The sequence below is a fragment of the Paenibacillus sp. FJAT-26967 genome, assembly GCF_001541095.1.
Classification (GTDB): domain Bacteria; phylum Bacillota; class Bacilli; order Paenibacillales; family NBRC-103111; genus Paenibacillus_F.
Genome location: NZ_LMXH01000006.1, coordinates 1 through 57671, shown reverse-complemented (window position 1 = coordinate 57671; position 57671 = coordinate 1). Strand labels below are relative to the sequence as shown.

General features: G+C 52.6%; 48 protein-coding genes and 3 riboswitches (1 of these 51 running past the window's edge). Of the genes, 34 read left to right on the top strand and 14 right to left on the bottom strand.

All coding sequences use genetic code 11. The features are described 5' to 3' along the window. Both AR333_RS19465 and AR333_RS19460 read right to left on the bottom strand, forming a co-directional pair. Positions 1-289 carry the 5' portion of a nucleobase:cation symporter-2 family protein gene (locus tag AR333_RS19465; RefSeq protein ID WP_068777047.1) on the bottom strand. The gene continues 1034 nt to the left of window position 1, outside the view, so the window shows 289 of its 1323 coding nt (coding positions 1-289); it begins with the start codon at positions 287-289; its stop codon lies beyond the left edge, outside the window. Further along, positions 273-884, bottom strand: coding sequence for a xanthine phosphoribosyltransferase (locus AR333_RS19460; protein WP_068777046.1), 612 nt, complete (start codon positions 882-884; stop codon positions 273-275). The genes AR333_RS19465 and AR333_RS19460 overlap by 17 nt, the downstream gene beginning before the upstream one ends. Positions 885-1065: 181 nt before the next feature. Next, a riboswitch (purine riboswitch) is annotated at positions 1066-1166 on the bottom strand. Between the two features lie 165 nt (positions 1167-1331). Between AR333_RS19460 and AR333_RS19455 the strand changes: the two genes are divergently transcribed. Next, positions 1332-1859 (top strand): YfiT family bacillithiol transferase, encoded by a 528-nt coding sequence (locus AR333_RS19455; RefSeq protein ID WP_068777045.1) that lies wholly within the window; start codon positions 1332-1334, stop codon positions 1857-1859. A 155-nt stretch (positions 1860-2014) separates the two neighbouring features. Continuing rightward, positions 2015-3493 (top strand): methyl-accepting chemotaxis protein, encoded by a 1479-nt coding sequence (locus AR333_RS19450; protein WP_068777044.1) that lies wholly within the window; start codon positions 2015-2017, stop codon positions 3491-3493. Positions 3494-3593: 100 nt separating this feature from the next. On the opposite strand, the gene AR333_RS19445 is transcribed toward AR333_RS19450, so the two are convergent. Next, entirely contained in the window at positions 3594-4292 is a 699-nt protein-coding gene (locus AR333_RS19445; RefSeq protein WP_068777043.1) for a thiamine diphosphokinase, read from the bottom strand. Between the two features lie 121 nt (positions 4293-4413). Next, entirely contained in the window at positions 4414-4653 is a 240-nt protein-coding gene (locus tag AR333_RS19440) for a hypothetical protein (RefSeq protein ID WP_068777042.1), read from the bottom strand. Between the two features lie 236 nt (positions 4654-4889). Between AR333_RS19440 and AR333_RS19435 the strand changes: the two genes are divergently transcribed. Then, positions 4890-6734, top strand: coding sequence for an ATP-binding protein (locus AR333_RS19435; protein WP_068777041.1), 1845 nt, complete (start codon positions 4890-4892; stop codon positions 6732-6734). 72 nt (positions 6735-6806) lie between these two features. Here the strand turns inward: AR333_RS19435 and AR333_RS19430 are convergent, their stop codons facing one another. Beyond that, positions 6807-7505 (bottom strand): response regulator transcription factor, encoded by a 699-nt coding sequence (locus AR333_RS19430; RefSeq protein WP_068777040.1) that lies wholly within the window; start codon positions 7503-7505, stop codon positions 6807-6809. A 225-nt stretch (positions 7506-7730) separates the two neighbouring features. Between AR333_RS19430 and AR333_RS19425 the strand changes: the two genes are divergently transcribed. The 17 genes from AR333_RS19425 to AR333_RS19345 all read left to right on the top strand — a co-directional run bounded on the left by AR333_RS19425 (position 7731) and on the right by AR333_RS19345 (position 27392). Next, positions 7731-8546: a glycosyltransferase family A protein gene (locus tag AR333_RS19425; RefSeq protein WP_068777039.1), complete on the top strand. Its 816-nt coding sequence runs from the start codon at positions 7731-7733 to the stop codon at positions 8544-8546. Positions 8547-8752: 206 nt separating this feature from the next. Next, positions 8753-9919, top strand: a complete 1167-nt coding sequence (locus tag AR333_RS19420) for a glycosyltransferase (RefSeq protein WP_068777038.1) — start codon at positions 8753-8755, stop codon at positions 9917-9919. 70 nt (positions 9920-9989) lie between these two features. Next, positions 9990-11186 (top strand): glycosyltransferase, encoded by a 1197-nt coding sequence (locus AR333_RS19415; RefSeq protein ID WP_068777037.1) that lies wholly within the window; start codon positions 9990-9992, stop codon positions 11184-11186. 104 nt (positions 11187-11290) lie between these two features. After that, positions 11291-12775, top strand: a complete 1485-nt coding sequence (locus AR333_RS19410) for a polysaccharide deacetylase family protein (RefSeq protein ID WP_172798903.1) — start codon at positions 11291-11293, stop codon at positions 12773-12775. A gap of 60 nt (positions 12776-12835) precedes the next feature. Beyond that, entirely contained in the window at positions 12836-13705 is an 870-nt protein-coding gene (locus AR333_RS19405) for a PRD domain-containing protein (protein ID WP_172798902.1), read from the top strand. Positions 13706-14145: 440 nt separating this feature from the next. Next, on the top strand, positions 14146-14922 hold the full coding sequence (locus AR333_RS19400; protein ID WP_068777034.1) for an ABC transporter ATP-binding protein: 777 nt from the start codon (positions 14146-14148) through the stop codon (positions 14920-14922). Positions 14923-14943: 21 nt separating this feature from the next. Beyond that, positions 14944-15807 carry an ABC transporter permease gene (locus AR333_RS19395; protein WP_084783852.1) on the top strand — a complete coding sequence of 288 codons (864 nt, stop codon included), beginning with the start codon at positions 14944-14946 and terminating at the stop codon, positions 15805-15807. A gap of 16 nt (positions 15808-15823) precedes the next feature. Continuing rightward, complete coding sequence (locus AR333_RS19390) at positions 15824-16669, top strand: ABC transporter permease (RefSeq protein ID WP_068777033.1); 846 nt, start codon at positions 15824-15826, stop codon at positions 16667-16669. 96 nt (positions 16670-16765) lie between these two features. Beyond that, positions 16766-17776, top strand: coding sequence for an ABC transporter substrate-binding protein (locus AR333_RS19385; protein WP_068777032.1), 1011 nt, complete (start codon positions 16766-16768; stop codon positions 17774-17776). Positions 17777-17840: 64 nt separating this feature from the next. Next, the gene (locus AR333_RS19380) at positions 17841-19571 is read left to right on the top strand and encodes an FAD-dependent oxidoreductase (protein ID WP_084783850.1); all 1731 of its coding nucleotides are present in this window, start codon (positions 17841-17843) and stop codon (positions 19569-19571) included. Further along, a complete protein-coding gene (locus AR333_RS19375; RefSeq protein ID WP_068777031.1) occupies positions 19568-19954 on the top strand; it encodes a ferredoxin family protein in 387 nt (128 codons plus the stop codon). Before AR333_RS19380 ends, AR333_RS19375 begins: the two co-directional genes overlap by 4 nt. A gap of 372 nt (positions 19955-20326) precedes the next feature. Continuing rightward, positions 20327-22381, top strand: a complete 2055-nt coding sequence (gene ptsG / locus AR333_RS19370; RefSeq protein ID WP_068777030.1) for a glucose-specific PTS transporter subunit IIBC — start codon at positions 20327-20329, stop codon at positions 22379-22381. 75 nt (positions 22382-22456) lie between these two features. Beyond that, positions 22457-22729, top strand: coding sequence for an HPr family phosphocarrier protein (locus tag AR333_RS19365; RefSeq protein WP_068777029.1), 273 nt, complete (start codon positions 22457-22459; stop codon positions 22727-22729). After that, positions 22722-24437 (top strand): phosphoenolpyruvate--protein phosphotransferase, encoded by a 1716-nt coding sequence (ptsP, locus tag AR333_RS19360; RefSeq protein WP_068777028.1) that lies wholly within the window; start codon positions 22722-22724, stop codon positions 24435-24437. Before AR333_RS19365 ends, ptsP begins: the two co-directional genes overlap by 8 nt. A 308-nt stretch (positions 24438-24745) precedes the next feature. Next, positions 24746-25123 (top strand): MmcQ/YjbR family DNA-binding protein, encoded by a 378-nt coding sequence (locus AR333_RS19355; RefSeq protein WP_068777027.1) that lies wholly within the window; start codon positions 24746-24748, stop codon positions 25121-25123. A 199-nt stretch (positions 25124-25322) separates the two neighbouring features. Next, positions 25323-26345 (top strand): NADP-dependent oxidoreductase, encoded by a 1023-nt coding sequence (locus AR333_RS19350; protein ID WP_068777026.1) that lies wholly within the window; start codon positions 25323-25325, stop codon positions 26343-26345. A gap of 156 nt (positions 26346-26501) precedes the next feature. After that, positions 26502-27392, top strand: a complete 891-nt coding sequence (locus AR333_RS19345) for a YitT family protein (protein WP_068777025.1) — start codon at positions 26502-26504, stop codon at positions 27390-27392. Between the two features lie 150 nt (positions 27393-27542). Here the strand turns inward: AR333_RS19345 and AR333_RS19340 are convergent, their stop codons facing one another. Both AR333_RS19340 and AR333_RS19335 read right to left on the bottom strand, forming a co-directional pair. Then, a complete protein-coding gene (locus AR333_RS19340) occupies positions 27543-27746 on the bottom strand; it encodes a YbdD/YjiX family protein (RefSeq protein WP_068777024.1) in 204 nt (67 codons plus the stop codon). After that, on the bottom strand, positions 27739-29829 hold the full coding sequence (locus AR333_RS19335; RefSeq protein ID WP_068777023.1) for a carbon starvation CstA family protein: 2091 nt from the start codon (positions 29827-29829) through the stop codon (positions 27739-27741). Before AR333_RS19335 ends, AR333_RS19340 begins: the two co-directional genes overlap by 8 nt. A gap of 372 nt (positions 29830-30201) precedes the next feature. Further along, positions 30202-30398, top strand: a riboswitch (cyclic di-AMP (ydaO/yuaA leader). A 108-nt stretch (positions 30399-30506) separates the two neighbouring features. After that, positions 30507-30690: riboswitch (cyclic di-AMP (ydaO/yuaA leader) on the top strand. Positions 30691-30815: 125 nt separating this feature from the next. Here AR333_RS19335 and AR333_RS19330 point away from each other — a divergent pair. From AR333_RS19330 to AR333_RS19295, 9 genes are all read left to right on the top strand, one after another. Then, complete coding sequence (locus AR333_RS19330; RefSeq protein WP_068777022.1) at positions 30816-31241, top strand: hypothetical protein; 426 nt, start codon at positions 30816-30818, stop codon at positions 31239-31241. A gap of 149 nt (positions 31242-31390) precedes the next feature. Continuing rightward, a complete protein-coding gene (gene kdpF / locus AR333_RS25810) occupies positions 31391-31468 on the top strand; it encodes a K(+)-transporting ATPase subunit F (RefSeq protein WP_156430973.1) in 78 nt (25 codons plus the stop codon). 39 nt (positions 31469-31507) lie between these two features. After that, positions 31508-33187: a potassium-transporting ATPase subunit KdpA gene (gene kdpA / locus AR333_RS19325; protein WP_068777021.1), complete on the top strand. Its 1680-nt coding sequence runs from the start codon at positions 31508-31510 to the stop codon at positions 33185-33187. Between the two features lie 21 nt (positions 33188-33208). Continuing rightward, a complete protein-coding gene (kdpB, locus tag AR333_RS19320) occupies positions 33209-35257 on the top strand; it encodes a potassium-transporting ATPase subunit KdpB (RefSeq protein WP_068777020.1) in 2049 nt (682 codons plus the stop codon). Between the two features lie 116 nt (positions 35258-35373). Beyond that, entirely contained in the window at positions 35374-35988 is a 615-nt protein-coding gene (gene kdpC / locus AR333_RS19315) for a potassium-transporting ATPase subunit KdpC (RefSeq protein WP_068777019.1), read from the top strand. A gap of 37 nt (positions 35989-36025) precedes the next feature. Then, a complete protein-coding gene (locus AR333_RS19310) occupies positions 36026-38362 on the top strand; it encodes a histidine kinase (RefSeq protein WP_068777018.1) in 2337 nt (778 codons plus the stop codon). 363 nt (positions 38363-38725) lie between these two features. Continuing rightward, positions 38726-39565, top strand: coding sequence for an ABC transporter ATP-binding protein (locus AR333_RS19305; RefSeq protein WP_068777017.1), 840 nt, complete (start codon positions 38726-38728; stop codon positions 39563-39565). Next, positions 39498-40262: an ABC transporter permease gene (locus tag AR333_RS19300; protein ID WP_068777016.1), complete on the top strand. Its 765-nt coding sequence runs from the start codon at positions 39498-39500 to the stop codon at positions 40260-40262. Before AR333_RS19305 ends, AR333_RS19300 begins: the two co-directional genes overlap by 68 nt. A gap of 36 nt (positions 40263-40298) precedes the next feature. Next, positions 40299-41351: an ABC transporter substrate-binding protein gene (locus AR333_RS19295; RefSeq protein ID WP_068777015.1), complete on the top strand. Its 1053-nt coding sequence runs from the start codon at positions 40299-40301 to the stop codon at positions 41349-41351. Between the two features lie 151 nt (positions 41352-41502). Here AR333_RS19295 and AR333_RS19290 read toward each other — a convergent pair whose 3' ends face one another. The 6 genes from AR333_RS19290 to AR333_RS19265 form a co-directional block, all read right to left on the bottom strand. Continuing rightward, a complete protein-coding gene (locus tag AR333_RS19290) occupies positions 41503-42852 on the bottom strand; it encodes an FAD-dependent oxidoreductase (RefSeq protein ID WP_068777223.1) in 1350 nt (449 codons plus the stop codon). An 87-nt stretch (positions 42853-42939) separates the two neighbouring features. Next, on the bottom strand, positions 42940-43815 hold the full coding sequence (locus AR333_RS19285; protein ID WP_068777014.1) for a DUF2935 domain-containing protein: 876 nt from the start codon (positions 43813-43815) through the stop codon (positions 42940-42942). A 22-nt stretch (positions 43816-43837) separates the two neighbouring features. After that, on the bottom strand, positions 43838-44290 hold the full coding sequence (locus AR333_RS19280; RefSeq protein ID WP_068777013.1) for a polymer-forming cytoskeletal protein: 453 nt from the start codon (positions 44288-44290) through the stop codon (positions 43838-43840). 1 nt (position 44291) lies between these two features. Next, positions 44292-45281, bottom strand: a complete 990-nt coding sequence (locus AR333_RS19275; RefSeq protein WP_068777012.1) for a M23 family metallopeptidase — start codon at positions 45279-45281, stop codon at positions 44292-44294. 229 nt (positions 45282-45510) lie between these two features. After that, positions 45511-46611: a glycosyltransferase gene (locus tag AR333_RS19270; protein ID WP_068777011.1), complete on the bottom strand. Its 1101-nt coding sequence runs from the start codon at positions 46609-46611 to the stop codon at positions 45511-45513. A gap of 102 nt (positions 46612-46713) precedes the next feature. Then, positions 46714-47292 (bottom strand): thymidine kinase, encoded by a 579-nt coding sequence (locus AR333_RS19265; RefSeq protein WP_068777010.1) that lies wholly within the window; start codon positions 47290-47292, stop codon positions 46714-46716. A 296-nt stretch (positions 47293-47588) separates the two neighbouring features. Between AR333_RS19265 and AR333_RS19260 the strand changes: the two genes are divergently transcribed. From AR333_RS19260 to AR333_RS19250, 3 genes are all read left to right on the top strand, one after another. Then, the gene (locus AR333_RS19260) at positions 47589-48191 is read left to right on the top strand and encodes a YdcF family protein (RefSeq protein ID WP_068777009.1); all 603 of its coding nucleotides are present in this window, start codon (positions 47589-47591) and stop codon (positions 48189-48191) included. Positions 48192-48571: 380 nt separating this feature from the next. Then, a complete protein-coding gene (gene gltB / locus AR333_RS19255) occupies positions 48572-53158 on the top strand; it encodes a glutamate synthase large subunit (RefSeq protein ID WP_068777008.1) in 4587 nt (1528 codons plus the stop codon). A 42-nt stretch (positions 53159-53200) separates the two neighbouring features. Further along, on the top strand, positions 53201-54685 hold the full coding sequence (locus tag AR333_RS19250) for a glutamate synthase subunit beta (RefSeq protein ID WP_068777007.1): 1485 nt from the start codon (positions 53201-53203) through the stop codon (positions 54683-54685). A 208-nt stretch (positions 54686-54893) separates the two neighbouring features. Here the strand turns inward: AR333_RS19250 and AR333_RS19245 are convergent, their stop codons facing one another. Beyond that, positions 54894-55640 carry an HAD family hydrolase gene (locus tag AR333_RS19245; RefSeq protein ID WP_068777006.1) on the bottom strand — a complete coding sequence of 249 codons (747 nt, stop codon included), beginning with the start codon at positions 55638-55640 and terminating at the stop codon, positions 54894-54896. A gap of 224 nt (positions 55641-55864) precedes the next feature. On the opposite strand from AR333_RS19245, the gene cls reads away from it, so the two are divergent. Both cls and AR333_RS25805 read left to right on the top strand, forming a co-directional pair. After that, a complete protein-coding gene (gene cls, locus AR333_RS19240) occupies positions 55865-57295 on the top strand; it encodes a cardiolipin synthase (protein ID WP_068777005.1) in 1431 nt (476 codons plus the stop codon). A 244-nt stretch (positions 57296-57539) separates the two neighbouring features. Continuing rightward, on the top strand, positions 57540-57671 hold a 132-nt coding region (locus AR333_RS25805; RefSeq protein WP_216638971.1), incomplete at its 3' end, for a helix-turn-helix domain-containing protein.

Genomic DNA, 57671 nt, shown 5'->3' with positions numbered 1-57671 from the left:
CATAGATGGCGGTCATTCCGTATTTATTCCCGATGGCGATCATTGGCGCAACAGCCTGAAACGCACAGCCGAGCATGACGGGCAGTCCGATTCCGAAGAAGCGGTTCCCCCATACCTGCAGCAGAGTGGCGATCCCGCAGGTGAGCAGGTCAATCGAGATGAGGTAGGAAAGCTGCGTCGGCGTCAGCTCCAGCGCCGTGCCTACGATGATCGGCACAATGACCGCACCGGCATACATGGCCAGGACATGCTGCAGGCCCAGAGAGCCCGTTTTAAACCAGCTGAACATGAGAATCCTCCTCAGCAGCGGATTCGTTCACGAATTGCAGCTTCTGGTTATCAAGAGAGGCAATCCGTGCCAGCGACTCCACCCGGTAACCGGCTTCGCGGAGTTTGTCCGCTCCAGGCTGGAACGATTTCTCAATGACAATTCCGATTCCGGCTACCTGAGCGCCGGCTTCTTTTACGATATTAGCCAGACCCAGCGCAGCTTCTCCGTTAGCCAGGAAATCATCAATGATCAGCACACGGTCCCCGGCGGATAAGAACTTGCGGGATACGGTGACTTCATTGGTTTGCTGTTTGGTGTAAGAATACACGCTTTGTACATACAAATCGTCGGTTAGAGTCAATGATTTCTGTTTGCGTCCAAATACGACAGGCACGTTCATTTCCAAACCCGTCATAACGGACGGGGCGATCCCGGAGGATTCCAGGGTTAAAATCTTGGTGATGGGGTCTCCCTCAAAGCGGCGCTTGAACTCCTTGCCAATTTCGAGCATCAGTAGAGGATCAATTTGATGGTTCAGAAAAGCATCCACTTTGAGCACTTGGCCGGACAGGACAATTCCTTCTTCGACAATTTTTTTCTTTAACAATTCCACTGTGTCAACCTCCGCGAATGAAATATATTGGAAACACCCCAAGAAACTAAAAAAACCCGAATCAACTGGCGCGAAGGCCGGTTTACTCGAGTGAAAGTCCAAAATTTCACAAAACGCCAAAAGAAGCTCAGCCGGAAGACAGACCGAAGTCAGAGATCCGGTGGAACTCGCTAGGGCGGAAGCGAATTTCTCAATCACTCGTAGTCTGATCATTTACGGTGATCAGGTAGAGACTGGCAGGCCTATTCCTGCCTTTATACGAGCTGGTTATTTAATTGACTGGGTATGCGTGTTCCTCATTATACTCCAGACATGTGAGGTTGAAAAGTGGTAAAATGACGAAAAGACGAACTTTTTGCCGATATATGGATAAGTTTGTTCGTCTATATGCCGATAATTGTTTACGGACTACAATAACAAACTAATATGTGGAAGGGGTGCTGGGTAATGGAAGATTTGAAATACCCGATAGGACTGTTTAGATTTGAGGGAGAGTTTGACCGGCAAGTGAAGGACAATTGGATCGGGGAATTGGCCTCGCTTCCCGTGCGATTGCGTCAAGCTGCAACCGGCCTCAGCGCGGAACAGCTGGATACTCCATACCGGCCGGACGGCTGGACGGTAAGGCAGGTTGTTCATCATGTGGCGGACAGTCACATGAACAGCTACATCCGCTTCAAGCTGGTTGCTACGGAATCGGAGCCCGTGATTAAGCCTTACCTGGAGGAGCGCTGGGCAGAACTGGCGGATGCGAAGTCGGCGCCGGTTGAAGGCTCCCTTGCGTTACTGGATGCCCTTCACGACCGGTGGGCCAGCTGGCTTAGGACTTTAAATGAACCGGAATGGGAAAAGGCGTTCGTGCATCCGGTTAGCGGGAAGACTACCCTTGGGACCGTACTGGGACTTTATGCCTGGCACGGGAATCATCATGTCGCCCATATCACTTCTTTGAGAGAACGTATGGGCTGGAGTTAAAAGAAGAAAACAAATAAGCAGATAACCATGGTAAATATATGGATTATTTTAACTAAAGCTTATAATATCTAACAGTTTCCTGACGATTTCCTAACACTTTCTCTAACTAAGGGTGGTACAATTGTCCCACTTACCTATAAGAAGGGGAATTGTTCATGGACTTGATTTCCAGAATTTCAGAGAAAAACACCATTATCCGCAACTCTCTTGTGTTAAAAGCTTTATGCATCTCGCTGGCACTTTCTATTCTGCTGCTAATGGTTGTTGATATTCCCCTGCTGTCTGCCTTAAGCACGACGGGTCTGAGTCTTTTGACGGTGGGACTGGTTTTTTATCTGCACCGGACCGGTAAACACATTCATAAGATTGGCTATGTCGCTGTTATCGGTAATGCGCTCACAACTTTTTTTATCCTAATGCAGATGCCCAACGAAACAAACGTGTTCTCGATTTACTTTTTACTTGTTATTGCACTTGTCTATATGCAAATGCCTATGCTGCTTACTGGAATGGGGCTCGGACTTGTCCTGATGATCGTTCATCTGTTCGTGTCAGATACGGGAGCTGTTATTAATTCTACTATAAAAGGTACCTACTTCTTCTATTTTATTCTTATCTCTGTTCTTTGTCTGGCAATTACCAGAAGCGCCCGGTACCTGGTCGATGAAATTGTTGCGGCGCAGACGGAAGCCGAGAAGATGCTTGCGGAACAGGAGCGGCAGGAAAAGCTGCTGAATGAGCAGGTGACGATCATCTCGGAGAACATTTCTATGCTGGCGCAAAAAAGCGGGGAAAATAATTTGTCGTTCGACGAAATGAGCCTTGCTTTTCAGGAAATTGCGGAGGGCGCAAACAATCAGATGGAATCCACTTTGAGTATCACGGATTCCATCCAGCATTCCAACGGTATGCTGGATGAAATGTTCGGCAATATGGAAGGCTTGCTGCGTAATATGGAAGCGAGCGGAGAATCCGCTGAAGAAGGCGGTAAGCGGATGGATGAGCTGGCGAGCGTCATTGAACAGTTCAAAGAAATCATTATGGAAATGTCCAAGGACATTCATGCACTGACAGCAAGGATCGGGGAAGCTTCCGAATTTAACGTTTCTATTCGTGAGATTGCCCAGCAGACGAATCTGCTCTCGCTGAACGCCAGCATCGAGGCGGCCAGAGCGGGCGAGGAAGGCCGCGGTTTCGCGGTGGTAGCGAGCGAAATCCGCAAACTCGCGGAGATGTCAGACTATGCGGCGGAGCAGATCTCGCTTAAACTCGCGGAAGTGAACGGTCAGGCTGTTCAAACCAGCCAGAACATGAACAATGTGGCCCTGCAAATGGACCGGAGCAGTGAAATGACGGCCGCAACGCGCAAGGCATTCGAAGAGCTTCGGGCTTCGATTCGTGAACTGGGCGAACGTACGCGCAGCACCAATGGAATGATCGAGACGATCCGTGAATCCGCTGGATCTATTGAAGAATCGACCAATAATTTCGCTTCCATTACGGAGGAATCGACAGCGGCCCTTCAGGAACTTTCAGCGACCGTACACACTCTGCTTAATCAGAACGCTCAGATGGTCGCCCTCATTCAGGAGAATGATACATCGATCAAAAAACTTTTACGAACCCAAAACTAAATTCGCACGTAGAAAACAGCAGAGACGCGCTCTGCTGTTTTTTTAGTACCATATGCTTTATAAATTAACTTGCTGAAATCCAGAATGCTCATCCCGGGGCTTAATCGCGGCTGCGGATCACCAGAAGAAGCCCGGAACGGATCTGGATGATCCCGCGCTCTGTTTCCAGAACGTTACTGATTCCAAGGGATTGTCCGATGGTGAGTGTGGCATCATTAAGCGGGTAGCGGAAACCTGTTAACGTAATACCAGTAACTTCCGTTGTAAGAGGAAGCAGCGAGACGTTAGGATAAGATCCGGAGAGAATTTCGGTCGTCCTGCTTATGACCTCAATTTCATTATGAGCATCCATAATGCGGGAACGGACCCCGCTCTCAGTACCTTTGCGAAGCAAGTGGATGTTGGCAAGTGTATGATCCATACGGGTACCGAGAGCTCCGAGTAAAGTGATTTGGGACGGACTGCGTTCGAGCGCCATATTGTAGGCAAGCTCTGTATCCGTCCAATCTTTATCCACTGCATCGCAGGTAATGAACTGCTCGCTGCCAGCGCGGATTTCTTCCCGTTCTTCCGGGGTAACGGAATCGAAATCGCCCAGCGCAAGCTGCGGTCTGTATCCTCCGCGGATCAGGTGAAGCGCGCCTCGGTCGGCTCCGATTAAATAATCGCAGGAGGGATCGAGACCTTCCAGCTGATCATGAGCCCAAGGGCCAATGGAGCCTCCCGTCACAATGACAACATGCTGTTTCTGACTCACGCGAGCTGCTCCTTCCGGACAAACGTTAAGATGAATTCCCATTATAGCATATGGGATGGGCAGCTATCATACGGTTGAACAGCAAGATTTGAGGGGGATGCAGGAGCAAGATCGTATTCTTGATCCATTAAAAAACGGGCCTTAGAGGCCCGTTCTAATCTTATTACCGGTCACCCTGCTGAACATGCAGGCGCGGCGGTGTGTTTTCCTGCTGCTGATGGTCAATTTCCGCTTCATTCATGGAAAAGCCTTTCATTTCCCATGTTGTTCGGCCAAGTACGAGATCGGCAGGGAATGTATCCCCGCGCTTAAGGGTGACTTCACGTCCCGCTTCATCCGCATACACACCATCTGTTTCAACAGTATCGCCTGTCATAGGATCCATGCTTTTATCGTTGGACATTCCTTCAATCTCCTTTCTGTTCTCTTATTATGAACTTTTTTTTCGACAAATATTTTGAACCCTACTTAAATTTAATGTCTTAATTTGTCGAAATAGGTTGTAAATTGATAAAAATTTAATGGGGATACAGGAAATTTGGCACGGGGGTCGAAATCAATTCCTTAGTGAAACATCTGCTTACAGAATAACCAGGATATGCCGAAATCTGGCATCAACTCGGCAAGAGGATAAATACTATGACCAAGAAAAAACATTATATATGGGTAACCTTATTGATCTGGATGTTTATCCATCTATTAGAGGGAAGCATTGCGCTGGCCTCTCCCGATGTAATAAATGAACGATTGAATGCGCACCCTGTGCTGCTGACGAATTGGGAATATACATGGGACGGCGGCGACGGAGACTTCTGGTGGAATGCAGTGCCTGACTGGAAGCCTGTGGACAAATTAAAGAATCCTGCGGACCGGATGGGGCGCAAAGATTTATGGCTGCGCGTCCGGATTCCGGATAGCAGTAAATTTAGTGACCCTGGCATTCTGATGAAGGGATACGACAATGTCGAAATTTATAATGAACAAGGATTGATCTACCGGTTCGGTGACTGGAAATCGAGCAAGAAACATCCCTATTACGGAACGCCGGAGCGCATCGTCCCTCTTCCGGGTGGGACCCAAGGAATGCTATATTTCCACCTGAACTCGGGCTCGAGCAATATTGGTATTAAAGAGGGCGTTTTATATGGATCAGAGAGCGGGTTCGTTAAGCAGATGGTCCGCGCAGAGTTCGGACGGGCCGTTCTCGGGGTCACGTATGTCTTAGCGGGCCTTGTGGCTTTATACGTCTACATTGCTTTCCGAGGCAATAAAGTATTTCTTGATTTCAGTTTATTTTCGGCCAGTTTCGGCATTTACAGCATTTGCCGCACCTCTGTGATCTATCTCGTCTTCGATCATCCGGCTCTGCTGACTTATGCCGAACTCGTCTCTCTCTTCGCTGGAGTTATCGGAATTCTTCTATTCGTGGAACACTTGCTCGGAGCGGGAAAATTTGAATACATAAGGCGTATCTGGCAAATTCATCTGATTTACGCGATCGGAACCATTCTTCTTCATACATGGCAAGTGTTCTCGGTCATGGCTATTATCGATATTTATCAGATTGTTCTTCTTTCCACCATGCCGCTTGTTCTTGTGCGTATCGCACAGTGTGCGGTTAAAAGGACCGAGGGGGCAAGGCTGCTGCTTGCCGGTACGATCATTATCTGTCTGGCAGGGGTACTGGATATTATCCAATACCGTTTAAGCCTGAGCATGATGTTCGCGCCTCTCACGTACTTGGGGGTATTAGCTTTTATTTTCATGCTCATCATTCTGTTAATCCGCCGGTTTACCGATATGATGCTCCAGGTACGACGCACGGAGAAGCTTTCCCTGGTCGGGCAGATGGCTGCCGGAATGGCGCACGAGCTTCGTAATCCTCTGACGATTATTTCGGGGTTCCTGCAGCTATCCCAGAAGCAGGCGGGAAGTGCATCTTACCTGGGGATGATGAGTTCGGAAGTAAGCCGGATGAATGAAATCATCAGCGACTTCCTGCTGTTATCCAAGCCGGTGAACAGCAGGTTTGACCGCCACCACCTTATGCCGCTGCTTCAAGAAACGCTGGAACTGTTTGATAATCAGTGCAGGGATGCCGGAGTCCGTGTGATTCTGGAGGAAGAAGGCAAAGTGCCGGAGATTGACTGTGATTTTAATCAGTTGAAGCAAGTTTTTATAAATATGGTGAAAAATTCCATTGAAGCGATGCCGGAAGGCGGACAGCTGCAGATCACTTTATCCGTTCTAACCAAGCATCGGGTGCAGATCCGGTTAGCGGACCAAGGAAGTGGAATCAATCCTGAGGATCTGTCCCGTATCGGAGAGCCGTTCTTCACAACCAAAGACAACGGGACGGGCCTCGGGCTCATGGTCAGCAATAAAATCATTGAGAATCATTCGGGCAAGCTCAATATATCCAGCCGGCCGGGAGTAGGGACAACGATTGATATTATTCTGCCGGTCGAAATAAAAACGACGTAACTCCATAAGAGTTGCGTCGTTTTTATTGGTGTTTCCGTTGCCACTAATGGTGGGATGGGATGGTGAAGCCAGCTACAATGGTGTGCCATGGAACTTATAGCCCACGCCCCGGACTGTAATGATGAAGCGGGGCTCGGAGGGATTCGGCTCAATCTTTTTACGGAGATTGCTGATGTGAACGATCAAGGTACGCGGATCCCCGAAGCTCTCCAGGCTCCATACCTGCTCGAAAAGCTGTTCAATGCGGTACACGCGATTCGGATTCTGTGCAAGCAGACTCAGTAAATCGAACTCTTTGGCGGACAATGCAATAGGCTGGTCTCTGACTTTAACGATATGGCTATGCAGGTCGATTTCCAAGTCTGGAAATTTTAAAATGTGAGGATCAGTCAACTGACGATTAGGAGAGCAGCGGCGCAGCAACGATTTGACACGGGCAACGAGCTGCCCGGGACTAAACGGTTTGGTTACATAATCGTCGCCCCCGATACTCAGACCGAGAATAATATCGATATCTTCCGATTTCGCGGATAAAAAGATAATGGGCGTATCACTTGTTTTGCGCAGCTGGCGGCACAGTTCAATCCCGTCTACACCGGGAAGAAGTATGTCCAATAAAATGAGATCGGGTCGTTGTTCGGCCACCATTTGAAGAACATGATCCCCGTGATCGGCCGTGATGATTTCAAAACCTTCGCGGCGGAGATAAAGAGACACGATCTCTAAAATATGGTGATCATCGTCGACAACGAGAATTTTACCTGCATGCATGACGAACCTCCTAGTTGCTGCACGTGCTCAAAAAAAGAAAAAATCCAACCGAACATTCGCGCTCTGTTACTTTTTTCCTAACAAAAAAAGGTTTACACCCTACATTCTATCCTTTTTTTGCCTGAAATGAAAGGAAAAATCCTTCTCTTTGCATAAGATATAGGAAAGGAGAATAGGTAATAAGAACTAGTAACGCGAAGTTGAAAACGGAAGGGTGAAATTTAATTGAAAGAGCCGCTTGTATCCATTGTTATTCCTACGTTTAATCGTCCTTTTGTATTATCCGAGCTTCTGGAGACCATTGCCGCGCAGAACTATCCGAATCTGGAGACGCTGATTGTGAATGATGCCGGGGAGTCGGTAGATTTTGTAAGGAGAGCTTTCCCGGAACTGAATATTAAGGTTACGGTACAGCAGCGTAATCTCAAGCAAGTACATGCCCGGAATCTGGGATGCCAGCAGGCCAGAGGGGAATTTATCATGCTCTGCGATGATGATGACTTACTGACTCCGGGACATATCCGGCGCATGCTGGAGGTTATGGCAGAAGGAGCTGACTTGGCCTATTCGGACGCAGAACTGTTCAACTACCGGGTAGAAGGAAACGGGAGAATTCCGGTAAGCCGCAGATTGTTCGCTTATGAGTATGATCCGGCCGAAATGCGCAAGTTTTCTACTTTTATCCCATCCGGCTGCCTGTACCGCCGTCATATTCATTCCGTGATCGGAGGATTCGATCCGGACGTGTACCACTATTGGGATTGGGACTTTATCCTGAGGGTCTCTGCCTTATACTCCGTTGTTCGGCTTCCGGTCGCAAGCGTTTTGTATGCCTTCTCCGATCAGGGCGGCAACCTGTCTGCTAACCGCCCTTCGGGCCGGCTGTATCTGGATAGGCTGGCGGCAAAACACGGCCTCGGCCACCTGCCCTCCGCCAATTTTGCCACTCTTCTGGATGAGCCCTATATGCGGCAGCGGATTGCAGAATCCTCCGTTATATGGGACGGACTCCCGGTGAAGTCGCGGATAAACAATGTGTGAAGCTTGGGGTATTTTGGGCTGATAACTGTTACAAATTGCTTCCGAGTGTTTCAAATTGCCGATAACACAGGAATCGCCGTCATTCATGGACAAAAGTCACCTGGACCTAAGACTAGGTATAAAACCGCCGGGAGTCGGTTCTGATTCAGCCGCTATGCCGAGTAGAATAGTGACAAGATTACTTGTTACGGAGAGGGTTGCGAGCTATGAATAAGAACGGACATAGAGTATTGATTCTTTCAGGCAGCTATGGGGACGGCCATAAACAGGCTGCGGAAGCGATACGGCGTGAAGTGTTGCATCGTTATCCCGGAGCGGAGACAGTTCTGCTGGATTTTATGGAGTGGACGCATCCTTTTACGAATACAATCGGACGGTATATGTTCTTGAAGGGCCTCCAGACCTTCCCGTCGGCATACGGATACGTCTACAACAAAACAAGGGAAGCCAATATGTTCTCCTATATCCTCAAGCGCTTTAACCGGCTCGGCCTCGGCCGTATGCTGAAGCTGCTGGAGGAAGTCGAGCCTACGGTCGTGGTATCGACTTTCCCGCCGGCTGCGGGGGCTATGTCTGCGGTGCGTGCTTACGGGCTGTATGAGGTGCCTACCGTGACTGTAATTACAGATCACACGGACCACAGCTATTGGGTTTACCCGGAGACGGACAAATATCTGGTCGGCTCCGGTACGGTGCTCGAAGGGCTGATACACGCGGGGGTATCGCGCGATAAAATCGAAGTAACGGGAATCCCGATCCGTCCGGAGTTTCACGGGACGTACGAACGGAGCCAGACAAGAACCAAGCTGGGTCTGGATCCGGAGATGCCGACTGTTCTTTTCATGGGGGGCGGGTGCGGCATGATGGGAAGTGAGCTGCATCGTCTGGAAGCGATTGAATCCCTGCCGGTTCGGACACAGCTCGTTATCGTGTGCGGCAGCAACGAGAAGTTGCGCAGCCAGATAACGGACCTGGCCGGTCGGACACGGCACCGCATTATCGCTACAGGCTACGTGAACAATGTACACGAATGGATGGCGGCTGCCGATCTGCTCGTTACCAAGCCCGGCGGGCTCACCATATCCGAGGCGATGGCCATGAAGTTGCCGATCGTCATCTATAAAGCGCTGCCGGGCCAGGAAGAGGATAACGCCCGTTTCCTGCTTGCCTCGGGTGTCGCCGTCAAGGCGGGGAATATGACAGGCCTTATTGGTCATCTGGACGGATTCCTGCGTAACCCCTCCCTGCTGTCAGCCATGCGCAGCAAGCTGGAAAGCATGGAGCGGATGAACGCTTCTGCGGAGGCGGTGCGGATTATGCTTCAGACAAGGACGCAGCGGCGTTATGCGCCCGTTTTACAAGAAATTTGGTGAGCGGAACTATAATATGCATGTAATCTTTGCATAATAACCCTATTCCAAGTACAGGAAGTGTGGGTGAGAAGTGAGTTCCGATGCCAAAATTCTGATTTTGTACGCCAGTTACGGCGACGGTCATCTGCAAGTATCCCGCGCGCTTCAGCAGGCTTTTCGTATCCAAGGGGTCCGGAGTGTCGAGATTGTGGATCTATTCTCTCATGCGCATCCGCTCTTCAGCTATCTGACCCGCCAGTTGTATCTAAAAAGCTCCTCGCTTGGCTTGTACGGGCTCAGCTATTATTTAACGCAAGATATGCGGCCGGATACTCTCTTGGCCAAATGGCTGCATTCTATCGGAGAACGCAGGTTGAAGCAGTTGATCCGGGAACGTTGTCCCGATGCGATCGTGAATACGTTCCCGCTGCAGGGCTCCACAAGACTAGAGCCGAAAACAGAGCGGGATAAGGAACCGGAGAAACAAACGGCCCCCAAAGCGGGGATTCTTGCGGATATTCATGTCCCGACTTTCTCGGTTGTAACGGATTATGATCTTCACGGACGCTGGCTGCACCCGGGGGTCCATCGTTATTTTGTACCGGCGGAGGAGTTCAGGACTCTGATGATTGCCAAAGGCATTGTGCCGGACAGAATTAATGTGAGCGGAATTCCGGTAAGGGCCTCTTTCTATCATAAGCGGGGGGATGGGAGCGTACTGCCCGGCGGGAACGGTAAAGCCGGGGAGCCTATGATTCTTCTGCTTGCCGGAGCGTACGGCGTGTTACAAGGGCTCAGACGTCTGTGCACCCGTCTGACAGATAGTTATCCTAACGTGTGTATATCGGTAGTCTGCGGCCGCAATGAACGCCTGAAGCGTGAATTCAAGAGGTGTTTTGACGGACAAGATCGGGTGCGTATATACGGATTCGTGGACCATATCCACGAGTTGATGGCCGCTTCTTCGTGCCTGATTACAAAAGCAGGGGGAGTCACGTTATCCGAAGCGCTCGCGATAGGCGTACCGGTCGTGATTTACCGGCCTCATTTAGGGCAGGAGAAAGAAAATGCGGCCTTTTTTGTGAAAAAAGCAGCGGCTTTATCGGCATCGCGCCCCGATGAGCTGATTAGGCAGGTCGGGCGGATCCTCCGTACTGAATGGCCCCCGTCCTGTACAGAGCATACTAGGCAGAGTCTGTTAAAAAAAGATGCGGGAGAGACGATTGCCGCTCACATCTTGGAAGAGATAGGGTGCCGCTCTAAACCCGCTGAAGAAGGAGCCAGGTGAGAGAAGCGTGATCATGAATCGAAGAATGCCGCTAAAGTTCCGTATAATGGGGGATTATTCGGGCGATGGCTGTGTGTTGAGTCATGTTTGAGCAAGTTTTGTGGATGGTCTTGCTTTTTTGTACGGCTTATACCCTCCTGCCGACTGCATTGATCCGCAGGTTCGGACTGGGCGTCTACCGTGGCAGAAGTGATTGCACGAGTGCGGCATTGACTTTTGACGACGGCCCCGATCCGCAGTATACGCCCCGGCTGCTCGATTTGCTGGCGGCAAGCGGGGCTAGGGCGACTTTCTTCGTGCTTGGAGCCAAAGCGGAGCATCATCCGGAGCTGATCCGCCGGATGCATGAGGAAGGGCATCTCGTCGGCCTGCATAATTATGTACATCATTCCAACGGGCTGATGACCCCGTGGAAGGTACGCCGTTCCCTGCGTCAATCTGCCGATATTATCGAACGCATCACAGGTACAAGGCCCGTTCACTACCGGCCTCCCTGGGGTGTGTTCAATGTGTTTGATCTTCTGCTCATCCGCCGGTTCCGGATCGTGCTCTGGTCCACAGCGGCTTATGACTGGCGCAGTTCCGGGGGCAAAGAGAAAATCCTGCTCCGGCTGAGGGACAGGATTAAAAGCGGTGCGGTCATTCTGCTCCATGACAGCGGGGATACGCTGGGAGCCAACCGGGACGCCCCGGCGCACATGCTGGAAGCACTCGCCGAAGTCCTTGCGGATGCCCGGCGCAGCGGGCTCCGCTTCGAGCGGGTGGACGAGCAGCTGCTTGGCAGGGGAGTTGATGATGGCGCGCTGCCGGAGGCTCCGGTGCAGCCAAGTGCGCTGGCGGATCGCCTCGCCGAGCGTCACCTGCCGCGGCGGCGTTCCGTGGCGGTGGGGCTCTGGATGCGGTGGGAGCGGCTGTTTCACCGGTTGTACGGTGTACAACCGGCCGATCCGCATAACCGCTTCCTGCACTACCGCCTCCTGACTTATCGCGGTCAGGAGCTGCCTCTGGGGGACGGGGAGAGAATCCGCCCCGGTGACCTTGTGGCGGAGCTGCATCTCGGCAACGAGTGGCTCTATGAGGCGAACGCCCGCAGCGGCTCGGTGATGCAGCTCGCCGTGCATATGATCCGGGCCATGGAGAGTACCATGCCCGTACTGGCCGAATGTCTTCTGGGAGAAGACGCTCCCGCCGGAATCAAAGGCGTGTATGGCATCTCTATGATTCACCGCGGAACGGAGCGGTTCGGCTTTACCGTGCTGCCTCTGAAGAACGGCTTGTGGCGCTGGGTGACGACCCGGTATTTGCATGTGCTGATGGGTATGCTGCACCCCGGCGGATTCCGCCGTCTGCAGATCAATAAGAACCAGCTGGAGCCCCGGATTATTGCAATGTCTGCGGTACATATGCGGCAGCGTTATGCTTCTGTCACACCTGTTAAGCAAGGGTGCGCCTTCACACCTCCCGAAGCTGATCCACCGGCCGACGGCGGCCGCCGACGTGAGGGGAATCAGGGAGGAATGATGGCAGCTGAAGATCGTTTGGCCTATATTTCGGAATGGTCCGATGCCCCTTTACCACCACTTACTTGAAGCAAACGCCCTTTTTTAGTAATCTTGAGGAATCAACATGTGGTCCGGAAGAGGTGCGAAGTGAAGAACAGCAGCATAGAAGTGGTTAAGGTGCTGAATAACAACGTGATCATAGCACTACATCCCGTTTATCAGGAAGTCGTTGTTATCGGCAAGGGGATCGGGTTCAACCGCAAGGCCAAAGATCTAATCCGTTCCGATGCGATTGAGAAGCTGTTTATTCTGACCAATGAAAAGGAAAAGGAGCAGTACCAGCAGCTCATTCCTCAGATTGATGAGAAACTCATCGAGGTCATGAATGAAGTGATCTTATATATTTCGAAGAACGGCGATTCGCAGCTGAATGAACACATCCATATTGCTCTGACTGACCATATCGCTTTCGCTATCAAACGGCTTGAGCAGGGCATCGTGCTGCAGAATCCTTTTTTGCTGGAAACAAGAGAACTCTATCCCAAGGAATTCGGCATGGCTGAATATGTCATCGACACCATCAATGAACGAATGAATACGAACCTGCCTGAAGCGGAGGTCGGCTTTGTTACGCTTCATATACATGGCGCCCTGACCAATCGTCCTGTCTCTGAGGTGAATGAATATTCGAGGCTGATCGCGGAGCTGATCGCGCTTATTGAAAGCCGGATGCAGATTACGATTGACCGGAGCACCATTGCATATTCCCGTTTGCTCCGCCATTTGAGGTTCGCTATCGAGAGGATTCGCCGCAAGGAGAAGGTCAACGAACCGGACAAGCTGGGTGAACTGCTTAAGCAGCAGTACCCGGAGCTGTACTCGATTGCCTGGACGTTGATGAAGGTCATGCAGCGCAGATTGAAGCAGCCCGTTTACGAAGCGGAAGCGGTTTACTTGACGATGCATCTGCTGCGTCTTTTACAGAAAGATGAGGCCCAAGGCACAGACGGATATTGATTCTGACTTACGGTTGGCCCCTTCGGACGGGCTTGTGACGTATGGCCTTCTATTGAGCATACGGGACACGGCCCTTTCTTCTGTTCTCTGAATTTATATGCACATCCGACAAGACGGGTTCTGCGCAGCGGCGCAGAGCTCTTTTTTATTTATTCTTTTTTGCAAAATAGAGTCTTGACCGATCTTGTACGGGGTGATAATATTTGTCTATTCCTATAAGAATAGTGTGAAATATTCGCTGACTAGTTAACTAGAAGCGCCTGCTTACCGAGTGTACCTCATTCGGCCGGCATGCGCTTTTTTCTGTTTTTCCATCCAGATAGGCAGGCATCGTTCCATCAGAAGCGATAAGAAGCGGTCTGAGGACGCTAAACCGCGCAAACCAACCGGGCGGGATTGTACGAAGTTTAAGTAATCGGAATTCAGAGAGGGGAATGAAAATGAGTGCTCCGCTGCTTGAGGTTGGACGATTAAACAAAGTATTCGAGACGAAGAAAGGCAGGGTTCACGCGCTCCACAACATTGACCTGGCCATAAAAGAGGGCGAATTTATTACGGTTATTGGTCCTAGCGGCTGCGGCAAAAGCACCCTGCTCAAAATTGCGGCAGGTCTGGATACGGATTACGAAGGAGAGGTCCGGCTCGGCCAGGAGAAGGTTACAGGTCCGGGGATTGATAAAGGCTTTATTTTTCAGGAGCCGAGACTGTTTCCCTGGTTAACCGTGGAGAAGAATATCGCGGCGGACCTGTCGTTAAAAAAACCGGAAGTCCGCCAGAAGGTGGATAACCTGATTGAACTTGTGAAGCTGACCGGCTTCGAAAAAGCTTATCCCCGCGAACTGTCAGGAGGGATGGCTCAGCGGGTCTCCATTGCGAGAGCTCTTCTCCGGAATCCGAAAATATTGCTGCTGGATGAGCCGTTCGGGGCGCTGGATGCTTTTACGAGAGCGCATATGCAGGAAGTGCTGCTGGATATCTGGCAGGCTAACCAGACGACGATGGTCTTCGTCACTCACGATATTGACGAGGCGATCTTTCTCGCGAACCGGGTCGTTATTCTTAAACCGCGCCCCGGGGCAATCAAGAATATCGTCCCTATTGATCTGCCGTTCCCCCGTAAAAAAGCGAGTACTTCGTTTCAGGAGATCCGCTACAAAATTTTAAGTGAATTTGAGAAGCTTGATGAGCTTGAACTGGTGGAGAGCGCAGGTATCTGAGAACGCTGGGGGTGAAATGAAATGAGCAAGCCGCTCGAAGTTCTGACGGCGGAAGTTTCCGCGGCAGGAGACACTGCCATACATAGAGGAGGCGGGGCGCATGCTGGAAGTAAGCGCAGGCTGAAGCTGGAATCCCTATGGATCGGAGCGCTGCTTCCCGTCACCCTGCTGGTCGCCTGGCAGCTATTAGGTGATGCCGGTTATATCTCCCGGCTGCTTTTTCCGACACCGCTGACGATTGCGAAGTCTTTTCGCACCTTGGTGGAAACGGGTGTGCTTGCCGAGAATTTAGGCATCAGCCTGATGCGGACAGCGGCCGGGTTCGGGTTAGGCGGCGGTGCCGGGCTGCTGCTCGGTTTGCTGGTCGGGCTTTTCCGCAGAACGGAAAGAGTCCTGGACCCTTCCGTGCAAATGCTCCGCATGATTCCGCATCTTGCAATCGCTCCGCTGCTTATTCTCTGGTTCGGATTCGGAGAATCCTCTAAGATTCTGCTGATCGCCAAGGGAGCATTCTTTCCGCTTTATATTCATACTTTTCTCGGGATCCGCGGCGTGGATAAGAAGCTGTTTGAGGTAGCCAAGGTGCTGGGCTTCAGTGCCTACAAGCAGATCATCCGGCTAGTCTTGCCCGCGGCCCTGCCTCATATCCTGCTCGGCGTGAGGATCTCACTCGGGATCGCCTGGCTGGGGCTTGTAGTAGCCGAGCTGATGGGAGCGACATCGGGTCTAGGCTATCTGATGTCGGAAGCCCGCCAGGTTAACAAGACATCCGTGGTCTTCGTCGCCATTATCTTATTTGCCCTAATCGGCAAAGCCGCTGATTCACTCGTTCGTCTGCTGGAACAACGTCTGCTCCAGTGGCGGGACAGCTACGAAGGGAAGTAAAGGAGAAGATTGACTCATGAGCCATTCAGCCGAGGTGCTTCATCATTCACCCGTTCCCGCCAAACGTGCCGCAAAGTTACGCCAGTGGGCGATTTTCAGACAGAAATTTGCTGATTTGGCAGTTGGCGCTCTGGTTCCGGCTCTGCTCCTTATCGTCTGGCAGCTGGCGGGAAACCTGGGACTTATTTCGACGTTCTTTCTGCCGACGCCGCTTATGATCGCAGAAGCCTTCAAGAATCTGACTGTAACGGGCGAGCTATCCGGGCATTTGGGGATTAGTGTAAGCCGGGCGGCATCGGGTTTCGCGGCGGGAGGTACGCTGGGCCTCCTGCTAGGCATAGCAGCAGGTTACTTCCGCCGGGTAGAGCAAGTGTTTGATCCGACGCTCCAAATGATCCGGCTGGTGCCTCATCTGGCCATTGCGCCCCTGTTCATTCTGTGGTTCGGATTCGGAGAAACATCCAAAATGGTCATCATTGCAAGCGGTGCGTTCTTCCCGCTGTATATCAATACGTTCCTCGGTATCCGAAGCGTAGACAACAAGCTGTTCGAAGTATCTCAAGTTCTGCAGTTCAACCGCTACAAACAAATAGTCCGGGTCATCCTGCCTTCCGCACTGCCGCAGATTCTGGTCGGCCTGAGGCTCTCTCTGGCGGTTTCCTGGCTCGGTCTGGTTGTGGCGGAGCTGATCGGTTCCCAATCCGGCATCGGATTCCTTATTAATTTTGCCAAACAGAATTCAACGACGGAAGTTATCTTTGTGGGCGTCCTGCTATTTGCGGTTGTAGGCAAAATGGTGGATTCCTTTGTCCGGATTCTGGAGCATAGGCTGCTTCAGTGGCGGGACAGCTACGAGGGATAAGCAAGGTACATGCGAATTGCGAAGAGATTTGATCAGACAGAGTGGGACCGAAGAAATGAGAACTGGAGATTTATATAAAAAAGGGGACTGGACAAAATGGGTAAACTTGCGCAAAAAAAGACGTCATTCAAGCTGAGTACCATTCTCGCGCTGATATCGCTGGTCTTACTCGCTGCCGCATGCGGCAAGGCTGAAGCGGACCCTTCAGGAGGTCAAGAAGCGGGTAAAATCCCTACTGTGCTGAGAATCGGCTATATCGGTTCCACCAAGCTTAATCTGCCTGGCGGGGCAGAAGGCTGGGGTTTCTATACAGGTATTACGAAGCAGGAATTGCAGAAGCACGGGATAACGGACGTGCAGTTTGTCGGCTTCCCGAGCGGCCCCGATCTCAGTGAATCGCTGATCAGCGGAAGAATTGACATCGGCTCTCTGGGAGATACGCCTGCTGTTCTGGCCAAGTCCGCAGGGGCTCCTTCCAAGATGATTACACTGAATGCAGCCAACAGCAACGCGTTTATTCTGGCCAAAAAAGGCGGTCCCGCAAACCTCGCGGAGCTTAAAGGCAAGAAGTTGTCCGTGAAAAAGGGCTCCTACATGCACCGTTATGTGGCCGGCCTTTTAAAAGAACAGGGCATCAAGGACGTCCAGCTGATCCATTTGCTCGATGAGGACGCGGATGCGGCGCTGGTGCGAGGTGAGGTCGATGCGATCGCCACTACAGAGGTTCGCGGTCTCAAAATGATCCCGCAGGGCTATCCGGTACTGGATGAAGCACTTAAGGATCACCCCGATCTGGTCGGTGGAAGCATTACGGTCGTATCGGAAAGTTACCTGAAGAAGTTCCCGGATATTCCGAAAGTATGGAACGATTTGCGGGTGAAGGCGCTGGAAGACCTTCAAACCAAAGAAGAGGATTATTATGCGTTTCTCGTTGAGAATACGGGGAATTCGCTGGAGCTGGTTCGCAAGACGAGTGCCATAGGCCGCATCCAGAAAGAAACGTTTACGGAGAAGGGGTTGGAGCAGTTGAAAGCGGCCAAAGATTTTCTGGTCAGCGATAAGCTCGCCGAAAATGACTTTTCCATAGAAGAATGGATTGCGAAATAAAGAAGAGGAACAAGCAGAGGAAGCCGTGAGAAGAAAAGGCTGACAGGAGATAGGGGGAAGTGCAATGAGTCAAAAGCAGCCTCTGCGGCTGACAGCAGATGTGCTCGTTATCGGGGGCGGTCCCGCAGGCGCATGGGCAGCATGGAGCGCCGCATCCCAGGGAGCACGCGTCATTCTGGCGGATAAGGGATTTCTCGGAACAAGCGGGGCCACAGCTCCGGGCGGGACCAACCTGCTGTACCTTCCAAGAGATCCGGTTCTTAGGGAAGAAGCGGTACAGAAGCGGATGAAGGGCGGAGGTTACTTGTCGGAGCCCGAATGGATTCACCGGGTGCTCGATCAGGTCTATGAGAGCCTTGAGCTGGTAGAATCTTGGGGTTACCCTTTCCGCAGGAACGAAGAAGGTGTGCCGATGCGCGATCATCTGCAGGGCCCGGAATATATGAAGCTGATGCGGCGGGCCGTCATCAAAGCAGGCGTGAGAATTCTGGACCAGTCTCCGGCCCTGGAGCTGCTTACGGATGAGCACGGCGCGGGAGGGGCAAGAGGGGTCTGCCGCCTGGATGACCGGGACTGGGAAGTAAGAGCCGGTGCCGTGGTCATTGCGACCGGCGGCTGTGCTTTCCTCAGCAAAGGTTTGGGCTGCAACGTACTCACCGGAGACGGCCTGCTGATGGCGGCCGAGCTTGGCGTGGAGTTGTCCGGAATGGAGTTTAGCCGCCAGTACGCCCCGAGCGCCGCATTCGGCACGAATACGCGCGGCAGGCTGCTGAACTGGGCGACGTACAGCACCGAAGACGGCACGATTCTGCACAGTGAAGGTCCACGGCCGCACGACTTCCTTCCGCGGATGCTGAGCCAAGGCCCGGTGTACGCGGTTATGGACAAAGCGGACACCCCGGAGAAGCGCGCGATTCTCCGGAGGTCGCATGCGATCTTCTTCCTCCCGCTTGACCGCGCAGGCCTCGATCCGTTCACGCAGCGGTTCCCGCTGACTTTGCGGTACGAGGGCACGGTACGCGGTACAGGCGGCATCCGCCTGACGGGCGATGACTGCGGCACGACCGTGGCGGGTCTATACGCTGCCGGCGATGCCGCGACGCGCGAGCGTGTGACCGGCGGTCAGTCCGGCGGCGGGGCGTTCAACGCCTCGTGGGCGATCTCGTCGGGAACATGGTCGGGCAAATCCGCCGCGCAGTATGCCTTGAAGCTTGGCCCCAAGGCACTGCTGCGCGAGCTGAAGCCCGCAGGCGGCGCGGGCATCGTGCCGGCGGCTTCCGCCGGGGGCCAGAGGGCGGATGCGGCTGAGCTCATCCGCGCTGTGCAGGCGGAAATGTTCCCGCTGCATATCAATTACTTCCGCAGCGAACCCGTGCTGCGGGAATCTCTCCAGCGGCTCCACGGGCTGTGGCCGCTGGCAGAAGCGCTGGCCCCGTCCGGAGCGGGCCAGCGGGTACGCGCCCGCGAAGCCGCGGCGCTGGTGGCAAGTGCCCGCTGGATACATACGGCGGCTCTTGCCCGCCGCGAGACGCGGGGGATGCATACGCTTGCGGAGTATCCGCAGGCGGACCCTGCCATGCAGCAGCGGCTGCTTGTCTCCGGGCTGGATGTCATTCAGGCTTCCTTTGAGAATAAGGAAGCTGTCCCGGCAGCGAGTAGCCCCATCCCGGTTCCGATTGATCGTGCTCCTCTGCATAGGGCATCGCTTGAGATCCGGAGCGGAAGCAAATCGGAGGCACGCGCGGATTCGATCCGGAATCCGGGTGCGTCATGGAAGGAAGTGACCCGCGGATGATTGAACTTGTGAGCGCCTCGCGCTGCGTGGAATGCGGCATATGCGTGAAAGTCTGCCCCACGAATGTGTTCGACGAGGGGCCTGACCGCATTCCGGTCATTGCCCGGCAGGATGATTGCCAGACCTGCTACGTATGTGAAGTCTATTGCCCTGCGGATGCCCTGTATGTTTCTCCATACGGCGATGTTCCCGGCGGCGCGGATGAGGAGAAGCTGGCAGAGTCCGGTGTATTGGGAAGCTGGCGTGCTTTAATCGGCTGGGGGCCGGGCAGGACCAAACTGGCCAAGATCGACACGACTCCTTTTATCGACCGGGTGCTGCCAGGCCAGCCTCCCCTTGCTCCCGGAGAAGCAGCTTTTATTCTTGCTCCGGACCCTGAATGACTGGAATCCAGTTCGTGTGTGAGACTTGACCGGCTAAGATAGAGAGACCCCTAAAATGGAGTTTTATGTGAGATTATTTTGTGTAAGAAAGAGTATTGTCGAATCGAAATGGCCGTGCTATAATGACGGTGCTTAGGATTTATGACAACTGAACAGGCGATATGCGCGTGTGACTGATTCGATCAGGCATGAGCAGGGGAAAGAGAATGAATGGAAGCTGTCTCATTCGGGTTATATTAACCCTTATGAGATACAGGTTCCGGCATCTCTTTTGCTGCTCATGCCTTTTTTGGTGTTTCGGGCTTGCCTGGGGCGTTGAATAATCCATAGACAATCATTACCATCGAATACATCGAAAAGGAAGTGAAGCACATGTTAAAAGGTACGTTTGGTGCTCTTCAGCAAGTCGGCAAGGCCCTGATGCTTCCGGTTTCCATTCTTCCGGCCGCGGGTCTGCTTCTGGCGTTAGGCGCGGCAATGAAGACACCGGATACGATTGAGCTGATGCCTTTTCTCAGCGGAAACGGCTTTCAAGTAGCCGCATCGCTGATGTCCAATGCCGGTGACATTATCTTCGGCAATCTGGCTTTGCTGTTCGCGATTGGTGTGGCAATCGGTCTGGCGGGCGGCGACGGTGTTGCCGGTATTGCAGCTACGATCGGCTACCTCATCATGAACGTGACGATGGGGGTTCTTGCAGGTGTAACCCCTTATTCACTGACTCTCAAAGATCCGTCTTACGCCAGCGTCCTCGGCATTCCAACCCTACAAACCGGCGTGTTCGGCGGTATTATTATGGGGGTCATAGCGGCGATGCTGTATAGGCGGTTTCATAAAATCGAGCTGCCGTCCTATCTCGGATTTTTTGCCGGCAAACGTTTTGTGCCGATCATTACATCCTTGGCCGCTCTGGCAGCAGGCCTGATCCTGATCTTTATCTGGCCTCCGGTCCAGCATGGCCTCAGCACGTTCTCCCGTTCCGTTCTCGACGCGAACCCGGTACTTGCTTCCTTTGTATTCGGAGTCGGCGTACGTTCTCTCATTCCGTTTGGTCTGCACCATATCTGGAATGCGCCATTCTGGTATGAATTTGGCCAATATACAGACGCGGCTGGTAATCTGATCCGCGGTGATATGAAGATTTTCTTCGCTCAGCTGAAAGACGGGGCGGAGCTGACGGCAGGTACGTTTATGAGCGGTAATTTCCCGTTCATGATGTTCGGCCTTCCGGCTGCGTGTCTCGCGATGTATCATACGGCGCGTCCGGAGAATAAGAAGTTCGTAGCAGGAATTATGGGTTCCGCGGCACTGACGGCTTTCCTGACAGGGATTACCGAGCCGATCGAGTTCTCGTTCTTGTTCGTAGCTCCTCTGCTCTATGTACTCCACGCATTGCTTGCAGGTCTGTCTTTTGCGATCATGACTTTGCTTCAGGTGAAGCTGGGTTTCTCCTTCTCAGGCGGCGCGATCGACTTCCTGCTGCTGGGTGTACTGCCTAACCGTACGCCGTGGTGGCTTGCAATTCTGGTAGGTCTCGTCTTCGCGGTCATTTATTACGTCGTGTTCCGGTTTGCGATTACGAAGTTCAATCTGCTTACACCAGGCCGTGAAGCCGCTCAGGAAACGGATGGCGATACGGAAGGCAAACCGTCCGCCGCTCCATCTGCTGCGGGTTCGGCAGAGCTTCCAAGCAATATCCTCGCGGCCCTCGGCGGTGCGCCTAACATCTCGAATCTGGATGCTTGTATCACACGTTTGCGTGTACAAGTGAAGGATAAGGGTGAAGTGGACAAGGAGCGTTTGAAGAAACTTGGCGCATCCGGCGTTCTGGAAGTGGGCAATAACATTCAGGCGATTTTCGGGACAAAATCCGATTCCCTCAAAAATCAGATCCAGGATGTTATGGCTGGACGCGTACCAACTGCGGCTCCTGTAGTCGAGACGGTGGACACAGAGCGTAGTCATATTCTCGCAGAGGAGACGATTGTTGCCCCTGCTGATGGCGAACTGATGGATATCACACTTGTTCCCGATGAAGTTTTCTCGCAGAAAATGACCGGTGACGGTTTTGCCATTCTGCCTAAGAACGGTACGATCGTGTCTCCGGTTAACGGTAAAATTTTCAATGTGTTCCCGAGCAAGCATGCGATTGGCATCCAGTCGGACGGCGGCAAAGAACTGCTCGTTCATATTGGCGTCAACACGGTAAAACTGAAAGGCCAAGGCTTTGATGTTCTTGTGTCCGAAGGTGATATCGTGGAAGCGGGCCAGCCGATCATGCAGGTGGACCTGGATTACGTCAAGGAACATGCGCCTTCGATCATCACGCCGGTAATCTTTACGAACCTGCCTGAGGGCACCGAAATCCGTTTGAACAAGCAAGGTGACGTGAAATCCGGCGAGAAGAATATCATCACGCTGAAGTAACCTTTTTCTAACTTCCCGATTTCGGTTAATATAGACAGAAGTAATTTAAATCCTATGAGCGGAGATGAGTTAACCATGGAAAAAACATTTAAAGTCACGAGCGACACAGGAATTCACGCACGTCCGGCAACGGCTCTAGTTAATGCCTCTAATAAATTCAAGTCCGGCGTATTCGCTGAAAGCAAAGGCAAGAAAGTTACGATGAAGTCGATTCTGGGTGTACTTTCCCTGGGTCTGGAAGAGAATGACATTCTTACTTTGTCGGCAGAGGGTGAAGATGCCGCTGAAGCGATAGCCGCGCTGGAAGAGATCATGGTTAAAGAAGGGCTGGGCGAGCTTCATGCCTAACATCCGCGGCATTGCCGCTTCGGCGGGCATTGCCATCGCCCGGGCGTTCCGCCTGGAGCATCCCGATCTGACCGTGGCGCGGAAACCGGTTCAGGATGCGGAAGCAGAGGTCGCCAAATTCGAGTCTGCGCTGGAGAAATCCAGGGCAGAGCTTGAGGTGATCAAAGAACAGACTCTCCGGGAAATGGGAGAGGAGAAAGCGGAGATCTTCGAATCGCATCTGCTCGTATTAAGCGATCCGGAACTGATCGATCCTGTCATCGCGAAGATCCGTGACGAACAAGTGAATGCGGAATTTGCGATGAATGAAGTGGCAATGACGTTTGTCGAGATGTTCGAGAACATGAACAGCGAATACTTGAAAGAACGCGCGGCCGACATGCGTGACGTGACGAAGCGGGTGCTGGCTCATCTGCTCGGCGTCAAATTCGTCAGTCCATCCGCTATCTCGGAAGAGACGGTTGTCGTGGCAGAAGATTTGACGCCTTCGGATACAGCACAGCTGAATCGCACTTACGTCAAAGGCTTCACGACCAATATCGGGGGCCGCACCTCGCACTCTGCGATTATGGCGCGCTCGCTTGAGATTCCGGCGGTCGTAGGCACGAAGAACGTGCTCGATCTGGTTCAGGACGGCGATCTGCTGATCGTGGACGGTCTGGACGGCGACGTCCTGATCAACCCCGAGCCGCACATCGTCGAGGAATACCGCGCGAAGCAGCAGCGGTATGCCGAGCAGCGCGCGGAATGGGCCAAGCTGAAGGGTGAGCCGACCGTTACACCGGACGGACACCACGTAGAGCTGGCCGCCAACATCGGTACACCTGCCGACGTGGCAGGCGTGCTGGAGAACGGCGGCGAAGCCGTCGGCCTGTACCGGACGGAGTTCCTGTACATGGGCCGCGATCAGCTGCCTTCCGAGGAAGAGCAGTACAAGGCTTACAAGGCGGTACTGGAGAAGATGGAAGGCAAGCCGGTCGTCGTCCGCACACTGGATATCGGCGGAGACAAAGAGCTGCCGTATCTGAAGCTTCCGAAGGAGATGAACCCTTTCCTCGGATTCCGTGCGATCCGGTTGTGCCTGGAGCGGGAGGACATATTCCGCACCCAGCTTCGCGCTCTGCTCCGCGCCAGCGTGCACGGCTCCCTGCGGATCATGTTCCCTATGATCGCCACACTGGATGAGTTCCGCCAGGCCAAGGCTCTTCTTCTCGAGGAGAAGGAGAAGCTCGCGGCGGAAGGAACACCTGCTGCCGATGACATTCAACTCGGCATCATGGTTGAGATTCCTTCTACGGCGGTAATGGCCGATCAGTTTGCGAAGGAAGTAGACTTCTTCTCCATCGGAACGAATGACCTCATTCAATATACGATGGCGGCCGACCGGATGAACGAGCGGGTATCCTACCTGTACCAGCCGTACAACCCGGCCATCCTGCGTCTGGTCAAAATGGTCATCGACGCGGCTCACCGCGAAGGCAAATGGGCCGGCATGTGCGGAGAAATGGCCGGAGATGCAGTGGCTATTCCCCTGCTGCTGGGCCTTGGCCTCGACGAGTTCAGCATGAGCGCGACTTCGATTCTGCCTGCACGCAGCCAGATCGTCAAGCTGTCGCTCGCTGACATGCAGGAACTGGCAGCCCGTGCAATCGAGCTGTCTACGGCCGAAGAAGTCGTAGCGCTGGTGGAAGCGCAGATGCTTGCGTAAGCAGCGGGTATCATCCCGTCTCGGGATGTGGAGAAGGCAAGAACGGTAAGCAGCACCCCTTGGGATACTTTCGTTGGATAATCCTCCAATGTAAGTCCTGAGGGGTGTTTTTTATTTTATTTTAGGCAGGAAATGAAATTGGCATTGGTACAGAGGGGGTGCAAAAGTATCTTGAAAAGTATGCGGTTTAACGTAAAGCGGTTACTACGGAGGAATTAACCGGGTTGGTATGGAAATCCCTTATAGTCCCCATAAGATTGAAGGTCAAGGACTGTTATTTTCACAAAATGCGGGAGGGGGTTGTTGCTGTGAACGTCAGAGATATTTATACCTATTGCTTACAGAAGCCCGGGGCAGCTGCGGAGCGGCCTTTTGACGAGACGACGGATGTAATTAAGGTCGGGGGCAAAATGTTTGCCTTGATGCCATCGGATGCGTCTGGCGAGGCGGGCAGTGTGACGCTAAAATGCGTACCGGAGGAAGGGGAGTTGCTCAGGCAGCAGTATCCCGGCACGGTCCTGGCGGGGTACCATATGAACAAAAGGCACTGGAATACCGTGCTCTTGAATCGGAAGGTGCCGGCGGAGGAATTGCAGGAGATGATCGATATATCGTATCATCTTGTGGTGAAAGGCTTGACGAAGGCCGAGAAGGAGAAACTGGGCCTGCCGGCCGGTCGGTTATAGCCATTTTAATAGTATAGACCCTGTAAGTGTGTCTGCTTGCAGGGCTTTTTGTTTTCTATGGGGGAACGCAGGGTAAAATACCGGGGGATGAACGCGGACTCATGCGCGATTCTTTGCGAGGACGAGACCGGATTATATTAGGTTGAAAAGGTCCTGGAAACGACGGAAGTCTTAAATAGATCTCAAGGAGGCAGTATCCATGATGAATAACCGGCAAATTCGCTTGATCAGCAGACCTGAAGGTATGCCCGGTAAGCACAATTTCGAGTTCACAGAATCCGAGGTTCCGGGCTTAGAAGAGGGACAGGCCCTTGTGCGTGCTTTATATCTTTCGGTGGACCCTTATATGCGCGGCAGAATGAACGATCAGAAATCGTATGTACCGCCCTATAAGGTAGGGGAAATCATAACAGGCGGTGTTGTCGGACAAATAGCGGAGTCCAAGACATCGGAATTCAAGAAAGGTGAGTATGTGGTCGGCAACCTGGGCTGGCAGGAGTATTCCGTAGTCAAAGCAGGCCAGGTTACGAAGGTAGACCCTTCACTGGCTCCGGTAACGACTGCGCTGGGCATTCTGGGGATGCCGGGTCTGACCGCGTATTTCGGACTGCTTGATATAGGTCAGCCCAAGGAAGGGGAGACTGTCGTCGTATCCGGCGCGGCCGGAGCCGTTGGAACAGCCGTCGGCCAAATCGCCAAGCTCAAAGGTGCGCGGGTAGTCGGGATAGCAGGATCAGAAGAGAAAGCCGACTATCTCAAGAAGGAGCTCGGCTTTGATGTAGTCGTCAATTACAGAAGCGAGGGCGATATCCATGCAGCCATGAAGGAAGCCTGTCCGGACGGCGTGGATGTTTATTTTGATAACGTAGGCGGCGAAATCTCGGATGCGGTTTTGAGCCTGATTAACAAAGGGGCCCGCATTCCGCTGTGCGGCCAAATCGCTCTGTATAACCTGGAGAAGCCGGACAACGGGCCGCGCATCCAAGGCCGCCTGCTGACCAACAGTGCGCTTATGAAGGGCTTTATCGTAGGTGACTATAGTGCGCGCTATCCCGAAGGAATGAAGGATCTGGCGTCCTGGTTAAAAGCAGGGAAATTGAAGTACAGAGAGACTATTGTAGAAGGTTTTGACCAGACGATCGAAGCGTTCCTGGGCCTCTTCAAAGGCGAAAATATCGGCAAGCAGCTTGTCAATGTAGCGGATGCCGAAAAAACGTCTTAAATCGTTAAATTAAGTGATCCTAGTCGAATAATATGATATAATATATGTATTCGATGTTTGTTTACCAGGTGGAAGTCTGTTTGCAAACAGACTTCCTTTTTTTTGTTCCGGTAGGCGGCATCCGGCTGTATATATTATAAAAGGGGTGTAAGGCCATTGAATGTAGACAATGCGGCATTTCAAAGTTCCAAAGGTTCCAAGCAATCCATCGCTAAGCTTGTACGCAGGGCCGTCTTTATTATTATAGGCGCCGGGCTCTTCTCGGTAGGACTGGAAGTTTTCCTCGTCCCGAACAACATCATTGATGGCGGTATCACGGGCATTTCCATCATGCTTTCTCACTTTCTTGGACTTCCTCTCGGTATCTTCCTGACTCTTCTGAATCTTCCCTTCTTATATCTGGGCTACAAACAGATCGGTAAAACCTTTGCATTATCAACGCTTTTTGGCATTCTGGCCATGTCGGTCGGTACGTATCTGCTTCATCCTGTTCCAGCCTTTACCGCGGACCCGCTGCTGGCGGCAGTGTTCGGGGGCGTTATTCTCGGCGTCGGGATCGGCCTGGTTATCCGTTCAGGAGGTTCTTTGGACGGTACGGAAATCGTAGCGATTCTCATTAACAAAAAGTCACCTTTCTCCGTCGGTGAGATCGTTCTGTTCGTAAATTTATTTATTCTGGGAAGCGCCGGTTTCGTCTTCGGATGGGACCATGCGATGTACTCCCTGATTGCGTATTATATAGCTATGAAAATGATCGATGTGACCATCGAAGGGCTGGATCAGTCCAAATCGGTGTGGATCATCAGTGATAAGTATAAAGAAATCGGCGATGCGCTCACTCAGCGTCTGGGCCGCGGCGTGACATTCCTGCATGGGGAAGGTGCTTATACGGGAGACGATAAGAAAGTAATCTTTATCGTAATCACCCGTCTGGAAGAAGCCAAGCTCAAAACAATCGTCGAGGAATGGGACGAAAATGCGTTTATTGCGGTCGGCAACATTCACGATGTGAAGGGCGGACGCTTCAAGAAGAAAGATATTCACTAAACCTGCGTGCTTTGATAAGGATACTTACAAAGTAAATAAAGACTCCTGAACAAGATAGAGGTTCAGGAGTCTTTATTTTGATTTCCGGCTGCGGGCGATGCGGGAGCTTTCTATTGCCGGATGCCGGCAGCGGCAGCCTCAGCAGGAGCCTCAGCAGCAGCGGGTGATCTTCCCGTCTTTAGAATCGTAGCGGTTATCCTGGGCCTGCCGGAAGAACTCTGCACGGCTCAGGATCGGACGGTCGCAGTGGCTTGTTTTCATATGCTCCACATAGGTTTCATAGTTTGGCACCCCAACCAGGAGGTCAAGAAACTGCCTGCGGTAGCTCCACATGATTCTCAAGCGGTTAAACATATTTCGCCGCCCCCGATCCGCCTTGCGGCCCTCTTGGAATATAAGGTGTCTCGGTCGTGTCCATCGGCTTGTTCTTGATCGCCCGGATCCATACGCGGACGGAGGATATCAGGATGATCAGAACGACAATCATAAAGAAGGCGGTCAGCGACGAATTGACATAGTCGTTCATAATAATCTGTTTCATCTGGTCGGCATTCTTGGCCGGTGCGATGAGGGTACCGCCGTCCAGTGCCGTCTGGTACTGCTTGGCATGGGACAGGAACCCGATATTCGTTTTCTCGTGGAACAGCTTCTGCCAGCCGGCCGTCATGGTCACGATAAGCAGCCAGACGGTGGGTATAAGTGTGACCCACGCGTATTTTTTCTTGCCCATTTTGAATAAAATGGTCGTGCCCAGCAGAAGGGCCATGCCCGCCAGCATCTGGTTAGCGATGCCGAACAGCGCCCACAGGGAGTTGATACCGCCGAGCGGATCTATCACGCCCTGATAGAGGAAGTAGCCCCAGCCGGCGACACAGAGCCCTGTGGCAATGAGATTGCCGAGCGTGGACTGCGTGTTGCCGAGTTTCTTGCTGCCGAAGCGCAGCAGATCCTGAATGAGGAAGCGGCCCACCCGGGTGCCTGCGTCTATCGTCGTCAGGATGAACAGTGCTTCGAAAAGGATGGCGAAGTGATACCAGAACGCCATCATGGCCTTGCCTCCGACGACGGAGGACAGGATCTGCGCCATCCCGATGGCGAAGGTTGGGGCACCGCCTGTCCGTGACAGAATGGTGCTCTCGCCGATGTCCTTCGAGAGCGTGGTCAGCTCCTCCGGCGTGATCGTGAAGCCCCAGTTCGTCACCGTAGCGGCCGCTGTGACAACATCGGTACCGCCGAGCGCGGCTGCGGAGGAGTTAATCGCGAAGTAGGTGCCCGGCGTGATGACACAGGCCGCGATCAGCGCCATTATCGCGACGAATGATTCCATCAGCATCGCGCCGTACCCGATCGGCCGGGCATGGGTTTCACGCTCCAGCATCTTGGGCGTCGTTCCGGAAGAGATCAGCGCATGGAAGCCGGACACGGCTCCGCAGGCAATCGTGATGAACAGGAACGGGAACAGATTTCCGGCGAATACAGGGCCCGTACCGTCAATGAATTTGGTTGTAGCCGGCATTGACAGTTCCGGCAGGACGAAGATAATTCCGGCGGCCAGACCCGCAATCGTGCCGATTTTGAGGAAGGTGCTGAGATAATCGCGCGGCGCAAGCAGCAGCCACACCGGCATGACGGAAGCGATGAAGCCGTAAGCAATCATCATCAGCGCGATCGTTTCGCCGGAGAAGCTGAACATGGGAGCGAGCGCGGCGCTCTCCGCTACATATTTGCCTCCGATCAGAGAGAGGATCAGGAGGACCACGCCGATGAGCGAGGCTTCTCCGACACGTCCCGGTCGGATGTAGCGCATATAGACGCCCATGAGCAGAGCGATCGGTATAGTTGCGGCAATCGTAAACATCCCCCAGGGGCTGCCGATCAGAGCTTTGACGACCACGAGTCCCAGTACGGCCAGCAGGATCACCATAATGCCGAGAATACCGAGCATGGCGATCGTGCCGGTGAATTTGCCGACTTCGTCGCGGATCATGTCGCCCAGCGATTTGCCGTTACGCCTCGTTGAAGCGAACAGGATCACGAAGTCCTGGACAGCTCCTCCGAGGATGACCCCGATAATGATCCAGAGCGTACCGGGCAGGTAGCCCATTTGCGCGGCAAGTACCGGGCCGACCAGAGGTCCCGCTCCGGCAATGGCGGCGAAATGGTGTCCGAACAGGACCCATTTGTTCGTAGGCACGTAATCTTTGCCGTCGTTGTTTACTTCTGCGGGTGTTTTCCGGTTGTCATCGAGTTCAAAGACTTTCCGGGCCAGGAAACGGCTGTAGAAACGGTAAGCGACCGCATAGCAGCTGACGGCTGCAATAACGAGCCAAGCCGCATTAATGGTCTCTCCCTGACCGAGCGCAACCAGCCCGAAAGCAATGGCTCCGACAATGGAAATACCTCCCCAAAGCAAGATTGATTTCCATCCCATTCTCATAATAACTGCCTCCCTGCGGGTTGTTTGATAACGCTTACATGATAGTATATCAGCTTTTTGCTTTCTGAAAAGAGAAAATTTCTTTTTCGATGAAAATATGTAAGGAATTACCTTATTTATACATGCCTATTCATTCTGTCTGAAGGCCATGCTTCAACTTCATAAATAAAGAAAGAGAGAGCGGAAATCCGTCAGCCTATTTCTTCAAAAACGAGAGGTAATGGAAGAAAAATTAAGCTAGGAGCAACAATAGAAGTATGTAAGCGCATAAAAGTTAAACTTTGCCTGAAAATTGATTCTAAACGGATTTCGGATATCTTTACAAAGGCTGTACGGAGGTGTAATATTCATTCCATCAATTAAAAAAACAGTTTCTTGCTTTCGCTGAATTTCCCCAAACCGGGGAAGCGGGGGAACCATCGCAGTACCTTGTCCGGTGTGAGAGCCAGGCAGGATCTGCAGGGGTGAATCTTGAAGCGGCGGACCGCCATGGAACCGCAGCTGCAAGTAGGGCGACTCTCACCGTCCGAATCCGACAGCTAACCTCGTAAGCATAAGAGTTCGGGAGGGGTTGAAGAAGCTTGTGATCGCTATCGACCACAGGGACTTCGTTTCGCTGTGGTTTTGTTGTGTTCAGATTTAGTTAAACTCGCTTAAATGTATTTGAAACCAATACAAGTTTTGTATCGCTGAATTTCCAGGAATTTCGTGGAAAACGGGGGAACCAACGAGTACTAGCGGCAGTCAGCCGCGGACTCATGGGGTGAATCCTTGCAGCGGCTTACCGCCGCACTGCAGGGTAGGGCGACTCTCACGCCCGAATCCGACAGCTAACCTCGTAAGCGTAACGAGAGAGGCAACTGCTAACCGCGCTACTGGGCCTAGTCTACTTGACTATGCCTGCCAAGAAGCCGCGTGAAGAGTTCCTCTTCCGCAGGCTTCTTTTTTGTTGCCTAAAAATAGGAGAAGGGAATCGGATAAGCCAGATGGAACACCAATCGGAACTAATTATGTATACACTTGTCGCCGCTCCGTGCGTAATCGGAGAAAATTTCGTGAAACTGCTGCACATCTATCAGCGGCCCTTTGCTGTGCTGGTGAACAACTCGGTAGAGAAGCAGCGGATGAAGCAGCTTGGCGCCAAGCATATCATCGAGGTCGATACCGTCCACCACGAGGCTTGGGAAGTTCCCGAGCTGCCGATTGGAGACGTCTACTTGTTCGAAGACAGTCTGACTTTATGCTGCAGATATTTGCAGATGGTCCGAAGCTGGACTACCGGGAACATTGTGGTCGTGAAGACGAATCCGACACCCCGGCTGATCTATAAAGCGCTGGGCGCCGATCATGTGGTGCATACGAACAAGGACCAGGTCTCTTTCCTCCTTCGTTCCGAACGACCGGTAGGCTGAACTTAATCAGAGCGATTGATGTGAAAAAAAGGAGTCGAGAGCATGAATGATCTCTATATGATCCTGTTACTGGGTGCTATATATATGATGTTTTATGGATTTCTGGTCTGGTGCGGCCGGGTTGTACGAAACTCGGGAGGCGAGCGTTTATGACTATTGTTGTTATTTTTGCCGCCGCTTTATTTGTTTATTTGATCTATGCCTTGATTAATCCGGAAAAATTTTAGATGGCTAAGCGCGATGTTGTTTGAGGAGGAATTGTTTCCATGGAAATCTTACAGATCTTAATTGTTATTGGCGTGCTCTGCCTGCTGGTAAAGCCGCTTGGAACTTATATCTACCATATCTTCTCTAATCAGCCGAACCGGACGGATCAATGGTTTGGCTGGATAGAGAAACCGATTTACAAGCTGGCCGGTATTCGTAATCAAAGCGGGATGACCTGGAAAAAATACGCCGGCAGCCTGGTTTTGACCAATATCGTACTGGTAGCTGCGGGGTATTTGATTCTGCGTACGCAAAAGGTCCTTCCCCTTAATCCGAATGGAATTGACAATATGGAAGCGACCTTGTCCTTTAATACGATTATCAGTTTTATGACCAATACGAACCTGCAGCATTACAGCGGTGAGACGGGCTTATCCTACTTCGCCCAAATGGCTGTCATCATGATGATGATGTTCACCTCGGCGGTGACAGGCATCGTGGTTGCCATTGCGTTTATCCGCGGGTTGACCTCGAAGGGTCATTCACTCGGCAACTTTTTCGTAGATTTTGTAAAAGGGCACACGCGTCTGCTGCTGCCCCTTGCACTGATCGTTATGCTGGTGCTGGTCGGCCTGAAAGTTCCGCAGACTTTCGATGCGACGATTACAGCCCAAACGGTTGAAGGGACAGAGCAGCAAATCGCGGTGGGTCCGGTGGCTTCTCTTGTATCGATTAAGCACCTCGGGACCAACGGGGGCGGATTCTTTGGAGTTAACTCCGCACATCCGTTCGAGAATCCGAGCCCGCTTACGAATGTGATTGAAATCTTGTCCATGTGGTGTATCCCGGCTTCTTTAACCTATACGTATGGCAGGTTTGCGAAGAATCAGAAGCAGGGATGGGTTATTTTCAGCGCTATGCTGCTATTATTCCTAGTATTCCTATCGGTGGCGTTCTTCTCGGAGAAGGCTGGCAATCCCGTGCTGAACTCAATGGGAGTAGAATCCGCCCAAGGCAGCATGGAAGGCAAGGAAGTGCGCTTCGGTATTGCGCAGTCCGCTCTCTTCACGGCTGTGACTACAGCGGCAACGACAGGGACGGTCAACAATATGCACGATACGCTGACTCCACTCGGAGGCATGGTTCCGCTGGTCGAAATGATGTTGAACACCGTGTTCGGCGGCGACGGGGTCGGGCTTGTCAATATGCTCATGTATGCGATACTCGCCGTGTTCCTGGCCGGATTGATGGTCGGACGTACCCCGGAATTTCTGGGACGCAAGATCGAGTCCCGCGAGATGAAGCTGATTGCCATCGCGATTCTGGCCCATCCGCTAATTATTCTCGGTCCGACGGCGCTGGCACTGATGACGGATCTCGGCCGGAGCGCGGTTACCAACCCGGGCTTCCACGGCATCAGCCAGGTGCTCTACGAGTATACGTCTTCTGCAGCCAACAACGGCTCCGGATTTGAAGGCTTGGCCGACAATACACCGTTCTGGAACATTACGACGGGGATCGTGATGCTGCTCGGCCGCTATGTATCCATTATTGCACTGCTTGGCGTGGCCGGTTCACTGGTACGCAAACAATGGGTGCCCGAGACGATCGGAACCTTCCGTACGGATAATATGCTCTTCGCGGGAATTGTGATCGGCACGGTAATCATTATTGGGGCGCTGACATTCCTGCCCGTTCTGGTGCTGGGTCCCGTAGCCGAATATTTAACATTGCGTTAAGAAACGATGGGGTGAACAAGGATGAGCTCAAATGCTTCTTCTCAATTAAAAAGAAAATCGATGCTAAGCAGCGCAATTCTAAATCAGGCGCTGATTCAAAGCTTCATTAAATTAAATCCGGTAACGATGATGAAGAATCCTGTCATGTTCGTTGTGGAGATTGGCACCTTCATCGTGCTGCTGATGACGGTTATGCCGGGATATTTCGGTACAGAAGATAAAGTCGGGTTTAACTTCACTGTGTTCCTGATTCTTCTCTTCACGGTATTGTTTGCGAATTTCGCGGAAGCACTTGCTGAGGGCCGGGGGAAAGCGCAGGCGGATTCGCTCAAGAAATCCAAACAGGAAATTACGGCGAACAAGTTAACGGGCGGCGGAATCAAAGTGGTACCTTCCACCGAGCTCCGCAAAGGAGACATCGTGAAGGTTTCCCAGGGGGAAATGATCCCTGGCGACGGGGAAGTCATTGAAGGGTTAGCTTCCGTTGACGAATCGGCTATTACAGGGGAATCGGCACCCGTTATCAAAGAAACGGGCGGCGACTTCAATTCGGTTACAGGCGGTACGCGGGTCGTGAGCGATTCGATTAAGGTCCGCATTACGAGTGACCCGGGCGAGTCGTTCATCGACCGGATGATCTCTCTCGTCGAAGGTGCGTCCCGGCAAAAAACACCTAACGAAATCGCCCTGAACATTCTATTAACGACACTGACGCTTATTTTCCTGATCGTCGTTGTTACGCTTGGGCCGATCGCAGGTTTTGTCGGAGTGGAGCTTGATGTCGCCGTTATGATCGCTTTGCTGGTATGTCTGATTCCGACTACCATCGGCGGACTGCTGTCTGCCATCGGTATTGCGGGCATGGACCGGGTGACGCAGTTTAATGTGCTTGCGATGTCAGGTAAAGCAGTGGAAGCTGCCGGGGATATTAACACGATCATCCTGGATAAAACGGGTACGATTACGTTCGGTAACCGGATGGCAAGCGAGTTCGTTCCTGTAGGAGCTGCTTCTCTGTCGGAACTGGCGGCCTGGGCTGCAATAAGCTCCGTGAAAGATGAGACGCCGGAAGGCCGTTCTGTACTTGAACTTATGAAGAAAGATCATCTTCCTTATGACGCCGCTTTGGCGGCAGGCGGAGAATTCATCGAGTTCAAGGCCGAGACCCGGATGAGCGGGATCAATCTCACAGACGGCCGCAGAGTCCGCAAAGGCGCTGTAGACGCCGTGATCCAATGGGCCCAGGAGCAGGGCGGCACCGTTCCTGCGGGTTTGAAGGCAAGCGGCGACACTATTGCCTCCGAAGGCGGGACACCGCTTGCAGTGGCGGTGGACGGACACATATACGGACTTATTTATTTGAAGGATACGGTGAAGCCGGGAATGAAGGAACGATTTGATACTCTGCGCAAAATGGGGATCAAAACCATCATGTGTACCGGCGACAATCCGCTCACGGCGGCAACGATTGCCCGTGAAGCCGGAGTGGACGATTTTATCGCGGAGAGCAAGCCGGAAGACAAGATCGCGGTCATCCGTAAAGAGCAGGCAGCCGGTAAGCTTGTCGCGATGACAGGCGACGGCACGAATGACGCCCCTGCACTGGCCCAGGCCGATGTAGGCCTGGCTATGAACAGCGGAACCATCGCTGCGAAGGAAGCGGCCAACATGGTTGATCTCGACTCCGATCCTTCGAAGATCATCGAAGTAGTCGGGATCGGCAAGCAGCTGCTGATGACACGCGGTGCACTTACGACGTTCTCGATTGCCAATGACATCGCCAAATATTTTGCCATTATTCCGGCTATGTTCATGGTGGCTATTCCGGAGATGGATGCGCTGAACATTATGGCGCTTGGCTCACCCCTGTCAGCGATATTGTCGGCTCTTATCTTTAACGCGATCATCATTCCGCTTCTGATTCCGCTGGCTATGAAGGGTGTGGCGTACCGCCCGATGAGCTCTCAGAAGCTTCTGAGCCGGAATCTGTTCATCTACGGCCTGGGAGGAGTTGTAGCTCCTTTTATCGGCATCAAGGTCATCGATCTGTTCGTTCATCTATTTATTTAACAGCAGCGGCTATAGGACTATATATAGAAGAAATAAATTCAAAGCAAGTCAGGAAAAAGCCGGCCGTTCAGGAAGCAAAGCAGCTGCCGGCTCCATGTAGAGAGGGATGAAAAGGTATGAATACAGGTGCGTTGAAGGATAAAGAAGAGGAGGAGTGGACGGGATCAGCCTTATCGATTTCGATCCGGATCTCCGTTATATTCATCGTCTTGTGCGGGATTATTTATCCGCTCGTCAGTACTGGCGCGGCTCAAGTTATTTTTCCGAAGCAGGCAGACGGCAGCGTCATTAAGAACGAGCAGGGTCAAATTATAGGCTCGGAGAATATCGGCCAGCAGTTTACCAGCCCCGGCTTGTTCCACGGTCGTGTTTCTTCTATAGAATATAAGGCGGAAGCCTCCGGCTCGAACAACTATGCACCGTCTAATCCGGATATGCATAAGCGTACGCAGGAATCCGTCGAAGCCTGGAAGAAAGAAAATCCGGAAGTTTCCGTAAATAAGCTTCCGCTCAGTCTTATCACGAACTCCGCTTCGGGTCTGGACCCGCATATTTCACCGGAGTCGGCCGAAGTTCAAATTCCGCGGATCAGTAAAGAAACAGGACTGACGGCATCGCAATTACAGGAATTGGTGCAGAAACATACGGAGGGCCGTGACCTGGGCCTCTTCGGTGAGCCTCGTGTGAATGTGCTGGAGCTGAATATCGATCTTCAGAAGCTGTCGAAGTAAGATATCCGCTTGCTGAAATCACGGAAGGAGCTGCTCCATGGAGAGTTTCCGTAGAAAAACGCCCGATGAAATTCTGTTGTCGATTTCCGATATTCACCGGGGAAGACTGAAAGTCTATATCGGTGCCGTCAGCGGGTCCGGCAAGACGTATCACATGCTGCGGGAAGGCCAGTCTCTCAAGCAGCAGGGAATTGATGTGGTGATTTGCGCCGTGTCGATGGAGGGGCGCCCTGAAACGGCTGAGCAGGCATCCGGGCTGGAAGAAATCCCGAGTATCGGCTGGGAGAAAGACGGTGTCCGGCAGCAGGATCTTCCGCTGCAGGAGCTGGTGGACCGCAATGCCGAAGTGGTTCTCTTCGACGGACTGGCGCACCGCAACCGGCCCGGCGCCCTGAACAAGACCCGGCTGGACGATATTCATTTTCTGCTCAGCAAAGGAATCAGCGTCATCACGACTATTAATGTCTATGAGCTGGAGGGTGTCCGGGAACCTGCGCTGAGGCTTGCCGGCATCACGGTCGAGAATACCGTGCCCTCCGATACGCTGGAGCTTGCCGATGAGGTGCGGCTCATTGACGCATCGCCCGAAACGATTCTGAAACGGCTCGAAGAAGGAAGTATGAACGGCTGCAGGGAACAGGAGCGCAAAGTTCTGGAGCGCGGCAACATCGGCGTGCTCCGGGAACTGGCACTGAGGCTCGTAGCCGAAGGAGTGAACGATTCGCTGGAGAAGCACCGGGGAGAAATGGGGCTTGTAGGTCCCTCCGGTGCGGATGAGCGGATATTAGTTTCCACCCAGTACCACTGGAACGGCTCTATTTATGTCCGCAGAGGCCAGCAGATTGCAGATCGCCTGAATGGCGATCTCCTTGTTGTTTCATTTAAGAACCCGAATAAGGAGCTGTCCAAAGAAGCGGCGGCGTTCCGGCGGTCTATCGTCAAACTTGTCGAGAAGGTGGGGGGACGCTTCGAAGAGCTGCCTTTCCCCGGCCGGCGCCGCCTGGGGGTTGCTTTGCTGCGTTACGGTCTGGAGCAGAAGGTGACCCGGATCGTTGCCGGCCATTCGAAGCACAGCCGCTGGCAGGAGTTCTGGCAGGGCTCCGTACTGAACGACCTCGTAAGCCGGATGCAGGGGATTGATCTGTTCGTCGTTGCAGACCGAGCGGAGGTGGACGGGGAACGTATTCTGCCGGCCAGGCACAAGGCCCCGATCCAGAAGGACAGTGAACGGTACCGCAGGCCGAGCGGACAAGAGAAGCAGCTCCAGATTGAACGCGTGAGACGAGGGAAGTTCAAGGTGTACATCGGAGCCGCCCCGGGAGTGGGCAAGACGTACATGATGCTGCGCGAAGGCAATGATCTCCTCAAGCGGAAGATTGATGTCGTCATCGGTCTGCTGGAGCTGCATGGACGCAAGGAAACGGCAGCCCAGATCGGGGAGCTGGAGATTATTCCGCGCAGCATCATGAATTATAGAGGGACCGCACTTCAGGAAATGGATACGCAGGCGATCATCCGGCGCCTGCCGGAGGTTGTCCTGGTCGATGAGCTGGCTCACACGAACATGCCCGGCAGCAAGCACAAGAAACGCTACTCCGATGTACTGGATCTGCTGAATGCGGGCATCTCCGTCATTTCGACCGTCAATGTCCAGCATCTGGAGAGCCTGAACGATGCGGTAGAGCAGCTGACGGGCGTGCGTGTCCGGGAAACCGTACCGGACAGCATCCTGCGGCTCGCGGACGAGGTCGAGCTGATCGACGTGACGCCGCAGACGCTTCAGCAGCGGATGAGAGACGGCAAGATTTACGGAATGGACAAAGTGGACCAGGCGCTGGGCAACTTTTTCAAAACCGTAAATCTGATCGCCCTCCGCGAGCTTGCGCTGCGCGAAATCGCGGATGACGTCGACGAGCGCCTGGAGGCATGGGAGCGTATGGATTCTCTGCGCGGTCCGTGGCGCCGCCAGGAATCCATCTTCGTCTGCGTGAAGCTGAACAAGCACGCGGAGCGGATCATCCGGCGCGGCTTCCGCATCGCTTACCGGCTGAAGGCGCAGTGGCATGTCGCGTACATCAGCGCCGAGCAAGCCGCAGATACGGATGCGCAGACGCGGATCGATGCCCTGCGCACGCTGACGGAGCGGCTCGGAGGCCGCTTCGAAGTGCTGGAAGCCGCCGGGAGGCGGCAGGCGGCAGGAGGACTGCTGGCCCGCGCGCTGGATGTCCGGGCGACGCAGCTCATCATCGGCCAGGCGCATGAATCGCTGTGGGAGCGGCTCTGCCACGGTTCTATCGTGAAGCGGATTCTGCGCGGGGCGAGGAGCATGGACGTACTCATCGTTGCCGAGTATGAGCCGGGGAAGAAGAAGTAACGCGGCAGAGCAGGAGGGACATTGCCTCCAGGCAGACCAGGCGCGTGAAGCCGAATGATCATTACGAACGTTTAACGTGCAAAATGCGGATACGGGCCCTCACACGTTATCGCCAAACAAGTCTGATCTCGCGCTGCGAGGCAGGCTTTTTTGTGCTGGTTATACAAGGATAAGAAAGTAAGCGATTTTTAATTTCGTCCTTAATAAGCTTTCTTGAAAAGCTATAAACTGGAAATGATGAGAATTTGTGATTTTTTGGTTGACAAATATGATAATTCCGATAAAATAAGTTGGTATATAGAAAAGAACGGAACAATGAAATGAATGTTTACATTCGTCCGTGTCTGAAGGAGAGATCAAGCGATGATACAAATCAAGCATGTTCACAAAACCTTCAAGCAGCGCAAAGGCGGTACCTTTACTGCCATTGATGATGTATCCCTGACCATCCATAAGGGAGAATTCGTTTCCCTGCTCGGGCCTTCCGGCTGCGGCAAGTCGACGGTTCTGAACATGGTAGCGGGATTAGAAGGCTATGACGAAGGCATCATTGAGGTTAACGGGTCAAAAGTGACCGGACCGGGTTCGGACCGGGTGGTGGTATTTCAGGAGCATGCCTTGTTCCCCTGGCTCACTGTCCTTGATAATGTAGCGTTTGGTCTGAAACAGAAAGGCGTATCCAAAAAAGAGCGCTATGAGAAGGCAATGGAGCAGATCAAAACGGTGCATCTGAGCAAGTTCGCTGACCGGTACCCGCACGAATTATCCGGCGGTATGAAGCAGCGCGCCGCTATTGCACGGGCGCTGGCAATGGACCCCGAGATTTTGCTGATGGACGAGCCTTTTGCGGCGCTCGACGAGCAGACCCGGCTTATTTTGCACAAAGAATTAGAAGAAATCTGGATGAGAACGGGTAAGACTATTCTGTTTATTACCCATAATATACGGGAAGCCGTTATCCTCTCCGACCGGGTTGTGGTGATGTCCACGCGTCCCGGCACAATCAAGAAGGAATTCGCAGTAAAAGCCGCCAGACCTCGCGACCATGCAGATTCGGTTATTCATCATGTGGAGAACGCGATTATGGATGTGCTTGCGGAAGAACTCGAGAAAGTGGTAAAGGAGGAGATGGGCGATGAGTACAGCCTTAAGAAGAACGATTTTTCTCGTAATTCTTCTGATAGCGTGGGAGGCGGGATATAGAATCTTCGACTGGGGGTGGAAGTTTCCTTCTGTCCTGCAGACTCTCGATGCTTTCCGGATCGGCTTTACCGAAGGGCAGCTGCTGGAGGCGACGTTCAGCAGCTTGAAGAGATTATTGATCGGCTTTTCCATTTCGCTTGTGGTAGGTACGCTGCTGGGCTTCTTGTTCGCACGCTACCGGATTCTGGATGATACGATCGGGTTTCTGGTCGTTGCTCTGCAAACCGTTCCGAGTATCGCTTGGCTGCCGTTTGCAATCATCTGGTTCGGATTAACGGACACGTCGGTTATTTTCATTACGGCGCTGGGCGCTACATGGACGATGGCGATGTCCAGCCGTACCGGCATTCTGAACATCCCGCGCATTTACTTGAAGGCCGCTCAGACGATGGGCGTCGGCAATGGCCTGCGGATGTTCTGGCAGATCATGGTTCCCGCGGCATTCCCGCATCTCATCAACGGAGTGCGTGTCGCCTGGGCGTTCGCATGGCGTGCGCTCGTTGCCGGAGAACTGATTGCCAGAGGCGTCGGCTTGGGGCAGATGCTTCAAGATGGACGGAACCTCGGCGACACGGCTATGATGCTCTGTATCGTAATTATCATTGCCGTACTGGGCACGATCTCCGACCATTTCTTCTTCAAACGTCTGGAAGATACGATCTTAGTCAGATACGGCCTTGCATCAGGCAGTAAATAAATAGTTGGATAAGGAATAGGAAAAGGGGAAATAGAGATGAAGAAAATCGCATGGTTATTAACGCTTATCCTTCTGGTTGGAACGGTATTGACGGCTTGCGGCGATGGGGATTCCCAAAAATCCGGTGACGCAGGAACTACCGGCAAAAAGCTGGAAACGGTTCGCGTCGGTATTTTCAAAAACGTGACGCATGCCGCCGGATATGTAGCCCTTGAAAACAAATATTTCGAGAAATATTGGGGAGAGGGCGTCAAAGTAGAAGTGACTCCGTTTGATAACGGATCGGATTTCTCTACGGCGCTGGCAACGGATCAGATTGACTTGGGTTTTGTAGGTCCCGGACCGTCTACGAACCAGTATTTGAAGAGCAAGAACTTCAAGGTCATTTCCGGTTCCAACAACGGCGGAGCTGTTCTCGTAGTGGGTAAGGAATCCGGCATTGCCAGTCCGAAGGATCTCGTAGGCAAGACAGTCGCCATCCCGACGCGCGGAAGCACCAATGAAATTTCCCTTCGTCTGCTGCTTCAGCAGGAAGGGTTGAAAGTCACGACGGATACGTCCGGCGTACAGATTATTGCCCGTGCACCATCCGATACGCTGATTGCTATGCGCCAGAAGGAAATCGATGCTACACTTATCCCCGAGCCGTGGGGAACCCAGATGGAGAAGGAAGGAACAGGCAAGATCCTGGTTGATTGGGACAAAATTCCGCCTAATAACGGCAATTACCCGCTTACCATTCTTGTTGCGAGCGACAACTTCCTCAAGGATCACCGTGACATGGCGAAAGGTGCCATCCAGGCGAACATCGATGCGATTGAGTTTATCAAAGCTAATCCCGATAAATCGTACGACTTGATTAATAAACAGCTTAAACAATTGAGCGGCAAAGGTCTCGATAACGAGCTGATTAAAGCGGCATTGTCCCGTCTGAATCTGACGCCGGATGTGAGTAAGGAAGCGATTGAGGAGATGGCTAAAGTCTCCATAGACGCCGGTTTCATTAAGAACGTGAAGAAGGAAGAGCTTGATCTGAGTAAATTCCTGGATCTAACCCTGTTGGATGAAGTTAAAAAAGAGAAGAAGTAACCGCAAGCGGATATGAGAAAACAGAAGAACTTAAAAGAGGCCTGCCAATTCATATTGGCAGGCCTTTTCGGTTTAGGATCTGACTGATGGCCCTGCATGAAGAGGATGTAATGGCACGGCTTCACCGCCTCCGCCGCCGGCGGACCGGCTGCTAATCCAGCTCGCGTCCGAGCACGGCCTCGGCCGCCTTGCGGCCTGACAGCACCGCGCCTTCCATCGTCGCGTACATCGGCTGGCGCGTATAATCGCCAGCCAGCGACAATCCCGGCACGGGCGTGCGCTGCTCGGGGCGCAGCCGCTCGCTGCCGGGCTGGACGGCGTAGAAGTGATCCGGGCGGCGGATCACGCGGTAGTCCGTCGCGGCAGCCCGCAGGCCGAGCCCCAGCTTGTCCGCATCCTCGCACACCCGCTCGAATATGAGTTCATCCGGCATCTCGATGAACTCTTCCGGGGGTGTGAGGATCATGGACACGCGGCCGGGGACCCCGCGGAACGTCGTGCGCGACTGCTCGCTGAAGCTGCCGATGCAGGTGCCCGGACCGAAGGTTGCCCGGTCCTGCGGCAGCAACGGCTTGCTCAGTTCGAGCTGGATCGTCACGTCGGGCATGGTCGGCAGCTCCTGGAGCGGCCGGAGCCACTGTTCCCCGTCGAACGCCGGTTGGAGCAGGTGCTTGGCCGCGGACACTTCGGTCGCAAGAACAACGTGGTCCGCATCCAGGGTGGAGCCGTCCGCCAGTGACACGCCGGTGACGCGGCCTTCCTTCACGCTCAGCGCGCTCACAGGGCTGTTCAGGCTGACACGGCTGCCTAGGGATTCCAGCTTCGCCACGATCGGAGCGATCATGACGTCCGTCATGCCGCCGTTGAACGCTCCGAGCTGAAGCTTGTAGAATCTCGGCAGCCCGGGCGCGAACAGCCCGAAGAACACGAGCGCGGAATAACGATCGGGCGGCAGGAACAGAACGCCGGAAGTAAGCGGCGTCAGGATGTTGTCCAGCGCGCCGTCCTTGACGCCGTGCTTGCGGGCGAATTCGGCTACGCTGTATGTATCGAGCTCCATCGGATCCTCGGCAAGCAGGCGGAGACCCTCGGCAACAAAGGGCATCAGGGATGCCTTGTCTACTGCGGACAGGATATCGCTGTTGCCGAAGGCGCCGCTTACGGTTTTAATAGGAGATTTGAGAGGCGCGATTCCGTACTCACCGGTCGTTTCCCCGTCCGGAAGCCGGATTTCGAACGTTTTTTCCCAGGTGAGCATTTTATTCAGCTTAATCCCGGCACGCCGGAGCAGATCGGGAAGAGCTTGATAGAAGCCGATATATTTGTGAAAGCCCGACTCGACCTCCATGCCGGTATCGGCCCAATTGGAAGTACGCCCGCCGGGGTATGGAGCGGCCTCCAGAATATGTACGCGTTGTCCGCGTTCCGCGAGTTCGAGGCCGCAGCTCAAACCGGCAAGCCCCGATCCGATGATCAGTGTATCCCATCTTTGCGTATTCATTGTTTCGCCACCGCCTTTTTCTATGCGCGTCAGCGGGTCAAGAACAAGCCGCTGCATCTTCTCCCTTTTACCCAAGGGGAATGCAGACTAATCGGTGCGCGGCTGCGTTGGAACCAGCGGATAAGTGAGATCTTCACTTGGGGCTAACGGTTTGAACAGAAAACAACTCTTAGGAATGAGGATGTTCGGTTCGAACGCAGACAGCTTGTAGAGAAAATAGCAGCTCTCGGGCAAGTGGTGATCGAGGAACCGGAGCGTAAGGCGGCTGAGAAGCTCCTGATTCTCATATAAGTTGATAATTCGCACGACAAATTCATAGAAGCTGGCAGTAGCTGCAGCTACATCCGAAGCAAAACGGCGCTGGGCAGGGAAGCCGGGCGGCGTAAACCGGAGATACCCGCCCATGGCTCTGTTTTTGACCATATAGCTTTGGAAGGTGTTAGAGAATCTTCGGCCCGTCTCGGATAATTCCACTTCTACAGGGTCCAGATGATCCCAGAGCAGCACGGCATGACCCAGCTGATCCTCCAACCACATATCCAGCAGGCCGTACAAGGAAAGCTCCTCGGCCTCTAGACCTTGCGTCCAGAAAGAGAGCAGCCGCAGATATTCCTCGTTCTCGATCAGGGTGCCATTGAAGAAGGAAGGGGTTAATGAAATAACAATCGCATTGTCGATTCTCAAATGCTGAATATGACCTTCGAACTCGTAATAACTATGAGCCAAAGTCTGTGCTTCCGCAGCCAGTTGGATCATGGGGTCTGAATTTACGGGCAAATCATGAGGAATCTGATCTACCCGCTGGATAATCGCGGCGAATGCCTGACGGAACTCTTCGGCTTGGCGGATTAATGGCACTTCACTGGGCGCCAAGTCCTGCCAGACGAAGGTCGCATGATCATAGAGAATACCCAGCCAGAAACGGTGCTCTTCCCAGACGCTCAACCTTGTTTTGTGAGGCAATGTAGGAACCTCCTGCTTGACTTTAGTTTGCGCTTGCCAGCGGTTGCTCTTCCTTGCGGGATTTTCCTGAGGAAGTGCCGTTGATTTTGCTCACATTCTTATCCATTTCCTCAACCGTACCGGCAGCTGTCCTCATATGGCTGGAACCCTGGAAAATACCGCCTTCCTGAACAATAAAAGAAAGCACCTGGATATTGCCGATCAATTCTCCTGTACTCATGACGGTCAGTTTGCCTTTGGTTGTGACGTTTCCTTTTACTTTACCGGCGATGGTTACTTCTCTAGCCTGAATGTTGGAATGGACTACGGCATGCTCGCCAATGACAATGTCTCCGGCGCATTCGATATCCCCGATAAGCTGTCCTTCGATCCGCAAACTGGCTTCGGTCACGAACTTGCCTTCACAAATCGAGCTTTCCCCGATGACGGTATCGGTCGTTTTGAGATCTGCTTGCCGTTTTTTTTCAAAAACCATCTCATTCTTCATCCTTTCGATTTGAAATCAAATAGGGGGACGGATTGATTTTTACGCCGTTCTTATGCACTTCATAATGGAGATGTGTGCCTGTACTTCGCCCCGTCGAGCCGACTCTGCCGATGATCTGCCCTTTGCGGACCGTGCTGCCGGGCCGGACTTCTGTCCGGTTCAAGTGGAGATACTCCGTCTGCAGGCCCCGGGAATGATCGATGGCGATGAAGTTGCCCTTCTGCGGATTATATTCCGCGTCAGAGACGATCCCGTCCGCTGCGGCGTAGACCGGATCGTTCAGCTCTCCGTCGATGTCTATTCCCGCATGAACGCTCGGACTTCCGGAGAACGGGTCTCTCCGTACGCCGAAGGTTGAAGTGATACTGCGGGAGTCGGAGGGCCAAATGGTAGGCGTGATCCGTTTGGTCCGGCGGGCCTCCTGGAGTTTGCGTTCGCTCTCCGTCAAACTGGTGATAAGCCCTTCGATGTCGGTGATCATGCCGGAGAGCTCCGAACGGGTTTTGGAAGCAAGGCCGGTCATATCCCGCTCTTCAGCCGGAATGGCTGGACCGCCCATAGAAGAAAGGGCGGAGGGAGAAGGAAATCCGGCTGCGGATTCAGATTTACCTGCGGCGGGGCCGGAACTGAATTTGTCCTCCAATTTGCGGATTTCCTCAAGCCTCGCCTTGAACTGCTCCGCTTGCTTAGATAAATCGATCAGTTCGATTTGCAGCTTTTCAAGCTCCGAATCTTTCAGCATCAGTTGATCCGTGAGCTGTTTTTCCTGACCGTTGAAAGTTTCGGTGAGTTGGTGGGTCGTATTCTGGTAGGAGGTATTCTGAACGTAGATGGTCAGGGAGAAGCCGAGGATGACAATAATAGCTGTAGTGGGAACGAGATAAAGACTGATGCGGCGGAGCTTGAAGCGGACAACTCTATGCCCGGCTCCTGGAATCAGCATGAGAGTAAGCTCTTTCTTGTTTCCTTTCGTCTTCATGCAATCGACCTTCCTTTCAAGAAAACCGAGCCCCCTGTTCGATTCTATTCGGGCCGATTAGCGTACATGCCTGTTTTTAAGACAAATAGCAAGGCAGATAGGGGGAGTAGAGTATCGTGAACAGAAGGAGTGGAAACGCAAAAACCCGGAACCGAGGTCCGCGGGTTAGGAAATGCTGTGTGAAATTGGTGGAAGGGCAATGTGATATTCGTGTAGGGTCTGAAGGTACTCAGCGCAGCAGTTCAATCACACTTTGAGAGAACAGCCGGGATACGAACCGGGGATTGCCGTGGCTTCGCCCCGATCTATCCCGCTGCTTCTCCATCAGCTCACTGAAATGTCCGTCCAGCTCGTCCAGTGAGGCCAGCTCGCGGCCAAAGCCGTGCTCCGTGAAGTAAAGGCAGTTCTCTTCTTCCTGTCCGGGAATCGGATTGTAGAACAGCATAGGCACTCCCTTGATCATAGCTTCCGTACAGGTCATCCCGCCGGGCTTGGTGATGAGAAGATCCGAGATCTCCATCAGCTTGCCGATTTCGCGGGTATAACCGAAAACATGAATGTTGGGGTGCCGGAAGATTTCTTCCGACAGGAGCTGCTGGCGGGCCTTTTCGTTGGTGCCGAGGCAGAATAGCAGCTGGGCTTTATCCCGCCATTTGACGATGTGGTTCAGCAGTTTGTCATCCAGCAGCCCCCATCCGCCTCCCATGAGCATAACAGTCGGCATGTCCCGGAGTCCGAACTCCAGATATATCTCTTCCGGAATGTGGTGCTGGGAGATGCTCGGATGGACGGGCAGTCCGGTTACCTTGATTCTGCGTGAAGGCACGCCCTTCTTGACGAGCTTGCGCTTCACATCAGGAGCGGAGACGAAATACCGGTCCACTTCAGGATTAATCCATGACCCGTGCGCATCATAATCCGTCAAAAGGGTGCACAGGGGAATTTTAAGCCCTTGGCGCTTCAGCCGGGATACAATCAGATTCGGGAAAGGGTGGGTGCAAATGATGATATCCGGCTTAAGCTGGTCAATGACAGCAGAAGCCTTGCGATAAAAAATCTGGTGAAGGCCGAGCTGCAGCACCTCATTAAGAGGCTTCCCGGATTGGGAACGGTACAATCGACCGTACATTTTGGGCTGTGACACAATTGTTTTGCGGTAGGTAGAGAATATCCAGGGTGCAATAGTCGGATGCAGAAAAGCCCCGAGCTCAAGTACGCGGATGATTAGTCCGGGATTCGTTCTCCGCAGCGCAGACGCCAGCGCATGTGCCGCCTGGGTGTGGCCGAAGCCGAATCCCTCCGAAAGGAGCAGAATTCGTTTTTTACTCAAGAAACCTCACCTTTCCTTAATCGACAAAATAGCCGGGAAGCGCACGAGCATGCTCTGGACTGCATTCGGGTCAAGCACCGGGCGGATGTATCTGTGAACGGATCACTTCTGCTCCGCTTGTCTTTTCTTCTCGGTATAGCATTTCCGGCAGACGGGAATGTAGCTTTCGTTGCCTCCGATTTGTATTTGTTCTCCATGAAAAATAGGGACACTATCCTTGCAGCGCATATTCATCGTCGCTTTTCTGTCGCAGAACCAGCAGACGGTTTTGATTTCCTCGATTTTATCGGCTATGGCAAACAGGCTGGAACTTCCCTCGAAGAGATTCCCGAGGAAATCGGCACGAAGGCCGTACGCAATGACTGGAATGCCGAGGTCATCGGCTATTTGTGTCAATTGCTGGACTTGCCCCGCACTTAAGAACTGGGCTTCATCGATCAGGATACAGTTTGGTCTTTCTTTGGCGGCCATTTCCACCATATTCACGCCGTCTTCAATGACGATGGCTGCCTTCTGCATGCCGATGCGTGATGCAACCAAACCGACTCCGCTGCGGTCATCGACTGAGGGTGTGAAGAGAAGTACTTTCTTGCCTTGTTCTTCATAGTTGTGTACAGTCCGCAGAACCTCAATGGATTTACCGCTGTTCATGGTCCCGTATCGGAAATATAATTTAGCCAAAAGGAAGACTTCCTCTCTATCTTAAACGTAGCACGGTATATGCTATCATATCATGTTTTGCATCATGGAAAAAAGAGCGGTGTCTTCGCCTAGTGAATTTTAATCCAGCATTTCCCAATAAACCTCTTTTTTTGTAGCTATGCCGCTTCAAGCACGTTATGATAACAAGACAGGACTGGAAAATGATTGGAGTCATAATGACAGCCTTATTACATGCAGTGGTAACTTGGAACAGGAAACAAGGAGAGATAACAGTTGATGACAAGAAAGCTTCCTAACAATAGCAGGAAAAGAAAATGAAACGCTGGAAAAAATGGTTGTACGGCAGTCTGTCCCTGATCGGAATTATGGTCCTATATATAGTAGGAATGAGCGGATGGATTCATTATGTTGCACAGACGTCTCACGGATCGGAAAGCGATGCCATAATTGTTCTCGGAGCTGCAGTCTGGAACGGGAAGCCGAGCAATGCCATGAAGGAGCGCCTGGATATAGCGCTCGAAGCGTACAACAAGGGGCTGGCGCCCCGCATTATTACAACGGGAGGAACGGTTACCAGCGAACCTTCCGAAGCAAGTGTAATGAAGAAGTATCTCGTTGCCAACGGGGTTCCGGCATCTGCCATTCGGACTGAAGAAGAATCGACGTCTACGATGGAGAATCTCCGGAACAGCAAGCACATTATGAAACAGGAGAAATGGCAATCTGCCATCATTGTTACACATGGCTTCCATACGTACCGTTCTCTTCTCATGGCACGCAGTCTGGACATGAACGTAACGGCTGAACCTGTCCGGATTAAACCGATCGCTATTTATTACTATACTTTGCGTGAATGTGCCGGAATTATCTATTTTGCAGGAGAGCAAATCCTTAATCGTGTCAGGTCTATCTCTTGAAAAATGGCCAAAACACAAACATTAAAGGCTATTAATCTATTTAATTTTCGGATTTAAGGAACGTCAAACCTGACGTAAAATGATAGATTTGAAGTTGTATAAAACTGATTTATCACGGTGAAAACCTTCGTTTTTCAAGGTCTGTCCAGCGTTTCCCATTAAATTTTTTTTTCAAGCCATAATCTTTTTTTAAATTGCACTCTCGAAAGTCTAATGTTAATATAATAGAAAAATATCGAGGCCGGTCATTAGAAGATTCGGTTTTTGGCAGATACAGCCTATTTGCTTAGAGTAGCGCTGTATTTGTCGGCTTTACTCCTTTAATGCAGGCATGAGACGAATGTTGTACCCAAATTGACAAGAGGAAAGGTTGCACAATCATGAACAGAAACGCTCCCCCTTCCAGACAAGGTTTGTATGATCCGCGGTTCGAACATGATGCCTGCGGAATTGGTTTTGTCGCTAACATGAAAGGAAAGCCTTCCCATGAAATCGTAGGGCAGGCGTTAACGGTGCTTTGCAATCTGGACCACAGGGGTGGCCAGGGCAGTGAAGCCAATACGGGTGACGGCGCCGGCATTCTGCTGCAGATTCCGCACGGATTCCTGAGCAAAGTATGCGCTGATGAGAAAATTGAGCTCCCGCAAGCCGGAGAATACGGCGTAGGGATGGTGTTCCTGCCGCAGGCTCTGGAGGCTAGGCAGCAGTGCGAGCGCGTTGCTGAGCGCATTATCCAGGAAGAAGGCCAGCCTTTCCTCGGATGGAGGACTGTGCCTACGGATAACACTACGCTAGGTGATTCCGCTAAGGCATCCGAGCCTTTTGTCCGCCAGCTCTTTGTCGGACGGGGCGATCTTCAAGACGAACTTACTTTCGAACGCAAACTATATGTGATCCGCAAGCGCATTGAGAACGAAACCCGCGCGCTTGACGGTGCAGAGCTTTACTTCCCCAGTATGTCCAGCCGCACAATCGTTTACAAAGGCATGCTCACCCCCGAGCAGGTGGACGCTTATTACTTAGAGCTTCAGGACCCGTCTTTCGAGACAGCCATGGCTCTTGTCCATTCCCGTTTCAGTACGAATACCTTCCCGAGCTGGGAGCGCGCACACCCTTACCGATATGTCATTCATAATGGTGAAATCAATACCCTTAGAGGAAACGTTAACTGGATGCACGCACGCCAGGCTATGATCGAGACCGATCTATTCGGAGATAATTTCCAAAGCCTGCTGCCGATTGTGGATACAGACGGTTCCGACTCGCAAATTCTTGATAACTGCTTGGAGTTCCTGATGCTTTCCGGTCGTTCGCTGCCTCATGCAGCCATGATGATGGTACCGGAGCCGTGGTCCAAGCACGATACGATGGACCCCGCCAAACGCGCTTTCTACGAATATCACAGTACGCTGATGGAACCATGGGACGGTCCCGCGGCAATTTCATTCACGGACGGCCGTATTATCGGCGCTCTGCTCGATCGCAACGGTCTGCGTCCTGCACGTTACTATGTCACGCATGACGACCTTATTGTCCTCTCGTCGGAAGCGGGCGTACTAACCATCGAGCCGGAACGGATCGCCGGAAAAGAGCGTCTTCAGCCGGGCCGCATGCTCGTAGTGGACACGGTAGCCGGCCGCATTATTACAGACGAAGAGATCAAAGGCCAGATCGTCTCGGAACAGCCTTATGAGCAGTGGCTGAAGGAGAACCTGATTTCCATCGGCGACCTGCCCAAAGCAGCGCCGGAGCCGCAGCCCCATCATGACGTGCTCGTTCAGCGCCAGCAGGCCTTCGGCTACACCTTCGAATACCTGCGTAAGTTCCTGGAGCCGATGGCGAAGACAGCCGTTGACCCGATAGGTTCTATGGGCTACGATGCGCCGCTTGCCGTACTGTCCGAGCGTCCGCAGCTGCTCTACAGCTATTTCAAACAGCTGTTCGCTCAAGTAACGAATCCGCCGATCGATGCCAACTTCGAGGAAATCGTTACAGCACAGGAGACAACAATCGGGCCGGAGCGCAACTTAATCCGTCCGGAAGCGGAAAGCTGCCGCCAGATCCGCATCCCGACTCCGATCATCAGCAATGAAGAACTCGCGAAACTGAGTCTTATCAACCGATCGGGCTTCAAATCCGTTACGCTGCCGACCTTGTTCCGCGCTTCCGCAGGCAGTCAAGGGCTGGAGCAGGCTATGGAAGAATTGTACCGGTCCGCGGATGAAGCGGTTGAAGACGGCGCAACCTTCCTCATCCTGTCAGACAGAGGAATGGATTCGGAGCAGGCCGCTATCCCGGCCCTGCTCGCTGTAGCCGGACTCCATCATCATCTGATGCGTCAAGGCACAAGAACAAAAGCAAGTTTGATTGTAGAATCCGGTGAGCCGCGCGAGGTGCATCATTTTGCTCTCCTTCTGGGGTATGGAGCCGGAGCCATCAATCCTTACCTGGCGCTGGAAACGCTCCAGGATATGATCGAAACCGGCCAGATGAAAGATATTGCGGCCGATAAAGCCATCGCCAACTTCATCAAAGCTTCGACGAAAGGTGTCGTCAAAGTTTTGGCGAAGATGGGGATTTCTACGATACAAAGTTACCGCGGTGCACAAATTTTTGAAGCCGTCGGACTCAGCCAGTCATTTGTTGACCGTTACTTTACCTGGACGTACACGCCTGTGGAAGGAATCGGTTTAGAAGAAGTAGCTTTGGAGACGCTCATTCGTCATCAGCGTGCCTATTCGGCTCGTGATGGACGGGATGAGGTGCTGGATACCGGCGGCGAGCTTTCATGGCGTCACGATGGCGAGGACCATGTGTTCACACCGGAGACGATTCATTCCCTGCAGACGGCAGTCCGCAACAACGACTACCGGATGTACCGCAAATTCGCGGATCTCGTGAACCGCGAAGCGAAGAAGACTTCTTCCTTGCGCGGCCTTCTGAAGCTTCAATCGGATCGTTCACCGGTACCGGTTGAGGAAGTCGAACCGATTGAGGCGATCCTAAGGCGCTTCAAAACCGGAGCGATGTCCTTCGGGTCGATCAGCAAAGAGGCGCATGAAGCGCTTGCCATCGCCATGAACCGCATCGGCGGCCGCAGCAACACGGGCGAGGGCGGAGAACATCCGAACCGTTTCAAGGCCGATGAGAACGGCGATCTGCGCAGAAGTGCGATCAAACAGGTTGCCTCCGGCCGGTTCGGCGTTACGAGCAACTATCTCGTCAATGCGGACGAGATTCAGATTAAAATGGCCCAAGGAGCCAAGCCGGGCGAAGGCGGACAGCTGCCCGGCAAGAAAGTTTACCCTTGGGTAGCGGAAGTACGCGGTACGACGGCCGGTGTGGGCTTGATCTCCCCTCCGCCGCACCATGATATTTATTCGATCGAGGATCTGGCAGAGCTGATCCACGATCTCAAGAATGCGAACCCGCAGGCTCGCATCAGCGTTAAGCTCGTCTCCGAAGTGGGCGTGGGCACGATTGCCGCAGGCGTTGCCAAAGGCAAAGCGGATCTCATCCTCATCAGCGGATATGACGGCGGAACCGGCGCATCGCCGCAAACGAGCATCCGTCATGCCGGGCTGCCATGGGAACTTGGTCTTGCCGAAGCACACCAGACCTTGATCCTGAACAACCTGAGAAGCCGCGTCGTTCTGGAATCGGACGGCAAAATGATGACCGGCCGCGATGTCGTCGTTGCAGCCCTCCTCGGTGCCGAGGAGTACGGATTCTCGACGGCTCCGCTCATCTCGCTTGGCTGCATCATGATGCGTGTGTGTCACCTTGACACATGCCCGGTCGGCGTGGCTACGCAGAATCCGGAGCTCCGCAAGCATTTCATGGGTGAGCCGGAACATGTCGTGAACTTCATGCGCTTCATGGCGGAAGATGTCCGTGAGACGATGGCGGAGCTTGGTTTCCGGACCATCGAGGAGATGATCGGACGTACGGAGTGCCTGGTGCAAGATCAGGATGTGGACCACTGGAAGCTCAAAGGTCTCGACCTGAGTCCGCTGCTTCACCAGCCGGAGATGCCGGCAGATGTAGGCCGCTACCACCAGATGGAGCAGGATCATGGACTTGATAAGTCACTGGATGTGCGGGAAATTCTCCCTAAAGTCCAGCAGGCTTTGGAGTTTGAGGATCATGTGCGCATCGAGCTGCCAATCAACAACACGAATCGTGTTGTAGGTACGATTCTCGGCAGCGAAGTGACCCGCCGCTACGGAGCCAAGGGGCTTGCGCACGACACAATCCGTCTTCATTTCAACGGATCGGCTGGCCAGAGCTTCGGCGCCTTCGTGCCCAAAGGCATCACGCTGTCGCTTGAGGGTGACGCGAACGATTACGTCGGCAAAGGATTGTCAGGCGGTAAAATCGTGATCTTCCCGCCGAGCGAGTCGACCTTTGCGCCAGAGGACAATATCGTCATCGGCAACGTAGGTTTCTACGGAGCAACGGATGGTGAAGCTTATATCCGCGGCATCGCGGGAGAGCGCTTCGCAGTCCGTAACTCCGGTGTCCGGGTCGTAGTGGAGGGCGTGGGTGACCACGGCTGCGAATACATGACAGGCGGACGCGTCGTCATTCTAGGCAAGACCGGCCGCAACTTCGCGGCAGGGATGTCCGGCGGCGTGGCTTACGTGCTCGATGAAGACGGCACGATGGCAGACCGCTGCAACACAGACATGGTCTCCCTGGAGCAGGTCGAAGAGAGCTATGAAATCAACGAGCTGAGAAGCATGATCAAATATCACGCTACATTTACCGATAGTGCAATCGCCCATCGTGTTCTGAGCCGCTGGGATGAATATATTTGGAAGTTTGTCAAAGTTATACCGAAGGATTACAAACGGATGTTCGATGCAATCGAACGGATGAAGAGATCCGGACTCAGCCAAGAAGACGCTGTTATGAAGGCGTTCGAAGAGAACATGCGCGATTTGGCCCGTGTTGGCGGCAACTAATCATACCCGGCTAGACAGATTCTATACGATGGAGGAAGCGCAATGGGAAAACCTACCGGATTTATCGAATATCAACGCGAACTGCCCACTGAGCGCGCCCCTCTGCAGCGGATTCAGGATTGGAAGGAATTTATCAACAAGAATTCCGAGGAGAAACTGCAGGTTCAAGGAGCGCGTTGTATGGACTGCGGGATCCCGTATTGTCATACAGGCAAAGTCATTTCCGGATCGACGACCGGCTGCCCGGTAAACAACCTCATTCCCGAGTGGAATGATCTCGTTTACCGCGGACAGTGGCGTGAAGCGCTCGACCGGCTGCACAAAACGAATAACTTCCCGGAATTCACGGGACGTGTCTGTCCGGCGCCTTGCGAAGGTTCTTGTACAGTCGGTTTGATCGACAATCCAGTCACCATCAAAGATATTGAGAAAGCGATTGTGGACCGCGGATTCGCGGAGGGCTGGATCGTACCTGAGCCACCGAAGTCCCGTACAGGCAAAAAAGTCGCGATTATCGGCTCCGGCCCGACCGGACTTGCGGCAGCCGCCCAGCTTAACAAAGCGGGACATACCGTGACGGTTTATGAGCGCGACGATCGTATCGGCGGTCTGCTCACCTACGGTATTCCGAATATGAAGCTGGAGAAGCATCTTGTGCAGCGCAGGGTTGACTTGCTGGCTGCAGAAGGCGTCAATTTCGTTACGAATGCTGAAATTGGCGTGAGCGTACCGGTGGAACAGCTTCAAGAGGAATTCGATGCCGTGATTCTGGCGATCGGGGCAACCCGTCCGCGGGAACTCGATATTGAAGGCCGCGAGCTCAAGGGTGTATACCCGGCAATGGAGTTCTTGCATAAGAATACGAAGAGTCTGCTGGATTCGAATTTTGCGGATGGTGAGTTCATCAATGCCGAGGGCAAAGATGTTATCGTTATCGGCGGAGGGGACACGGGTACTGACTGTGTCGCTACATCCGTACGTCACAAGTGTAAGAGTGTCGTACAGTTCCAGTATCGCGAGAAGCCGCCGCTTAAGCGTGAAGTGAGCAACCCGTGGCCGGAATGGCCTAAGGTCTACAAGCTCGAATACGGTCATGAGGAAGCGAAAGCCGTACATGGCAAGGACCCGCGCGAGTATCTGACGCTGAGCAAGAACTTCGTCGGTGACGAGGACGGCAACCTGACCGGTCTTAGAACGGTCCAGATCCAGTGGAAGAACGACGATCAGGGACGCGTTGTACCGGAAGAGGTAGAAGGCAGCGAGAAGATTTACCCTGCTCAGCTTGTGTTCCTGGCAATGGGCTTTGCCGGCCCTGAGCAGAATTTGCTGGATAAGCTCGGTATCGAGAAGGATGTCCGTTCCAATGCCAAGGCACAATACGGCAAGTACAAAACGAACGTAGACGGTATTTTTGCTGCCGGCGATGTTCGCCGCGGACAAAGCTTGGTCGTCTGGGCAATTAATGAAGGGCGAGAGGCGGCCCGTGAAGTAGACCGCTTCCTGATGGGCAGTTCTAATCTGCCTTAATCGCCGAATCTGCAACAAAAAAAGGAGCCGTTAGGCTCCTCGGAGACTGCCGGAATTTGTCCGGCAGTCTTTTTTTATGGAAAAGACAAGGTTAACTGCATGAATGTACCGAATAGGTACATCATGAACACAAAAATTGAGGCGCATATGGACGCCTAATCCAGGCTTTGTTTATTCAGGGGCGGCAGCTATTGCATTTCCCGTGAATCTACAAATTAACGGCTCTTTGGCCTGTATAGTCCGAGATGATTTTAGGAACCTCAGCCAGGGAAGGCAGGGTGAAGAACGCTCCCTTAGGCGTGGCCGTAATGTCGACAACGTTGTACTTCCACTCCAGTTGGGCCGGAATGTATATGGCGTGAATGCCGGATTCCAGGGCAGGCATCACATCCGTGCGAACGGAATTGCCGATCATCCATGTGCGGCTGCGTTCAAAATCCTGCGTGTGGATAAGGGTCTCCATGAACTCTCTCGTCTTGTGCAGGGCGACAAAAATCCGCTCCCCGAAGTAACGGTTCAATCCGGCTTCCTCCACTTTACGCATTTGAATCGTAGCATCGCCACCTGTATATAGAAACAGCTCATGCCCCTGTTCGGTCAACGATTGTAAAGTCGGCTCCATATTCGGATAAGGTTCGATAGAGTGGGCGTACACGCTGTGCCCGAGCTGACTGAGCCACCGCTCATTCTCCGTGCGGGCACGAATACCGAAGGTGTCGCAGTAGTAGTGATACGTCTCTATAAAAGATTGAGGAAACTGTTCCGCTTTGAAGCCGTGTACTTCAACTCCAGCCAGATCGAGATCCAATTGTTTCTGTTTAATGGCTTCTTCCGTAAGGCCGTGCCCTGCGAACCAGGTCAGCATCGTATCGACGAACTGTTGGATCACGACGTTAAAATATTTGTTGCAGTGGATAAGGGTATCATCCAAATCAAACAAAATGGTTTGTCTCATCAGCTTGGTCTCCTGGTCTTCTGTATATAGGTTTAACGACTATTATATCATGTCCCGAAGGGTTAACCCAACACTCTCTTCACAAGTCCTTTTTGCAGGACTGTAGAGAGTTGATGTTTATGCAAACCGAATAGTGGATTAAAAGTACGTACACCCTATAGAAACGGCATACCCCGGTCCAGCAGTTAGACCGGTTTTGGATAAGGAAGGGAGAACCGGTTAAGATGCTATGGCTAGTCATTGTATTGATTTTATTTATTTTTCAGACGGTCACAATTGTGGTGGTGGAATTTCGTAATTCATCCAAAACTGTCGCATGGCTGATGATTTTGTTTATTTTCCCGGTTATCGGCTTTATTATGTATTACTTTCTTGCCAAGGAGTACTCGCAGCGCCGCAATGTAAAGCGCAAAACACGACGTGTTCTGGGGGAAATGCAGCGCGAGATGCGCAGGGAGCTGGAAAAAACAAAGAAAGGCCAAGACTACCCGGTGCCGAACATTATTAATGAACCGCGGCTGTTCGGGCTGCTCAGCAATATTCCCAGTTCGCCGATTACTAGGAATAATGAAGTTGAAGTGCTGACGGACGGAAAGGCGACTTATGAGGCTATGTTCGAGGCGATGGAACAAGCTAAGCATCATATCCACTTTGAATTTTATATTCTCCGGGATGATGAGACGGGCAAGAAGTTTCAGGAGCTGCTCGTTCGTAAAGCCCGTGAGGGTGTCGAAGTAAGGGTTATTTACGACGGAATCGGCAGCTATAAGCTTTCTGCGAAGTACATAAGGGAACTTACGGAGGCGGGGATTGAAACGTACTGCTTCCTGCCGGCTTTTATCGCGTTCTTCGATAAACGGATGAATTACCGGAACCACCGCAAAATCATTGTGGTGGACGGACTTGTTGGTTTTCTCGGCGGTATTAACATCGGGGATGAATATTTGGGGATGCACCCGGTGCTCGGTTACTGGCGGGATACGCATCTCAAGATTACAGGAGATGCTGTCTACTACCTGCAAAGTACGTTTCTATCCGATTGGGAATTTGTAAGCAGGCAGAAATTAAGCGAAACCTTGTTCTATCCCGAGCATACCTGTGAGGGGAATCAGCCGGTGCAGGTTGTGGCAAGCGGTCCGGACGCTCACTGGGATTCTATCCTGGAGTCTTACTTCGGAGGAATCACGACGGCTAAGAAGAGGATTTATATTACAACGCCGTATTTCATTCCCGATCAGAGTCTGATTATGGGGCTCAAAACAGCCGCCATCAGCGGTGTGGATGTGAAAATCATCCTTCCGGAGATTCCTGATTCCTGGATCGTGCATTATGCTTCTCTGTCGTATCTTCAGGACCTTATGCAGACAGGCGTGAGATTCTATCAGTACCAGCCTGGTTTCGTTCATGCGAAAGTGACCATTATTGATAATTTGTTCGCAACAGTGGGTACCGCCAATATGGATATGCGCAGCTTCTATAGTAATTTTGAGCTCAATGCGATCCTCTTCGACCAGAAGTCTATTGAACGGCTGGAGCATGATTTTATTAACGATTTGAAAAACAGCAAGAAGCTGTCTCTTTCCGAATTCGAGAAGCGTTCCCGCTTCCAGAAGGGCAAAGAGGTTATGGGCAGGCTCTTGTCTCCGCTGTTCTGAGTCGTGGAAAAGAATGCGCTGAATTTGCAAATTGCATCATGGACACCTGTGAAACGGCGGTCTGCCCAAGCGGCGCGTAAGCAGCAAATTCTATGCCCGGTAGTGCCCGGCAAGATTAATAATAAAGGGCTGTCTCGAAAATGATATGCTCCCCTTTAAGTAGACAGGTTTAATAAATAAACCGACTACTTGGAGGGGGCATTTCTTTTTGGCATACATACATGAATATAATGGGACCGAGAAAATGGCGATCATAGAGGAGCTTCAAACAGGTGAAGCCACTCGGAAGGAGATCGCCGACAAATACAACATCAGTGTAGGTACACTGGTGAAATGGCGGCATCGGTATGAGTTATACGGGATTGAAGGATTGGAA

Excerpts from the sequence above, each read along its gene's own strand:
- AR333_RS19385 (WP_068777032.1), top strand. The coding sequence starts at position 16,766 with ATGGGTAAACTTGCGCAAAAAAAGACGTCATTCAAGCTGAGTACCATT.
- ptsP (WP_068777028.1), top strand. The coding sequence starts at position 22,722 with ATGCCTAACATCCGCGGCATTGCCGCTTCGGCGGGCATTGCCATCGCC.
- AR333_RS19400 (WP_068777034.1), top strand. The coding sequence starts at position 14,146 with ATGAGTGCTCCGCTGCTTGAGGTTGGACGATTAAACAAAGTATTCGAG.
- kdpF (WP_156430973.1), top strand. The coding sequence starts at position 31,391 with ATGACTATTGTTGTTATTTTTGCCGCCGCTTTATTTGTTTATTTGATC.
- AR333_RS19410 (WP_172798903.1), top strand. The coding sequence starts at position 11,291 with ATGGTCTTGCTTTTTTGTACGGCTTATACCCTCCTGCCGACTGCATTG.
- AR333_RS19445 (WP_068777043.1), bottom strand. The coding sequence starts at position 4,292 with ATGGGAATTCATCTTAACGTTTGTCCGGAAGGAGCAGCTCGCGTGAGT.
- kdpB (WP_068777020.1), top strand. The coding sequence starts at position 33,209 with ATGAGCTCAAATGCTTCTTCTCAATTAAAAAGAAAATCGATGCTAAGC.
- AR333_RS19275 (WP_068777012.1), bottom strand. The coding sequence starts at position 45,281 with ATGAAGACGAAAGGAAACAAGAAAGAGCTTACTCTCATGCTGATTCCA.
- AR333_RS19340 (WP_068777024.1), bottom strand. The coding sequence starts at position 27,746 with ATGTTTAACCGCTTGAGAATCATGTGGAGCTACCGCAGGCAGTTTCTT.
- AR333_RS19435 (WP_068777041.1), top strand. The coding sequence starts at position 4,890 with ATGACCAAGAAAAAACATTATATATGGGTAACCTTATTGATCTGGATG.
- ptsG (WP_068777030.1), top strand. The coding sequence starts at position 20,327 with ATGTTAAAAGGTACGTTTGGTGCTCTTCAGCAAGTCGGCAAGGCCCTG.
- AR333_RS19335 (WP_068777023.1), bottom strand. The coding sequence starts at position 29,829 with ATGAGAATGGGATGGAAATCAATCTTGCTTTGGGGAGGTATTTCCATT.
- AR333_RS19420 (WP_068777038.1), top strand. The coding sequence starts at position 8,753 with ATGAATAAGAACGGACATAGAGTATTGATTCTTTCAGGCAGCTATGGG.
- AR333_RS19440 (WP_068777042.1), bottom strand. The coding sequence starts at position 4,653 with ATGTCCAACGATAAAAGCATGGATCCTATGACAGGCGATACTGTTGAA.
- AR333_RS19305 (WP_068777017.1), top strand. The coding sequence starts at position 38,726 with ATGATACAAATCAAGCATGTTCACAAAACCTTCAAGCAGCGCAAAGGC.
- AR333_RS19310 (WP_068777018.1), top strand. The coding sequence starts at position 36,026 with ATGGAGAGTTTCCGTAGAAAAACGCCCGATGAAATTCTGTTGTCGATT.
- AR333_RS19350 (WP_068777026.1), top strand. The coding sequence starts at position 25,323 with ATGATGAATAACCGGCAAATTCGCTTGATCAGCAGACCTGAAGGTATG.
- AR333_RS19280 (WP_068777013.1), bottom strand. The coding sequence starts at position 44,290 with ATGGTTTTTGAAAAAAAACGGCAAGCAGATCTCAAAACGACCGATACC.
- cls (WP_068777005.1), top strand. The coding sequence starts at position 55,865 with ATGCTATGGCTAGTCATTGTATTGATTTTATTTATTTTTCAGACGGTC.
- AR333_RS19375 (WP_068777031.1), top strand. The coding sequence starts at position 19,568 with ATGATTGAACTTGTGAGCGCCTCGCGCTGCGTGGAATGCGGCATATGC.
- AR333_RS19390 (WP_068777033.1), top strand. The coding sequence starts at position 15,824 with ATGAGCCATTCAGCCGAGGTGCTTCATCATTCACCCGTTCCCGCCAAA.
- AR333_RS19450 (WP_068777044.1), top strand. The coding sequence starts at position 2,015 with ATGGACTTGATTTCCAGAATTTCAGAGAAAAACACCATTATCCGCAAC.
- AR333_RS19455 (WP_068777045.1), top strand. The coding sequence starts at position 1,332 with ATGGAAGATTTGAAATACCCGATAGGACTGTTTAGATTTGAGGGAGAG.
- AR333_RS19395 (WP_084783852.1), top strand. The coding sequence starts at position 14,944 with ATGAGCAAGCCGCTCGAAGTTCTGACGGCGGAAGTTTCCGCGGCAGGA.
- AR333_RS19380 (WP_084783850.1), top strand. The coding sequence starts at position 17,841 with ATGAGTCAAAAGCAGCCTCTGCGGCTGACAGCAGATGTGCTCGTTATC.
- AR333_RS19330 (WP_068777022.1), top strand. The coding sequence starts at position 30,816 with ATGGAACACCAATCGGAACTAATTATGTATACACTTGTCGCCGCTCCG.
- kdpA (WP_068777021.1), top strand. The coding sequence starts at position 31,508 with ATGGAAATCTTACAGATCTTAATTGTTATTGGCGTGCTCTGCCTGCTG.
- AR333_RS19290 (WP_068777223.1), bottom strand. The coding sequence starts at position 42,852 with ATGAATACGCAAAGATGGGATACACTGATCATCGGATCGGGGCTTGCC.
- AR333_RS19250 (WP_068777007.1), top strand. The coding sequence starts at position 53,201 with ATGGGAAAACCTACCGGATTTATCGAATATCAACGCGAACTGCCCACT.
- AR333_RS19430 (WP_068777040.1), bottom strand. The coding sequence starts at position 7,505 with ATGCATGCAGGTAAAATTCTCGTTGTCGACGATGATCACCATATTTTA.
- AR333_RS19300 (WP_068777016.1), top strand. The coding sequence starts at position 39,498 with ATGAGTACAGCCTTAAGAAGAACGATTTTTCTCGTAATTCTTCTGATA.
- kdpC (WP_068777019.1), top strand. The coding sequence starts at position 35,374 with ATGAATACAGGTGCGTTGAAGGATAAAGAAGAGGAGGAGTGGACGGGA.
- AR333_RS19260 (WP_068777009.1), top strand. The coding sequence starts at position 47,589 with ATGAAACGCTGGAAAAAATGGTTGTACGGCAGTCTGTCCCTGATCGGA.
- AR333_RS19295 (WP_068777015.1), top strand. The coding sequence starts at position 40,299 with ATGAAGAAAATCGCATGGTTATTAACGCTTATCCTTCTGGTTGGAACG.
- AR333_RS19365 (WP_068777029.1), top strand. The coding sequence starts at position 22,457 with ATGGAAAAAACATTTAAAGTCACGAGCGACACAGGAATTCACGCACGT.
- AR333_RS19245 (WP_068777006.1), bottom strand. The coding sequence starts at position 55,640 with ATGAGACAAACCATTTTGTTTGATTTGGATGATACCCTTATCCACTGC.
- gltB (WP_068777008.1), top strand. The coding sequence starts at position 48,572 with ATGAACAGAAACGCTCCCCCTTCCAGACAAGGTTTGTATGATCCGCGG.